46 protein-coding genes and 1 other annotated feature (2 of these 47 cut by a window edge) are annotated in these 57671 nt (G+C 48.5%); of the genes, 20 read left to right on the top strand and 26 right to left on the bottom strand.

The window, feature by feature from the left end; genetic code table 11:
• The 7 genes from xthA to nikR all read right to left on the bottom strand — a co-directional run.
• Positions 1-471 carry the 5' portion of an exodeoxyribonuclease III gene (xthA, locus tag Q1B47_RS03090; protein WP_299788446.1) on the bottom strand. 336 nt of this gene lie to the left of the window's left edge, so the window shows 471 of its 807 coding nt (coding positions 1-471); the start codon lies at positions 469-471; the stop codon falls past the left edge of the window.
• A gap of 30 nt (positions 472-501) precedes the next feature.
• Entirely contained in the window at positions 502-801 is a 300-nt protein-coding gene (locus tag Q1B47_RS03095) for a YciI family protein (protein WP_299788449.1), read from the bottom strand.
• 87 nt (positions 802-888) lie between these two features.
• Positions 889-1440: a septation protein A gene (locus Q1B47_RS03100; RefSeq protein ID WP_299788452.1), complete on the bottom strand. Its 552-nt coding sequence runs from the start codon at positions 1438-1440 to the stop codon at positions 889-891.
• 129 nt (positions 1441-1569) lie between these two features.
• Positions 1570-3084, bottom strand: coding sequence for an AAA family ATPase (locus tag Q1B47_RS03105; protein ID WP_299788455.1), 1515 nt, complete (start codon positions 3082-3084; stop codon positions 1570-1572).
• Positions 3085-3466: 382 nt separating this feature from the next.
• Positions 3467-5542, bottom strand: a complete 2076-nt coding sequence (locus tag Q1B47_RS03110) for a S9 family peptidase (RefSeq protein WP_299788458.1) — start codon at positions 5540-5542, stop codon at positions 3467-3469.
• 167 nt (positions 5543-5709) lie between these two features.
• Positions 5710-7629 (bottom strand): TonB-dependent receptor, encoded by a 1920-nt coding sequence (locus Q1B47_RS03115; RefSeq protein ID WP_299788461.1) that lies wholly within the window; start codon positions 7627-7629, stop codon positions 5710-5712.
• Positions 7630-7847: 218 nt separating this feature from the next.
• Positions 7848-8258 carry a nickel-responsive transcriptional regulator NikR gene (nikR, locus tag Q1B47_RS03120; protein WP_299788464.1) on the bottom strand — a complete coding sequence of 137 codons (411 nt, stop codon included), beginning with the start codon at positions 8256-8258 and terminating at the stop codon, positions 7848-7850.
• A 196-nt stretch (positions 8259-8454) separates the two neighbouring features.
• Between nikR and Q1B47_RS03125 the strand changes: the two genes are divergently transcribed.
• The 6 genes from Q1B47_RS03125 to Q1B47_RS03150 all read left to right on the top strand — a co-directional run bounded on the left by Q1B47_RS03125 (position 8455) and on the right by Q1B47_RS03150 (position 14560).
• The gene (locus tag Q1B47_RS03125; protein ID WP_299788467.1) at positions 8455-9993 is read left to right on the top strand and encodes an ABC transporter substrate-binding protein; all 1539 of its coding nucleotides are present in this window, start codon (positions 8455-8457) and stop codon (positions 9991-9993) included.
• Positions 9984-10976: an ABC transporter permease gene (locus Q1B47_RS03130; protein ID WP_299788470.1), complete on the top strand. Its 993-nt coding sequence runs from the start codon at positions 9984-9986 to the stop codon at positions 10974-10976. The genes Q1B47_RS03125 and Q1B47_RS03130 overlap by 10 nt, the downstream gene beginning before the upstream one ends.
• Positions 10973-11803: an ABC transporter permease gene (locus Q1B47_RS03135; protein ID WP_299788473.1), complete on the top strand. Its 831-nt coding sequence runs from the start codon at positions 10973-10975 to the stop codon at positions 11801-11803. Before Q1B47_RS03130 ends, Q1B47_RS03135 begins: the two co-directional genes overlap by 4 nt.
• On the top strand, positions 11790-12503 hold the full coding sequence (locus Q1B47_RS03140; RefSeq protein WP_299788476.1) for an ATP-binding cassette domain-containing protein: 714 nt from the start codon (positions 11790-11792) through the stop codon (positions 12501-12503). The genes Q1B47_RS03135 and Q1B47_RS03140 overlap by 14 nt, the downstream gene beginning before the upstream one ends.
• A complete protein-coding gene (locus Q1B47_RS03145) occupies positions 12487-13077 on the top strand; it encodes an ATP-binding cassette domain-containing protein (RefSeq protein WP_299788479.1) in 591 nt (196 codons plus the stop codon). Before Q1B47_RS03140 ends, Q1B47_RS03145 begins: the two co-directional genes overlap by 17 nt.
• A 271-nt stretch (positions 13078-13348) precedes the next feature.
• Positions 13349-14560, top strand: a complete 1212-nt coding sequence (locus Q1B47_RS03150) for an HD-GYP domain-containing protein (RefSeq protein WP_299788796.1) — start codon at positions 13349-13351, stop codon at positions 14558-14560.
• A 59-nt stretch (positions 14561-14619) separates the two neighbouring features.
• Here Q1B47_RS03150 and trpA read toward each other — a convergent pair whose 3' ends face one another.
• From trpA to Q1B47_RS03180, 6 genes are all read right to left on the bottom strand, one after another.
• On the bottom strand, positions 14620-15447 hold the full coding sequence (gene trpA, locus Q1B47_RS03155; protein WP_299788482.1) for a tryptophan synthase subunit alpha: 828 nt from the start codon (positions 15445-15447) through the stop codon (positions 14620-14622).
• Positions 15434-16651 (bottom strand): tryptophan synthase subunit beta, encoded by a 1218-nt coding sequence (gene trpB / locus Q1B47_RS03160; RefSeq protein WP_299788485.1) that lies wholly within the window; start codon positions 16649-16651, stop codon positions 15434-15436. Before trpB ends, trpA begins: the two co-directional genes overlap by 14 nt.
• 183 nt (positions 16652-16834) lie before the next feature.
• Entirely contained in the window at positions 16835-18268 is a 1434-nt protein-coding gene (gene trpCF / locus Q1B47_RS03165; protein ID WP_299788488.1) for a bifunctional indole-3-glycerol-phosphate synthase TrpC/phosphoribosylanthranilate isomerase TrpF, read from the bottom strand.
• A gap of 2 nt (positions 18269-18270) precedes the next feature.
• Positions 18271-19329, bottom strand: a complete 1059-nt coding sequence (gene trpD / locus Q1B47_RS03170; protein ID WP_299788491.1) for an anthranilate phosphoribosyltransferase — start codon at positions 19327-19329, stop codon at positions 18271-18273.
• Positions 19326-19931 (bottom strand): aminodeoxychorismate/anthranilate synthase component II, encoded by a 606-nt coding sequence (locus Q1B47_RS03175; RefSeq protein WP_299788494.1) that lies wholly within the window; start codon positions 19929-19931, stop codon positions 19326-19328. Before Q1B47_RS03175 ends, trpD begins: the two co-directional genes overlap by 4 nt.
• On the bottom strand, positions 19928-21487 hold the full coding sequence (locus Q1B47_RS03180; protein WP_299788497.1) for an anthranilate synthase component 1: 1560 nt from the start codon (positions 21485-21487) through the stop codon (positions 19928-19930). The genes Q1B47_RS03175 and Q1B47_RS03180 overlap by 4 nt, the downstream gene beginning before the upstream one ends.
• Before the next feature lie 74 nt (positions 21488-21561).
• Positions 21562-21671, bottom strand: a sequence feature (Trp leader region).
• 266 nt (positions 21672-21937) lie between these two features.
• Here Q1B47_RS03180 and Q1B47_RS03185 point away from each other — a divergent pair.
• From Q1B47_RS03185 to rluB, 5 genes are all read left to right on the top strand, one after another.
• Positions 21938-22795: a PHP domain-containing protein gene (locus Q1B47_RS03185; RefSeq protein WP_299788500.1), complete on the top strand. Its 858-nt coding sequence runs from the start codon at positions 21938-21940 to the stop codon at positions 22793-22795.
• A gap of 191 nt (positions 22796-22986) precedes the next feature.
• The gene (locus Q1B47_RS03190) at positions 22987-23607 is read left to right on the top strand and encodes an L-threonylcarbamoyladenylate synthase (protein ID WP_299788503.1); all 621 of its coding nucleotides are present in this window, start codon (positions 22987-22989) and stop codon (positions 23605-23607) included.
• Between the two features lie 123 nt (positions 23608-23730).
• Entirely contained in the window at positions 23731-24519 is a 789-nt protein-coding gene (locus Q1B47_RS03195; protein WP_299788506.1) for a ScpA family protein, read from the top strand.
• Between the two features lie 18 nt (positions 24520-24537).
• Entirely contained in the window at positions 24538-25164 is a 627-nt protein-coding gene (gene scpB / locus Q1B47_RS03200; RefSeq protein ID WP_299788799.1) for an SMC-Scp complex subunit ScpB, read from the top strand.
• The gene (gene rluB, locus Q1B47_RS03205) at positions 25157-26023 is read left to right on the top strand and encodes a 23S rRNA pseudouridine(2605) synthase RluB (protein WP_299788509.1); all 867 of its coding nucleotides are present in this window, start codon (positions 25157-25159) and stop codon (positions 26021-26023) included. The genes scpB and rluB overlap by 8 nt, the downstream gene beginning before the upstream one ends.
• A 232-nt stretch (positions 26024-26255) precedes the next feature.
• On the opposite strand, the gene Q1B47_RS03210 is transcribed toward rluB, so the two are convergent.
• A complete protein-coding gene (locus tag Q1B47_RS03210) occupies positions 26256-26993 on the bottom strand; it encodes a YciK family oxidoreductase (RefSeq protein ID WP_299788512.1) in 738 nt (245 codons plus the stop codon).
• 261 nt (positions 26994-27254) lie between these two features.
• Between Q1B47_RS03210 and Q1B47_RS03215 the strand changes: the two genes are divergently transcribed.
• The 3 genes from Q1B47_RS03215 (at position 27255) to Q1B47_RS03225 (ending at position 32241) form a co-directional block, all read left to right on the top strand.
• Entirely contained in the window at positions 27255-29741 is a 2487-nt protein-coding gene (locus Q1B47_RS03215) for a VolA/Pla-1 family phospholipase (protein ID WP_299788515.1), read from the top strand.
• A gap of 136 nt (positions 29742-29877) precedes the next feature.
• Positions 29878-30909, top strand: a complete 1032-nt coding sequence (sohB, locus tag Q1B47_RS03220) for a protease SohB (RefSeq protein ID WP_299788518.1) — start codon at positions 29878-29880, stop codon at positions 30907-30909.
• Positions 30910-31197: 288 nt separating this feature from the next.
• Positions 31198-32241 (top strand): AraC family transcriptional regulator, encoded by a 1044-nt coding sequence (locus Q1B47_RS03225; protein ID WP_299788522.1) that lies wholly within the window; start codon positions 31198-31200, stop codon positions 32239-32241.
• Positions 32242-32314: 73 nt separating this feature from the next.
• Here the strand turns inward: Q1B47_RS03225 and Q1B47_RS03230 are convergent, their stop codons facing one another.
• The 4 genes from Q1B47_RS03230 to Q1B47_RS03245 all read right to left on the bottom strand — a co-directional run bounded on the left by Q1B47_RS03230 (position 32315) and on the right by Q1B47_RS03245 (position 38291).
• Positions 32315-33490 (bottom strand): SO2930 family diheme c-type cytochrome, encoded by a 1176-nt coding sequence (locus tag Q1B47_RS03230; RefSeq protein ID WP_299788525.1) that lies wholly within the window; start codon positions 33488-33490, stop codon positions 32315-32317.
• A 100-nt stretch (positions 33491-33590) separates the two neighbouring features.
• Complete coding sequence (locus Q1B47_RS03235) at positions 33591-36242, bottom strand: parallel beta-helix domain-containing protein (protein WP_299788528.1); 2652 nt, start codon at positions 36240-36242, stop codon at positions 33591-33593.
• A gap of 248 nt (positions 36243-36490) precedes the next feature.
• Complete coding sequence (locus Q1B47_RS03240) at positions 36491-37609, bottom strand: DUF481 domain-containing protein (RefSeq protein ID WP_299788531.1); 1119 nt, start codon at positions 37607-37609, stop codon at positions 36491-36493.
• A gap of 109 nt (positions 37610-37718) precedes the next feature.
• Positions 37719-38291 carry an arylesterase gene (locus Q1B47_RS03245; protein ID WP_299788802.1) on the bottom strand — a complete coding sequence of 191 codons (573 nt, stop codon included), beginning with the start codon at positions 38289-38291 and terminating at the stop codon, positions 37719-37721.
• A 40-nt stretch (positions 38292-38331) separates the two neighbouring features.
• Between Q1B47_RS03245 and Q1B47_RS03250 the strand changes: the two genes are divergently transcribed.
• Both Q1B47_RS03250 and Q1B47_RS03255 read left to right on the top strand, forming a co-directional pair.
• Positions 38332-39081 (top strand): ABC transporter ATP-binding protein, encoded by a 750-nt coding sequence (locus Q1B47_RS03250; protein WP_299788533.1) that lies wholly within the window; start codon positions 38332-38334, stop codon positions 39079-39081.
• A complete protein-coding gene (locus tag Q1B47_RS03255) occupies positions 39081-41552 on the top strand; it encodes an FtsX-like permease family protein (protein WP_299788536.1) in 2472 nt (823 codons plus the stop codon). Before Q1B47_RS03250 ends, Q1B47_RS03255 begins: the two co-directional genes overlap by 1 nt.
• Before the next feature lie 64 nt (positions 41553-41616).
• Here Q1B47_RS03255 and Q1B47_RS03260 read toward each other — a convergent pair whose 3' ends face one another.
• On the bottom strand, positions 41617-42540 hold the full coding sequence (locus Q1B47_RS03260) for a TIGR01777 family oxidoreductase (protein WP_299788539.1): 924 nt from the start codon (positions 42538-42540) through the stop codon (positions 41617-41619).
• A 254-nt stretch (positions 42541-42794) separates the two neighbouring features.
• On the opposite strand from Q1B47_RS03260, the gene Q1B47_RS03265 reads away from it, so the two are divergent.
• Together Q1B47_RS03265 and Q1B47_RS03270 are read left to right on the top strand one after the other, a co-directional pair.
• Positions 42795-43874 carry an AI-2E family transporter gene (locus tag Q1B47_RS03265; RefSeq protein WP_299788542.1) on the top strand — a complete coding sequence of 360 codons (1080 nt, stop codon included), beginning with the start codon at positions 42795-42797 and terminating at the stop codon, positions 43872-43874.
• A gap of 43 nt (positions 43875-43917) precedes the next feature.
• Positions 43918-44826, top strand: a complete 909-nt coding sequence (locus tag Q1B47_RS03270) for a class I SAM-dependent methyltransferase (protein ID WP_299788545.1) — start codon at positions 43918-43920, stop codon at positions 44824-44826.
• A gap of 117 nt (positions 44827-44943) precedes the next feature.
• Here Q1B47_RS03270 and Q1B47_RS03275 read toward each other — a convergent pair whose 3' ends face one another.
• The 4 genes from Q1B47_RS03275 to ackA form a co-directional block, all read right to left on the bottom strand.
• On the bottom strand, positions 44944-45168 hold the full coding sequence (locus Q1B47_RS03275) for a hypothetical protein (protein ID WP_299788548.1): 225 nt from the start codon (positions 45166-45168) through the stop codon (positions 44944-44946).
• Between the two features lie 556 nt (positions 45169-45724).
• Complete coding sequence (locus Q1B47_RS03280) at positions 45725-46156, bottom strand: hypothetical protein (RefSeq protein WP_299788551.1); 432 nt, start codon at positions 46154-46156, stop codon at positions 45725-45727.
• Between the two features lie 545 nt (positions 46157-46701).
• Positions 46702-48843 (bottom strand): phosphate acetyltransferase, encoded by a 2142-nt coding sequence (gene pta / locus Q1B47_RS03285; protein ID WP_299788554.1) that lies wholly within the window; start codon positions 48841-48843, stop codon positions 46702-46704.
• Positions 48844-48929: 86 nt separating this feature from the next.
• Complete coding sequence (ackA, locus tag Q1B47_RS03290) at positions 48930-50129, bottom strand: acetate kinase (protein WP_299788557.1); 1200 nt, start codon at positions 50127-50129, stop codon at positions 48930-48932.
• A gap of 194 nt (positions 50130-50323) precedes the next feature.
• Here ackA and yfbV point away from each other — a divergent pair, with 194 nt between their 5' ends.
• Positions 50324-50767: a terminus macrodomain insulation protein YfbV gene (gene yfbV, locus Q1B47_RS03295; protein WP_299788560.1), complete on the top strand. Its 444-nt coding sequence runs from the start codon at positions 50324-50326 to the stop codon at positions 50765-50767.
• Between the two features lie 45 nt (positions 50768-50812).
• On the opposite strand, the gene pflA is transcribed toward yfbV, so the two are convergent.
• From pflA to Q1B47_RS03310, 3 genes are all read right to left on the bottom strand, one after another.
• A complete protein-coding gene (gene pflA / locus Q1B47_RS03300) occupies positions 50813-51553 on the bottom strand; it encodes a pyruvate formate lyase 1-activating protein (protein WP_299788563.1) in 741 nt (246 codons plus the stop codon).
• Between the two features lie 85 nt (positions 51554-51638).
• Positions 51639-53921, bottom strand: a complete 2283-nt coding sequence (pflB, locus tag Q1B47_RS03305) for a formate C-acetyltransferase (RefSeq protein WP_299788566.1) — start codon at positions 53919-53921, stop codon at positions 51639-51641.
• Between the two features lie 593 nt (positions 53922-54514).
• Positions 54515-56047, bottom strand: coding sequence for a DUF3360 family protein (locus Q1B47_RS03310; RefSeq protein WP_299788569.1), 1533 nt, complete (start codon positions 56045-56047; stop codon positions 54515-54517).
• Positions 56048-56982: 935 nt separating this feature from the next.
• Here Q1B47_RS03310 and focA point away from each other — a divergent pair.
• On the top strand, positions 56983-57671 hold the 5' portion of the coding sequence (gene focA, locus Q1B47_RS03315) for a formate transporter FocA (RefSeq protein WP_299788572.1). It continues 787 nt past the right edge of the window; only the first 689 of its 1476 coding nucleotides appear in the window; its start codon is at positions 56983-56985; the stop codon falls past the right edge of the window.

Here is a 57671-nt window from a genome sequence, read left to right on the forward strand (position 1 = left end):
CGGTGAGATGTTTATGTCGCCTATTATCGCGATATCTTCATCCGGCGTGTGGTGCTCATTAAGATACTGCATCAGATCTTTGTAGAATTTCCGCTTGGCAGGGAACTTAGTCTCATGATTGATATTATCGCCTTGAGGGAAGTAACCGTTCAATATCGTCAGCGGTCGTCCATTTTCCTGGGTAAATGTACCCATGATCATGCGACGCTGAGCCTCGTCATCATCGGTGGGGAACCCTTTCTGCACTTTTACCGGCTCAAGCTTAGACAGCATGGCGACACCGTAATGGGCCTTGCCACCATGGTAGTGAACCTTATAGCCCATGGCTTCTACATCGGCCACAGGGAATACATCGTCATGGGCCTTAGTTTCCTGCAGACCTATGACATCGGGTTGATGATTATCGATTAGCGCCTGTAGTTGATGTAACCTGGCGCGAATGCCATTGATATTAAAAGAGATGATTTTCATCAATCAGAATTCCTGGTATGAGTGTCAGCCTTAAGGCAATACACGCTTAAAGGGTTTTACGATAACTTTTTCATATACACCGGCTGCGATGTATGGGTCCTGATCGGCCCATGCCTGAGCATCTTCGAGTGATGCAAAATCAGCAACGACTAAAGAGCCGGTGAAGCCAGCTTCTCCAGGGGTTTCACTGTCTACTGCGGGGTGAGGCCCGGCAACTAAAAGGCGTCCTTCATCGGCAAGCAGTTGTAAACGAGCCAGATGTTCTGGTCGGGCGCTGAGACGCTTCTCTAAGCTGTTTTCAACGTCTTGGGAGGAGATCATATACCACATAGTGTCAGTTCCTATTTTGGTTTTTACTGGAATATTTATAAGGCGTTAACCTTATCTCACCTGAACTAAGGCTAACCTTGTTTAGGGTTATTTATTATTCAACTCTTTCTTCTGTTCTTCAGGCATATTTTTGTAGAGGTAAATAACAGTGAGCACGGTATTTACCAGAGTGAGCGCCGTTAAGCCAAAGACTTTGAAGTTAACCCAAATCTCTTGTGACAGGCTAAATGCGACATAGATATTGATAAGACCACAGGCCACGAAGAAGCTGACCCAGTACCAGGTGACATGAGCCCACACTCTGTCTTCAACAACCAGCTCTTTGCCCAGCATACTCTTGAGAATAGGCTTATTGATCAATTGACTGACAGCCAGGGCAATGGCAAACAGGGCATAGACGACCGTGACTTTCCATTTGATAAATGCGTCGTCATGGAAGACCAGAGTGAGGGTACCGAAAACCGTCACCATGACGAAGGTGATAAGGTGCATCTTCTCAATTTTTTTATACAGCAGGTAAGTCACTATCAACTGTAGTGCGGTTGCGGCAATTAATGCACCGCTGGCGGCATAGATGTCGACCAATTTATAGACGGCAAAGAAGATAATTAACGGCAAAAAATCGAGCAGTTGTTTCATAGGAGTTTAATTAGAATAAGTGATCAAAAAGTGAGGCCGAGTGTAACATGCAAGCCTGGTTTGATAAACGTCATTACTCTGTTAGGGCTATGCTTGTGCACCTTATGCGAAACTTTTTGTTGGCAGGACCTATCCCTGAGTGGCTATCAGGGGTTGCCACCCCTTTGGCAGGGGTTTTATCCAGGCGTCTATTTTGCATCTGTCCGTCATCACTCGCCTGGCTTGTTTGGCCTGAGTTAAGGTCAGGTGCTGAGAGGTGAGGTAATAGATGTCATTGTGATGCCTGATGAGTAAATTGATATTTTCACAACCAAGCCTGTATAAGTCGTCGGGTCTGGTTCGTCCGGCGTAGAGCTGCAGCACGTACCAGCTTTGATTGTGCACAGTATCGGATGTCGCAGCTTTATCTTCGTTGTGACCCGTCGCAGTACTTAGTGATATTTCAACTTCAGTCGGTCTTGGGTTAGAGCTCTGACTCGCCTCTGACTCAGCGACCTCTGGCTGAGCCTGTGACGTCAATTGATAGCTGACATCGTTATTGAGCATGACAGTGTTCAGCCGCGCTTCAGGTTTTGTAACCTGCTTTGATATCGGAGATCCGGTTTCTGCCTGTAGCCTCTGCGAAGGCATAGTTTCACTAGCTGCCGAGCTCTGTTTCGCGGCTTTCGGGGGAGCCACCACTGCGAGCTCAGGTATCAGCGCCTTGTCGCTCTGTTTGATATGCGTATTTTGAGGCCTGTCGCTCAATGCCACTGTCAGGGTCAATAACACCATAATAGTCATTACAGCGGTTGCACCGAGCATGGTGAAAAGCGCGTAGTCATTGCGCGGCTTTAATTTTATCTCGGGAGTTTGACTGACAGCTGTAGAGATGGTGCCTGAGTCGATGATATCTCTTGATTGGGCATGACCGATGATCAAGGCTTGTTCACAGATCCTGTTGATCAACGAGGGGAGGCCGCCACTGTATCTGTGTACCGCCTTTATGGCGGCCCTGGTAAACAGAGGGTCGGGATGCCCTGCTAATCTCAGGTGGTGCTCGATATAGGCGAAGGTATCTGACAGTGAAAGCGAAGCTATGTGATACCTCATGGTGATCCTCTGCCCGACTTGCCTAAGCTCCTCCTGGTTTAACATCCGGCCGAGTTCGGGACGGCCGACCAAAACCAGTTGTAATAACTTTTTTGTATCAGTCTCAAGGTTTGTCAAGAGCCTGAGTTGCTCCAGTACTGCTGCGCTAAGGTACTGCGCTTCGTCTATGATGAGTAGTGTTCTGCGTCCCCGGAGCTCGTTATTGAGCAAGAACTGGCTGAGAAGATCGATGAAGCACTTTAAGCTGGGGTTGCCTTGATAAGAGATATCGAATTTATCACATACCTTTGCCAGCAACTCATGTTCGGTCAGAGAGGGGTTGGTGATCAGGGCGGTGTCGTGGCTGGCCGATACCTGTTTCAGAAAAGCATTGATGACACTTGTTTTACCGCTGCCCTCTACACCGGTCAGCAGCAGGAAGCCGCCGGTTTCATTTAAACCGTAATTCAGACAAGTCAGTGCCTCTCTGTGATGTTCACTGAGATACAGATTGTCCGAAGATACCTGGTTTGAAAAGGGGTTGTCATTGAGCCGGTAAAACGCTTGAAACATAAGAGTCTTCAGCCTCCTTCATGAATATAAAAAGTCCTTAACGTCTTTTATCGGTAAAAAGAGTTTTCAACGTCTTTCATAAATATAAAAAGTCCTCAACGTCTTTCATGAGAGCATAAAGCCTGCACTGGACTCAGTGGCCAAGAGCCTCACGTATTCTGAGCCTACAAGGTTTTACTGGAGTAAAGTCTCAGTAAATTTAATGGGTTATCAATGGCTTTTTGAGCTTTAAAAGCATAAGTGGCATTTGGGGTTTTAGCAAGTGAGCCAAACAGCAGAGGTAAGGGGAGAGTGAAACTATGTAGTGGGCGTTAGCGTGATAAAATAAAGGCCTGATAGCGGCAACGCTATCAGGCCTTCAAAACAGTCACTCAGCCGAAAACTATTCAGCGTCAGCTTTAGTTATCTCTTCTAACTTTGCTTCATGGTCAAGCTTAAAGTCAGGCATCTCTTTACCGTCATTTTTCAGGTAGTGATCCATCCAGCGCATCAGACGCAGGTTGTAATCATATTGAGCGGCGACCTTCTTGTTACCGTGGCCTTCACCCGGATAATAGACCAGACGTACATCTTTCCCCTGCACCTTCATGTAGCGGTAAAGCTCCATAGATTGAGCCGGGTGAACACGGGGATCATCCTTACCATGCATGATCAGCAGCGGAGTCTCTGACTGGCCCGCCCAGTAGATAGGACTGCGCTCCAGGTACCACTGCCACTTGTCCCATGGGTATGAGCGGGCATGTACTAAGTGCATCTCGTTGGAGATATCTGTGGTTCCAAACTTAGACAGCTGGTTGGTTACACCGACAAACATTACGCTGGCAGCGAAATGTTTGGTCAGTTTTGTTGCCGCCCATGCCGATGCATAGCCACCGTAAGAGCCACCGGTAATACCGACTTTCTTACTGTCTACTAACCCCATGTCGACTAAGTGGTCTTTAAAGTCCACTAAATCATCAAACTCTTTGCCTGCATAATCGTTCTGTCCAAGTTTAGAGTAGTCGACCCCTTTACCCGTACTGCCACGATAGTTTGGATAGAATACGGCATAACCTTGAGCGGCCGCCATCTGACCCGGACGTGAGTAGTTGGTTACCCAACCATCTTTATCATGGCTCTCCGGACCGCCGTGTACCGACATTATCAGCGGGTAACGTTGGCCTTTTTTATAGTCTAACGGGTAGATCAACACACCACCGATATCGACACCATCGCGGGCCTTGAGTTCGATACTCTCCTGTTTAGCGAATCGCTTCTCCTCTAACCAGGCGTTTGAATGTGTCAGACGTGTCTGCTTGTGCTTGCTGCCGCGGAGCATAAACACTTCGTTCGGGTGCTCGGCCGTATTGCCTTTTAAGACTACGGTAGCATCTGAATCTGAGATACTCAGCTTGCCGGCGATGAATCTGCCGCCTTTTACCACCTCTTTGTATTTAGTCTTGCCCGGTTTGATGGTGGCAACTACCGACTGAGTGTCAACATTTGCGATCAGATACAGGGTGTTCTCATCGTTAGCCCACTCAAAATCGGCCACATGCCCCTTGAAGTCAGGTAACCAATCGGTGACTTCCCCGGTTTTGACATTACCCAGAAACAAGCGTCCGGTTGCCGGGTCGTGCTTATCTTCGGCACCGTGTATGGCGATATATTTACCATCATGGGAGAACTCGGCTGCGCCTAATTTGCCTTCGGTAATGAATGTCGTCATGGTCTTCTGCGTGGCGATATCGACTATCTGCCACTTAGACTTCATGTATTTATCATCGATCAGAGCCGTAGGCTGAGTCTTGATTAGCAGCGTATCTCCCTTTGGAGACCAATGCATATCGGAGACATATCCTTCAATATCCATCGCCTTAGGTTTCAGTGGCTTGTCGGTGATGGCCAGGTCAACAATAAATAACTGCTTATTTTTCAGATTCTCTTCGTAGATCTCGGCCTTAAAGCCCAGCTCCTTGAGTTTCTTTTCAGACTTCTCTTTGGCCGGCATGGCTAAAAGAGCGATCTGCTTGTTATCTTCACTTAGAGAGAAGTGCCCGATATCTGTGCCATCGAGCGACATGGTTTTCAGCGCCTGACCACCGTTAAATGGGATCTGATATAGGTTGACGAATTTATCCTCTCCCATCTTGGCAAGAAAATAGATCAATGTTCCGTCATTAGACCACTGGATCTGTTTGATATTCACCTGGCCCGTGATGTAAGGGCGCTCAACGCCTTTATCGTCGACAAGATATAGCTCGCCCCAATTCAAGCCATCTTTGTCCTGATAAAGTTTTCTCGGCACCGAGCGGGTGAAAGCGACACTGTCACCGTCAGGGCTTACCTGTACTTGAGTCACCTGCTGCAGTGTTGCCAACTCTTCGGCCGTGATTGCGTCGTTTGCTGAAGCGGAGAAGCTCAGCAGGCCTACAGCAATAGCTAAAGCATGTTTGGCATGTTTTATCTTCTTGTTCATGAAAGTAATGACTCCGGTTATCTTTATTTTATTTTTGTCATCTTGATCTGGTCGGGCATTATAGGTTCAATCGATACAAAACGAAAACAAATCTCATACAAAGCTCCCTATTTTCGGTAATGAAACGATCTTGCCCTGCCGGTTTCCCGACAGGGGCTGGGTTGGGATCAGAAGAGGTAACGATATTGGACCTGTAGTGTGCGAGGGGCACCGAATGATGCGATGGGGTACTCGGCACGGTGTCCATGCTTGAAGATACTCTGGGTCACTTCACTATCGAAAAGGTTATCTATGGTAAGTGATATCTGCTGATTTAGATCTGACGTTAACCAATATTGTGCGCCCACACTTGCAATAATATAGTCACCTGCGGTCAGCCCATAATCGAGGAATTTACCCACATATTTGCCGCTGAGCCAGAAGTTCAGCTCGTCAGTGGTTTGATAGTTGAGCATGGTGAAGCCTGTGAACTCTGGTACTCGTGAGATCTGCTCTCCCGTATCCCGGCGCTTGGCGTTGGCATAGCCGGCACTGAATTCAAACTCCAGCTCCTCGGTCAAGTCAGTGACCAGGTGAAAGTCGGCGCCGTAGCTGGTGACATCGCCCGCAACATTGTTGTATTGCCAAACGGCATTACCGAGATCGGTTGCCTCAATCAGGTTATCGATATTTCGCCAAAAAGCATCGAAGGTGATATGTGTCTCTCCCTGGAAGCTGATTCCCAGGTTAATATTTTGGCTCGTTTCAGATTCCAGCTCCGGATTACCCAGGGTACCGACCTGAGATTGCGATTCATAAGCCGTGGGTTGGCGATAGCCATTGGCAATGGAGCCTCTGAGTGCCCATTGCTTGCTGAGCAGGTGGGTGATGCCTAATGAGCCAATCCAGTGCTGATCGCTGTTTGAGATACGGTTGAACCTTACACCCATGGAGAGCGCCGTGTCGGGCAGGGCATCAAATGTTGGCTGGTACTGGATAAAGGCTGCGTAGTTATCGTCTCTCTCTGCAACAAACTCCATCACCTCATCGGCACCATCATATTGTTGAAATTCAACGCCGCCGAGTAGTTGTGAACCCGCATGGGTAAGATAATTTGCCGATATTGTGGCACCTATATCGGTAAAGCCCCAGTAGGAGTTCCAGTAGGGGACCTCAATATTTCCCTGCTCATCCTTGGTTATCTCACTGTAATGAGAATCCCACTTCTGGTGATGAACCTTAGTTTGTAGCAGCAGTTGCTCGCTGGCCTGGTATTGCCAATCAAGATAGGAGAGTTGTTGCTCTCTATCGTTCTCACTTAAGATTGCATTGTATGCCAGCGGGCGCTCGAGCCGCCCCTTGTTCAGCTGAGTAAACAGGCTGACACTATGTTTATCATTGGGTTGCCAGCGGAGCTTGCCGCTGAAATTATTCATCCGATAGCCACGCTCTTTATCTAAGGCTGCAGTAGGGGAGTACTCCTCATCGGGCCAGAGTTGATATCCTTCCGATTGGCTGCTGCTGGCACTGAGTGTGTATTGAACCTCGCCCACTTCGGCACTGACGAAGGCACCAGCATCATAGCTTGGCAATGTGTCGGCAGATAGTGAGACCTCCCCCTGATCATGGCCCTGGTATTGCTTGGTAATTATGTTAATTACACCCGCGATGGCGTCGGATCCGTAGATGGCACCTTGTCCGCCTTTAATCACCTCGATGCGCTCGATCATCATAGGGTTGATTGTGTCGGTATAGGTTGAGCCGTAGAGACGGTTGTTTAGTCTGTTGCCGTCAATCAACCATAAGATATCTTTAGGGCGGCTGCCTTGCAGGGAGTAATCGGTATCGGTATGACGGCCCGCCCGTCCGTTAGCGAAAAGCCCGGGAACGAACTGAGTGAGTATCTTGTTAATATCAACACTACCGGCTTGTACAATCATATCCTGGCTTATGATGGTAACATCACTGCCCAGTGAGACATTGTTGTAGGTTCCCTCCGTTTGATATTCAATGCCATGAACCGATATTCTTTCTATATCATCTTCAGCAATTGCGTAATTAGATAATAAAATCATAATTAAGGCATGGCTGTATTTAAGTTTCAACATTAGTTCAATCCCTTTATTTATTTTTCGTTTTTTGTCTTTCTGTTTTTTTGCGGATTATAAATATTTAAATGTTGAAAAAATTGCGCTAGATCATTATTGAATCGTTTGATGTGAAAAAAATTATAAAAGTATTACTGGTTTTTTTGAAGTATAAAAAAGGCGATACATAATAAATAAGTATCGCCTTAGCTGGGGATTATACTGATTGTCAGAGCCGGTTAAACGATTCCTGCCCGGCTGAGGCGGGCAACTTTAACCCCCTTAAGTGCTGAGATCTGATTAACCAGCAGATTGACCTCAGATGCCTGTCCCTTGATGATGATGGTTTCCAAACAGTTATGATGATCCACATGGACATGGGTACTGCACAGCACATGGACCAAGTGGTTATGTTGGATCTCGATCAGTTTTTCTGACAGTCCGCGCTGATGGTGGTCAAACACTAAGGTGAGTACGCCTACCACATCTTCCTTGCTGGTATTCCACTGTTTATCGACGATTCGGTCCCTGAACAGGTCCCTGATATATTCGGAACGGGAGTGGTAACCACGCTCTTGTTGATCTAACTCAATCTCATTAAACAATGACTCTGGCAGGGAGACGGTAAAGCGGATAGTTTCGTCGGACATAATCGATAGATACTTAAATGCTAATGTAGCTCTAGTATCCTATACATATTGTACCAATGCATTAAACGGAGAGTGATCTTGGTCAAGTATGTTCATTTTTTCTCGGCAAATAAGCAGTTAAGCCGAATCGGACAGTTGTAGTGTTACGAATCTGAAAGTAGTATTACTCATCTTTTCTGATATCAGGCGTTAATCGGTGAGAACAGTATTCGTTATTATTACACTTTGTTGCTCTTTAGCTTTTACGAATTTAGCTACGGCTCAACCTAAGACGTTAACTATTGCCTTAGGTGCAGAGCCGGATAGCGGTTTCGATCCGATTTATGGATGGGGTAAATATAACGCCCCTCTGTTTCAGTCATCGTTAATAAGACGGGATGAACAATTAAATCTGACACCTGATTTAGCCGTTTCCTGGAAACTATCTAAAGATAAATTAATTTGGGATGTAAATATCAGAGAGGATGTACTATTTAGTGATGGTTCACGATTAACGCCCGATGATATAAAGTTTACCTTCGATACTGCAAAAAAAGCGGCAAGTGTTCATGACTTGACGAACTTATCTAAAGTCACCATCACCTCCAAAAACTCACTGTCATTTGAATTAATAAAGCCCGATATTAACTTTATTGATAATCTTATTAATGTGGCGGTTGTTCCTGCTCAATTATATAAATCTGGTTATGGTCAGTTACCTACCGGAACAGGGCCCTTCGAGTTGGTTCGATGGGATAGGGGACAACAGCTAATCGCTAAGGTCAATCCCTACTATTATGGCCAGAAGCCTTTTTTTGAAAAGCTGATCATAGTGTTCAGCGATGAGGAGAGCCGCTACTCCCGCTTGGCTGCCGGTCAACTGGATCTGGCCGCCATAGCACCGCGCTATGCACAGCTTTTGCCGTCAGGCTTTAAATTATGGAGTGTAGAGACGGTCGATAACCGCGGGATCTCCTGGCCTATGGAGAAGGTGCAAGATGCCGACATAGGCAATGATGTTACCTCTCAGTTGGCTATCCGCCAGGCTGTGGACAGGGTGATAGATCGTGATGTACTCGTGAATCTGTTACTCGATGGCCACGCCACAGCGGCATTTTCTATTGCAGATGGCTTGCCCTGGGGGCCGGTCGAGACTCCCGAACAGGTTTCTCCCGACGAGCAGTTGTCTCAGGCTGTGGAGATACTTGAGCAATCGGGCTGGGAGCTTATCGATGGCATCCGCCAAAAGCAGGGCCTCAGGGCGAGCATGACACTCTACTACCTTGCCGGCGACAGCATACGTGAGCAGTTGGCACTGACGGTGGCGCAGATGGTTAAGCCACTGGGAATTGAGATAATGCCGAGAGGAGAAAGTTGGGAGAATATCTATAAGCATATGCATAATCAGCCTGTGCTATTTGGTTTCGGTAGCCACTCGGCCAGTGAGGTGAGATTTGTTCATCACAGCCAATATCGGGGGAAGGATTACTATAACGCAGGCTATTATTTCAATGCCGAGTTAGATGCTGTGCTCGACAGCGCCAGACATGCCGCGTCCTGGCAGGAGTCACTACCCTATTGGAGAGACGCTCAGGCATTGATTCGTCAGGATCTTCCCTGGACCTGGCTGGTGAACCTCAGGCATCTCTACGCGGCTAACCGCTGTCTCGATCTCGCTGAGCCAGGAGTCGAACCTCATGGCCATGGCTGGCCGTTAGCCAATAACATCAGCCAGTGGCGCTGGACATGTCGCTAAGCAATCCATTTCGGCTCAGGTCTCGTTCATTGTTATCGACGGGCTTAAGGCTGGCATTGCAACTGATCTTAGTGGTGCTGTTAGCCTATCTCTTGCTTGCCTTCTCGCCGCTGGACCCGATTAACAGCTACCTTAACGGTAACCTTTTCGGCATTTCGGCCGAGCAGAAAGCGGCACTGATCTCCTCTCTGGGGCTGGATCAGTCTGTGGCTCAACGCATGTGGCATTGGTTTTTTGAACTTGTTCAGGGGAACTTAGGTTTTTCACAGCTCTACCAGCAGAGTGTGCTCGATATCATCAAAGAGCGCTTACCCCTCTCTCTGCTTCTTATCGGCTTGAGTTGGATCTGCTCCCTTTTTCTGGGTTACGGTTTCGGTTTGTTGGCCGGTCTCTATCGGGGAGGTTGGCCGGATAGGTTTATACGCAACGGCGCCTGGTTAGTGGCATCAGTCCCTTCGTTTTGGTTAGGCATGCTACTGATAAGCTTGTTCTCTGTGGCATTGAGTTTAACGCCTGTGTGTTGTGCGGCCCCTCTTGGAATGCAGTTCGGCGAGCAGAGCCTGTTGAGTATGGGGCACCACTTGATACTTCCGGTATTAACACTGACCCTGGTTCATATGGCGCCGATTGTGCTGCATACAAGGGAAAAGGTGATCGATGTTCTCGAGAGCGACTTTGTCGAGTACTCCCGCCTGCACGGAGACAGCAATGCCTCAGTGTTAAGGTATCACGTGATTAAAAACAGTTTATTGCCTGCAGTCGTACTGCACTTTGCCAGTTTTGCCGAGTTATTCGGCGGCTCTATCCTGGCCGAAACCGTGTTTAACTTTCCCGGGTTAGGTGCGACGCTGGTAAAAGCCGGATTGGCCAACGATACGGCGTTATTGATGGGCTGTACCCTGATATCGGCGGTGCTAGTCTTTATCGGTAATCTGACTGCCAACGGTCTGGCCAGATCTTTGCTGCCCGGAGAGAGAAGATGAAGCAAGCCCTTAAGCAACCCAAACTGCTTGTTTTGTTAACCTGTCTGATAACCTTGATTATCATTGCACTTCTTTGGCCTACCTCGGGCACCGAAATCTCGCTGCTAAACAAGAATCAACCGCCGTCTCTCGCTCATCTGTTTGGTACCGATTGGATGGGCCGGGATCTCTTCAGTCGAAGTCTCAAGGCGCTATTGACAAGCTTCTATACCGGGGGACTGGCAGTGATACTGAGCTGTCTATTTGCCCTGTTGCTAGCCATGATTGCCCTGTTCAGTCCTGGCTGGCGCTGGTGTGTGGATCTGCTGGTGGACGTATTCATGTCGCTGCCACACCTCTTGTTGCTTATCCTGCTGGCGTTGGTTTTTGGTGGTGCTCAACATGGATTGATCATGGCGATAGCTTTGAGTCACTGGCCCAAGCTGACAAGGCTTTTGTGTTTCGAGATGCAGACAATCGCTAATGCTCCCTATTTTCAGCTGGCGCAACAGTTCGGTCAATCTCCTATGGTTGTGATACGGCGTCACATGTTGCCCCATGTGATCCCACAGTGGCTGGTAGGGGGCGTGTTGCTGTTTCCCCATGCGTTAACCCACATGGCAGCGTTGACATTTTTAGGCTTTGGCCTGGATCCCGCCAATCCCTCCATGGGAGCGCTGCTCTCTCAAGCCAGTCAGTATCTTCTCACGGGGCATTGGTGGCTAGCCCTATGTCCGGGGGGGTTATTGTTAATCTGTCTGCTGATCCTGTCATATATCGCCAGTACTTTAATCGAAGCGTTGAGACGAGGTCCTCAAACCCATATTTCCGGAGGTGAGTTTGCTTAAGGTTAATGAGTTATCGATACGCTCAGAGGAGATGAGCCTGCTGTCACCACTGAGTTTTGAGCTGATGCCGGGTAAACTGACCGGTGTGATAGGAGCCAGCGGTAGCGGTAAAAGCCTGTTGGCTCAGGCTCTGCTTGGCAGTTCGCCCAAAGGATTCAAGCTTTCGGGTGATGTGAGTCTGCCCCGGGGGCAGCGAATCGCCCTCTCGGCTCAGTCTGCAACTGTACTGGATCCGCTGCGCAGGGTTATCTCGCAGTTAATGCGGCGTGCCTCACTCTCCGCCGGGAGAGGCGATGGGTTAAGTAAGGTTGAAATCAGTCGTCAGATAGCCGTCAGTTATCCGCATCAGCTCTCCGGCGGGATGGCGAAAAAAGCGCTATTGGCTCAGGCGACCTGGCAGCAGACCGAGTTTGTGGTTGCCGATGAGCCTTGTTGTGGTTTAGACAGTGCCAATGTCATCGCGCTGTATCAACATCTGGCACAACTTGCATCGAGTGAGCGGCGGGGCGTACTGGTGATCAGTCACAACCTTAAACAACTACTGACAGTGGCCGACGATATATTAGTGATGAAGGAGGGACGTTTGGTCGAAAAAACGACCCCGGATAAGATACTAAAGGGGCTGTGTGCTCCTTATACTCATGCACTTTGGCAGGCCATACCCTGTAACTGGGAGAGAAGTGATGCTGCAGTTGCATAATGCCGGGTTAGACTATGGCAATACCCAACTTCGTTTTCCCGATCTTACGCTTGTGCCGGGGCAAAATTTGGGTTTGTTTGGTCCCAGTGGTTCGGGGAAGTCTTCTCTTGCTAAGGTGCTCGCAGGCATTGAGCCGTTGAGCATAGGAGAGGTCACGGTGCCCGTTTTTGCCAAAGGGAGCGCAAATCCGGTGCAGTGGGCTATTCAACAGAGTGAGTTCGCCTTCAATCCCCGCTTGTCGATTAAACAATCGTTGCGAGAGAGTTGGAAAAGTGATGACTTTATGCCGTTGCTTGGCACTTATGGTATCGATCCCAGCTGGTTACAGAGGCGTCCTTCGCAGGTTTCCGGCGGGCAACTGCAGCGGCTTAACCTGGTCAGGGCATTGATCCCTACGACTCAATATCTGCTCTGCGATGAGATAACCGCGCATCTGGATATGATCACTCAGCAGCAGATCTGGCAGGCATTGAGTGAGCATGCCCGCCAACGTCAATTGGGGCTGTTGGTTATCTCCCATGATGAAGATCTGCTTAATCTGGTCTGTGATGAGCTAATTTATTGGCCCCAATAGTCGGGGAGTTAACTTTGTCTATCCTTTATAAGGTGTATCAGTTTACTGCTGGTTAATTAAGGTTTAGGTTCAGGATGTTGAGAGTGCTGCAGTAAAACCCGTTGACGTAACACGCTCTGGAATATTTTCGATCAGGCTCATATATTTTGGCCTATTTCACAGCGATAGTTTGAACCTTGTTGATTTTTTAAGCCATACTGATATCGGCGGGTACTTTTTTGTGGCTGAGTTCGGGTCGGGCGATAATCAAGGTGAAATGGAGCTTCGGTTTATGATTGTTGAGCAGGATATCTCTAAGGTCCGTGTCGGTATGTATGTTCTGGATATTACCTGGCCGAAAGGAAAGTTTCATCTGGTCAAGGCTCATTGGCTCGAGAGTGAGGGCATTATCGATGGCCTGAAAAGAAAGGGAATTGAAAAAGTTCTTATCGATACCGCTAAGACCCGTGTTATCCCTAAACCCTCTAAAATGAATAAGTCCAGCTCCCCCTCTCCAAAATCAAAACCCCGCAGGCCTAAAAGAGAATCCGGCAAGCTGTTTCAGCAGGAGGTGGTTAAGGCGAAGCGGGTTTTTGACAAGTCTAAAGATATTCAAAAGCAGTTGTTTCATGACGCTCAAAATGGTTGCCCACTGGATTTAGGTCCCGTCAGCGACATTACCGATGAATCTATCGATCTTATCTTCGATAATCCGGATGCTCTGGCCTGTGTCATCAATATTCGCCACAAGGATGAATACCTGCTTGAGCACTCTGTAGCCGTATCGGTACTCATCACCATCTTTGCGTTTTATCTCAAAATTGACAAGGAGACGGTGAGGAAGTTGGCTGTAGGGGGGTTTTTACATGATGTGGGTAAGATCATGATCCCCGATAGCATCCTCAATAAACCGGGCAAGCTGACCGACGAGGAGTTCGAGGTGATGAAGTCTCACGCTCAGCATTCCATCGATACCATAGAGAGGACACCGGATATCGATGCCTTGAGCCTGGAGGTGGCTAAGCTTCATCATGAAAAGCTCAACGGCAAGGGCTATCCTAACGGCGTTACGGCTGCTGAGATCTCAATCTATGGTCGGATGATCTCCATCTGTGATATTTTCGATGCCCTGACCTCGAATCGCTGTTACAAGCAGGGCTACCCCCAGGTGAAGGCGTTTAATATCCTGCGTGCGTTGGCAAAGAATAATGAATTAGACGATGAGTTGGTCGATCACTTCATCAAGTGTATGGGGGTCTATCCGGTGGGGGCCTTGGTTGAGCTGGATTCAAACAGACTGGCCATTGTCGAGAGTCATAACCTTGAAGATCCGATCCGGCCCAGAGTTAAGCCATTTTACTCCCTGCATCCCAACCACTTTGAGGTCGATAACGATATCGATCTGGCCTCGACAACCGATGAGTTGATCGTCAAGTGCGTCACGGCCGATGATTACGACCTCGACATGGAGCAGATCATGGCGTATCTGGCCAAAGAGGGTTGATGCTCACTATACCAGTTCAAAAAATAGCGCCGCAGAGGCGCTATTTTTATCGCAGCATTCTAGTCAGCCGATGTTGCAGCCTTCATGTTACGGGTAAACTCGGCAAGCTTGGTGAGCAACGCCGCCTCGTTGTCTCTGTTCGCTTCGATGATCTTGACTACCGCTGAACCGGATATTGCCCCAGCGGCACCGGATTGAATCGCCGCCTTAACCTGTGAGGGCTCGGCGATACCGAAACCCAGAAGAGGGGGGGCGCCATCGAACGTCTTTAGTCGGCTGAGAATATCGCTGATCGGCATGCCCGCCTTTGATTCGGTGCCGGTGACCCCTGCGCGTGACAGCAGGTAGGTGTAGCCTTCACCTTTTTCACTGACCAGCTTGAGGGTTTCAGTGTCGGCATTAGGCGGAGCGATAAAGATAGGAGCAATATTATGCTTCTTAGCCGATAGGATAAATGGCTCAGCCTCTTCCACCGGCACGTCGGCGATCAATACCGAGTCGACACCGGCGGCCTTGGCTTTGGCATAAAAGATATCGATGCCGTTGGCGTAAACCAGATTGGCGTATAACAGCAGCCCTATCGGTAGCTGAGGGTATTTGGCTCGAATGGCTTTAAGCATGTCGAAGCATTGAGATGGTGTGATCCCCGCTCCCAGGGCACGCAGATTCGCCCCCTGGATCACCGGGCCGTCGGCGAGTGGATCTGAAAACGGAAAGCCAAGCTCGAGCGCGTCTGCACCGTTTTCGACTAAAGTATCGATGATCTTCATTGACAGCTCTGGGCCCGGGTCGCCCAAGGTGACAAACGGCACGAACGCGCCCTGACTCTTGGCTTTCAGTGCCTCAAATGCTGCCTGATAACGGTCTGCTTGTTTAGATTCGGTCATCACCGCTCTCCTTCTCTGTTTCTGCTTCCTGTTTCTCAAGGATGTCGGCGACGGTAAAGATATCTTTATCCCCCCGCCCGGATAGATTTACCACAAGTAGTGTCTCTTTCGTGGCAGCCTTTGCCAGCTTGATGGCGTAGGCTAAAGCATGGGCGGACTCCAGTGCCGGAATGATCCCTTCACTTCGAGCCAGCAGCTGGAATGCTTCCAGTGCCTCCTCATCGGTAGCAGACTCGTAGCTTGCGCGGCCAGTGGCCGCAAGGTGGGCATGTTGCGGACCTACCGAGGGGAAGTCCAGGCCAGCCGATACCGAGTATGACTCTTCGATCTGTCCTTCGCTGTCTTGCATCAACGGGGCCTTCATTCCGAAGAATATTCCGGTTTTTCCGTGTTTCAGAGGGGCGCCATGCATAGGCGTATCGATACCTAAGCCGGCAGGCTCAACACCGATAAGCTTAACCGACTCCTCTTCGATAAAGTCTGCAAACATGCCGATAGCGTTCGAGCCGCCACCAACACAGGCGATAACCGCATCGGGAAGTCTGCCTTCACATGCCAGGATCTGCTGCTTGGTCTCTTCGCCTATCATACGTTGAAATTCACGCACAATCGTCGGGAAAGGATGGGGGCCGGCCGCCGTGCCCAACAGGTAGTGGGCCCTGTCGTAGCTACCGGACCAGTCACGCATCGCTTCGTTACAGGCATCTTTTAATGTTGAAGAGCCGGATGTTACAGGAATGACTTCGGCGCCCATCAGTTTCATCCGAAAAACGTTGGGCGATTGACGTTCGACATCCTTAGCCCCCATATAGACCTTACATTTCAGGTCCAGCAGGGCACAGGCGAGGGCCGTTGCGACGCCGTGTTGACCGGCGCCTGTTTCGGCGATGATCTCTTTCTTGCCCATGCGTTTAGCGAGGAGCGCCTGACCCAATACCTGATTGGTCTTGTGTGCACCTCCGTGTAACAGATCTTCGCGTTTGAGATAGATCTTCACCAGAGGATTCGGGCTTAAGTTACGTGTCAAGGTCAATGCCGTGGGGCGCCCCGCGTAATTCTTTAACAGATCGTTGAACTCGGCTCTGAATGTTTCATCTTCCTGGGCCTCGACAAATGCTGTTTCGAGTTGTTTAAGGGCCGGTACGAGTATCTGCGGGACGTACATGCCGCCATATTCACCGAAATAGGGATCGAGCTTGGTCATAGTCATATCCTAATGTGTCGCTCAACGAGATCTCTTGCTACTGAGAAGGAGTCGATTGTCTTGGGTGTTCGCTTATTCACTCTGCGCCACTCCTGATGCTCGCTCTTAATCTCGGAACTGTACTCGCTGTGCAACATGTCCAAAGTTAAGTTGATAATTCTGTTTAAAATCTGTCTCTTGAGATTAATACTCTCTCAAGGCCTTAAATGCGGCGGCAATTTTGTCGTGATCTTTAATCCCAGGGGCACTTTCCAGACCCGAATTAAAGTCGAGTCCATAGAAGCCCTGCTGGCTCGCATCTGCTGCCAACTGTGGGGTCAAACCGCCGGCCAACATGGCCGCATGCTTGTTCGGTAGTGCCTGTTGCCAGTTGAAAGTGACGCCTGTACCGCCAAATTGTGACCTTCCGGATTGACTGCTCTTACTGTCGAACAGTACCCGGTCCACGTTTGCGGGCACCGAGATAGCGCTCTGGCTCTCTACATCGGCATTGACGGCAACCGCTTTCCATATCTGCGCCTTACAGTTCATTGCGCTCAGCGCCGCTCTTATCTGAGCTATCTCATATTCAGATTCGCTGCCATGAAGCTGCACGGCAAAGAGGTTTAGCTGCTTTGCTATCTTGGCGATAAGCTGCGGCTCTTCGTTAACAAAGACACCAATAAAGTTAAGCGCGGGTCCGGTGGCCCTGTGATGCTCGACCAGTTCGCTGGCGCGCTCAAGGCTCACTCCACGGGGAGATTTTGGATAAAAAATCAATCCGCCATAGATAGCACCGGCATCGGCCACGGCCTGGATATCTTCACCGCGGGTCAAGCCGCATACTTTATTATGGCCCAGGGTGAGGGTGCGGCAAGCCAGGTCCAGATCTTCTTCGGCCATCAGGGAGCTGCCCACCAGAAAGCCATCGACCAGTGGACTTAACCGGCGTACCTGAGTCTGATTATAGATACCCGACTCGCTGATAACGACTCTGTCTGAGGGAATATGAGGCGCCAGTGCTTCTGTGGTGGCCAGGTCAGTTGAGAGATCCCGCAGGTTTCTGTTGTTGATGCCGATAATAGCCGCATCGAGCGCTATGGCACGTTTAAGCTCCTGCTCGTTGCTCACCTCGGTAAGCATGTCGAGCTGGTATTTCTCGGCTTCGGCGGCAAGTGCACGATACTGTTCATCATCGAGTACTGACAGCATTAGCAAGATGGCGTCGGCGCCCTGGTGAGCGGCGAGTCTGACCTGATATCGGTCGACGAAGAAGTCTTTGCATAAGATGGGCTGCTTCACGCGAGCGCGCACCTTGGGAATGTAATCCATGTCACCCTGGAAAAACTGCTCATCGGTGAGTACCGATATTGCGGCCGCGTAGTAATTGTAAACATCGGCTATCGCCTCGACATCGAACCGCTCACGAATGAGCCCCTTAGATGGGCTGGCTTTCTTGCACTCGAAGATAAAGCCGGCATTGGGGGCCTTCAAGGCATCGAACAGGCTACGGTCTGAGATCTTGGGTTCAAGTGTCGCTTCCGGAAAGCGTAATTTCAGCGCGTCTATGTGGGCCGCTTTGGTATCGACTATCCTGGTTAATACGTTACTCTCTTTGGTTGTAGATGAACTGCTCACACTCATGCTCCGGCTGTTGTTTGGTTAGTGCTCGCGCTGGCAAGCTGCTTTAGAAGTGAATAGGCTTTGCCACTGGCGAGCGTCGCCTTTGCCAGCGAGGTGCCGGCTTCCACGCTATCACACACTCCAGAGATGTAGAGGGCGCAACCGGCATTGACCGCGACTGCGTTAGTATGTGCCGTCAGGCCCTGTCCCTGTAAGATTGCACGGGTGAACCCGGCATTCTCTTCAGGAGAGCCGCCCTCTAACTCTTTCAGATCTGCCTCAGGCACACCCAGCATCTGTGGGGTTAAGATATATTGTTTCAGCTCGCCATCGGTGAGTTCGCACACTGAAGTATTACCATGTACGGCGACTTCGTCCAGTCCACTTCCGTGTACCACCATGGCGCGTTTCATCCCCAGGGCTTTGAGTACCTCTGCAATGGGCCTGACCAACTCTTCGCTGTATACGCCGAGTAAGATGTAGTCAGGTTGTGATGGGTTGATCAGTGGCCCGAGGACATTGAACAGAGTACGGGTTTTAAGCGCCTGTCTGACCGGAACCGCGTGACGCACGCCGCCATGATAGTGGGGAGCAAAAAGGAAGCAGAGCCCCAATTTATCTAAACAGTCACGGGCGGTCTCAGGTGCCATGGTCAGGTCGATACCAAATTGCGCCAGCAGATCTGATGAGCCTGACTTGCTGGAGACACTGCGATTGCCATGCTTAGCCACCTTTGCCCCTGAGGCTGCGGCAACGAAGGCCGCCGTAGTGGAGATATTAATGGTGTTATGACCATCGCCACCGGTACCGACGATATCGACGATCCCCTGGCTTCGGGTCGCTTCATTTGGAGCGGGGAATGCCTTGGCCGCTCCGCGAAGAGCATCTGCCGCGCCGGATATCTCCTCAATAGTTTCGCCGCGCATCTTCATGGCCACTAACATTCCTGCCATTGCCACTTCGCTCATCTCGCCGTTTATGATGGCGCTGAACAGTTGTTTGGCTTCGCTGCGTGAGACGCTGCTTCCCCGGTATAGTTTGTCGATGAGTGGTTGAAGATCTGTATTGTTGCTCATGCGCCTGCTCCCTCTTCTGCTTCACTGCAGGTTAGATAGTTAAGAGTTTGGATCAGCAGCTGACTGCCGAGGGTTGTGAGTATCGATTCGGGGTGAAATTGAAAGCCGACGGCCTTGTATTGACGATGAGATATCGCCATCGGCATCTGTTCGGTGGTGGCGATAACGTCCAAACATTGAGGGACGTGAGTCGCAACTAAGCTGTGGTACCTGGCCACTGGCAGTGGTGACGGTAACCCCTGAAATATCCCCTCTTGTCGATGATATGTCGGGCTGGCCTTACCATGTACCACCTCTGCGGCGCGTTCGACCTTGCCGCCGAAATGCTCGATCATCGCCTGGTGACCCAGGCAGATACCTAGCATGGGGACTTTACCGGCTAATTTTTCGATCAGCTCCATCAGACATCCCGCTTCATGGGGAGCACCGGGGCCCGGAGACAGCACCAGTGCGGCCCTGTCTGTTTCGTTGAGAACCTTATCGGCAATAAAGTCAGCGTCCAGGTCATTACGGTAGATAACAACCTCATAGCCCAGGCTTCTGAACTGGTCGACTAAGTTGTAGGTGAATGAGTCAAAGTTATCGAGTAGATACAGCTTCATAATCCACCTCCGAGTTTAATTGCTGATATCACGGCCTGGGCTTTTTGACGGGTTTCGTCGGCTTCGGCTTGTGGATCAGAGTCAAATACGACCCCGGCTCCCGCCTGTATGTGGGCTGTTCCGTCTTTGACAAAGGCTGAACGAATGACGATACAGGTATCCATATCTCCCAGGCCGTTGAGATAGCCCACAGCGCCGCCATAACTGCCACGACGGCTCTTTTCTGCGGCTCTGATAAGCTGGGCTGCACTCACTTTGGGTGCTCCGGTTAGTGTCCCCATATTCATGCAGGCCTGATAAGCGTGCAGGGCGTCGAGATCGCTGCGAAGTTGTCCGGTAACGCGGCTAACTAAGTGCATCACATGAGAGTATCGGTCGACTTTCAGCAGTTCAGCAACCTTACGACTGCCGCTTTGACTGATCCGGGCGATATCATTGCGAGCCAGATCGACCAACATCAGGTGTTCAGACAGCTCCTTCTTATCGAGGCGAAGCTCCAGTTCTATTCGGCTATCGAGATCGAAATCTATATCCCCGTCGGCGGTTTTACCCCGTTTACGGGTTCCGGCTATGGGATAGATCTCGACCTGGTTTGTGTGGGCTTCATATTTGAGTGCGCTTTCGGGAGACGCACCGAAGAGGGTGAAATCATCGCCCCTGAAATAGAACATATAAGGGCTTGGATTTGTCTGTCTCAATGCCCGGTATGCACCTAATGTATTTGGACAAGGCAGGTTAAAGCTGCGTGATGGCACCACCTGAAAGATGTCTCCGGCGACAATATTTGACTTGAGCTCGTTAACCGTTGCCTTAAAGTCATCGTCACTGATGTTAACCCGGGTCTGTGCATCCAGTGTGACCAACTCATTAACGCTGACCTCTTCATCTGAGAGTGTTTGCAGTGTTTGAACTCTTTGCTTAAGCACTGAGGCGTAGTCGGAATCGGCAAGGCTGTTGCCGGCGCTGAACTCATGGGTCACTATGTTGGCTTGTTGCTGCTGGTGATCGATTAAAATCAATGTCTCGGCGAGATAGAAGAGGTAGTCGGGGCAGGTGTTATCCCCCAGAGGAACCTGAGGCAGCGGTTCTACTGTGTCAATCAGGTCATAGGCTAGCACCCCTCCTAAGAACAGATCCTCGAAGCCAGGAGCGTCGCCGCACTCTATCTCTTTGATTAGAGCCCTGAGGCCATCGAGAGGAGAGTTTGACTTTAACCTGGCATCCTCATCGAGTTGAGCGACCGCTCTGCTTAAGATGATAGTTAATACATCACCATCTAAGTCCGATTCGGCTTGACGGAAGAAACCTTGAATGCCCTGGAGAAGCTTGTGACCGTTGGCTGTTAAAGCCGTGAAGGTCAGCCGGTAGTTATCGCAGCGGATCATCATGGCGGCATGGGTCATCACAATGCTTTTCAGATGATCTTTACTGTCTATCTCCGCCGATTCGAGCAGCATAGTATGCGGTGCGTCATGGGTAAGATGCTGATACAAGCTGAGGGGATCGGCATGGTAACTACTCACCTCCTTACTTGTCTTTACTTGGGCTATCTTCATCTGTTCTCTCGCTTTTTAATCGTTTTTTATCGCACTAGAGTTTGCTTGGCTTAGGTTCTTAATAAAAATTAAGTACAAAAAAGCCCGCAATCTATGCGGGCTTTTTTGTTGAATCTTGTCTCTTTTACATGAGCACAGAGTTTCACACCACCCGCTAAGTTGGGAAGTGCCACCACCAATTGATGTTTTGTGCTTGTGAAAATATGTTCATTCGAACCTTCAATAAGATCATGTAAAAATGCTTAAAGACACCAATTGCCTCCAAGTGGTTATATAAAAGCATTTGCAAGTGAACCCTGTCAATTGAATATTTTTAATTTTTACATTTTTGCACAAAATTCACATCGATAACTCAGATTATTGCCTGGCAGGGGGGGAGAGGGGGCAGAGAATTTGTCGATTAGGCATGTTTATTAGCCTTTCGGCAATAAACTCAAGTAGAATAAGCAGATGACAGATGAAACTATATTGGCGGATCTTCACAGCCACACGACAGCGTCCGATGGACAATTGACTCCTTCAGAGTTAATCGACAGAGCCATTGCCAATGGCGTCGAGATGTTTGCGATAACAGATCACGATACTACGGCCGGTTTAGCCGAGGCGCATGCTTATAATGATCGCCATGCGACGCCGCTGGCATTAATCAATGGCGTCGAGATCTCAACACGTTGGCATAACCATGACATTCATGTTGTGGCCCTGAATATCGATATCGAAGATAAACAGCTCGTTGAGTTTCTGGCTAATCAACGTAACTTACGTGAACTTCGTGCGAAAGAGATTGGATTGAGGTTAGCCAAAGCGGGTATAGAAGGAGCTTATGAGGGGGCCAGAGAGCTGGCGGGTGGAGCAGCACTGAGCCGGGGGCATTATGCCCGTTGGTTAGCCGACCATGGCTATGCGACCAGTATGGCTAATGTGTTTAAAAAATATTTAGCCCGTGGGAAAACCGGCTATGTGCCCAATAATTGGAACGACATGGCCTCGGCCGTTGAGGTGATTCAAGGTGCCGGCGGTATAGCTGTTTTGGCTCACCCCGGTGGCTATAAACTTTCGGCTAAATGGGTAAAGCGTCTGGTTAGAGAGTTTAAAGAGGCCGGTGGTGATGCCATGGAGGTCGTGGTCAGTCAGCAAACGGTTGAAGATAGAAATAATCTGATTGCACTGAGTTTGAAAAATGAGTTGTATGCCTCTCTCGGGAGTGATTTCCATTTTCCTGGGAGCTGGACTGAACTGGGAAAGAATATGTACCAGCCAAAAGGCGTCAACTGGGTATGGCAGATGGATAACTGGATAAGCGCTTAATATTACTGAATGTTAAAACTTATCCTAAAATATCTATATCTGTTCCGATAGCTGATAGTTTTAACTCAGGTGTGTTAAGTGAGACGAAATAAACAGCCCGATAATCTAAGCCCCGTGAAGCGGCGGATGATTACGGCAAATGCAGCTCTGTGGTCCGGAGCTTGCCAAATGGATAATTGGATGGGAGCGAGATGAGTCAGTTTTTTTATGTACATGAAGAGAACCCCCAGGCACGTTTGATCAATCAAGCGGTGACGGTGATCAAAAATGGCGGTGTGATTGTTTACCCGACAGACTCGGGTTATGCGCTGGGGTGTCTGCTCGGTGAGAAGGATGCGATGAGCAGAATTGCACGTATTCGTCAGATTGATAATGACCATAACTTCTCGCTGATGTGCCGTGACCAATCTGAGCTGGCCACCTATGCCAGAGTCGATAATCAGGCATACAGAGTATTGAAACAAAATACTCCGGGCCCCTTTACCTTTATCTTCAAGGCCACTAAGGAAGTTCCAAAACGCCTGCAGAATCCTAAGAAGAAAACCATAGGCATCAGGGTCCCGGATAATGTGATCGCACTTGCTTTACTTGAGGCGCTGGACGCCCCTTTGATGTCAACCAGTTTGATTTTACCGGGTGAGGAGTTTACTGAGTCTGATCCTGAACATATCCGTGATATTTTAGAGCATCAGGTTGACCTCATCATTCATGGTGGCTACCTGGGTGAGAAGCCCACTACGGTAATCGATATGTCAGAAGGGGAGATCGAGGTGCTGCGTGAAGGTGCCGGTGATGTGAGTTCCTTTATATAAGACTGTGCATTGTTTGCCTAACAGGGTATAATCGCGCGTTTCGCCGACTCGGGGCGATAGGGCCACCAGGTTGGTTTTACCCGGGTCAGCCCGATATGAATCATTGATACGCAAGGACAGTAGATGCAAGGGACTCAAAAAAGTTTACCCTTGGCTATTGTCAGAGGTGAGCCGGTAAAGCAATTACCGGCAGATCTATTTATACCGCCGGAGGCCCTCGAAGTTTTTCTCGAGTCTTTCGAAGGCCCCTTAGATCTTCTTTTATATCTGATCCGTAAACAGAAGTTGGATGTGGTTGAATTACCTATCTGGCCTGTGACCGAACAATATTTAGAGTATATCAATCTGCTTCAGGGTGGCAGAGTTGAGCTGGCCGCCGACTATCTGGTGATGGCGGCGACCTTAGCCGAGATTAAGTCTCGATTACTGTTACCCAGGCCTGAGCTGGAAGATGAGGATGAAGAGGACCCGCGGGCTCAGTTGATACGTCAACTTAAAGCCTATGAGGTTATCAAGGAAGCTCAGGAGCGTTTAAATGAACTCCCTCGTCTCGAAAGAGATGTGTTTCAGGCAAAAGCGACACCGGCCGATAATATCAAGCCGGTAATATTGCCGCCACAGGTGTCTTTGACCGAGATCGCCCGGGCTTTTGCTTCGGTTCTAAAGCGGATCGAAGCGACAGAGCACCATCATGTGAAACGTGAGGTTCTGTCTACCCGAGAGCGGATGAGTCAGATATTAGCACTGCTCGATGGTGAGGATTATCTGCCATTTGAAGCCTTGTTCGATATCGAAGAGGGGCGGGGTGGAGTCGTTGTGAGCTTTCTTGCCTTGATGGAGCTGATAAAAGAGCTTTTAGTCGATTTAAGGCAGAGTGAACCATTTTCAACCATATATGTGAAGGCGTATTGATTGAGCCAGAAAAAACAGCTGCAGATAAATCCGGATCAGCTTAAACAACTCATTGAAGCTAGCCTGTTTGTGATGGGCAAATCTGTTTCGATTAAAAGTTTAAAAGAGACGGTTTTGGTCAACTTCAATGTATCGAGAGCTAAGATTAAACTCGCGATAGAGGAGTTGCAGCAAGATTATCAGGGCAGGGGGATTGAGCTGGTGAGTGTGGCAGGCGGTTATCGATTCCAATCGATCGATTCATTAAGCCCTTTTCTTCAACCCCTATGGCAGGAGAAGGCGCCCAAGTATTCGCGTGCGACACTGGAGACCCTGGCAGTGATAGCCTATCGTCAACCGGTCACCCGTGGTGATATCGAGTTTGTTCGTGGCGTGGCAGTGAGTAGCCATACCATTAAAACTTTAACAGACAGGCAATGGATAAAGATGGTGGGGCATAAAGAGGTACCGGGAAGACCCGCACTTTATGCAACTACTACAGATTTTTTAGCCTACTTTGGCTTAGATACCTTAGCGGATCTACCACCGCTGACGGATACTGAGTCATTAGCGGCCCTCTTTTCAGATGTGAACTCTGCTGAGAAAGCAGGTGAAGAGGTTGGGCCTGAAGAAACACAAAACATAGAAGAGTCTACTAATGAGTGAAAAATTGCAGAAAGTCTTGGCCCGTGCAGGCCATGGCTCCCGTCGTGAGATGGAGGCATGGATTGCTGCAGGTCGAGTTAGTATAGACGGTGAGATAGCCAGTCTGGGTGACAGAATTGAAGCCGATGCCAAGGTTCGAATCGATGGCCGTGCTATCTCAATCAAATCCGAAGAGGATATCGTTTGTCGGGTGATCGCCTATCATAAACCGGAAGGTGAGATCTGCAGCCGTAAAGATCCTGAAGGTCGTCCAACTGTTTTCGACCGTCTGCCTCGAACCCGAGATTCACGCTGGGTTGCAGTGGGCCGATTGGATATCAACACCTCAGGTTTATTGCTGTTTACCTCTGACGGTGAGTTGGCGAACCGTTTGATGCACCCATCGAATGAAGTTGAGCGTGAATACGCCGTACGTACCTTCGGTGAAGTGAGTGATGCCTGCATTCAACATCTGCGTATGGGAGTCACCCTCGAAGATGGTCCGGCTAACTTTGATAAAGTCAAAGCGGCCGGTGGTGAGGGGATGAATAAGTGGTGGCACGTGACCCTTTCTGAGGGACGTAACCGCGAAGTTCGTCGCCTGTGGGAATCTCAGGATGTGCAGGTCAGCCGCCTTATCCGTATCCGTTATGGCAGTATCGAGCTACCTAAATCACTGCCTCGTGGCGGTTGGGTTGAGTTGACGCTTGAACAGGTTAACTACTTGAGAAAGACGGCCGGGCTGGAAGTTGAAAATCGCACCATGATAGGAACCGACAAGCACAGTGTTGCCCGTGCCAAGGTCAAGAGCGCTAAGATTAAGCGTGCGGTACATAAACATAAGGCTAGTGCAGCTAAGAACGGTCGTCAGCGCAGTTAACTCTGACACGACACCTCTCAATAATATCTACAATAAAAGGCCGCTATGAAGCGGCTTTTTTGTATCCGTCGTTAGCGGAACCGGGAGTAAATATCCGCAAACGCTATTGCGGCAAAGATAATTGATTAGAAAAGGTGAAAGGAAATCCTGGCGTGGCCCCTGAACCCGGATTTGCATTGGGCCGAGTGGGTCATGCGGGTCTCCTGTCGTTGAAACCCGCTCTCTTTACCAACTATTGTGCATTAAGTTGCTGACCATTGACTCCAACCGAGTCATCGCCCATCAGATAGAGATAGGTGGCCATAATCTCTTCTGCGGCTTTAAGCGTTTGCGGGTTTTCAGCCGGATAAGCATTGGCTCGCATAGCGGTACGGGTCGCACCTGGATTGATGCTGTTAACGCGCAGATTTGTACCATCATATTCATGGGCGATAGATTGCATCATCCCTTCGGTCGCAAATTTGGAGATGGCGTACTCACCCCAGAAGGCTCGCCCCTGGCGCCCCACTGAGCTGGAGGTAAATACCAGCGAAGCCTGTGGTGCTTTCTTCATCACAGGTAACAATGCCTTAGTCATCATGATCTCGGCGATGACATTGACCTTCATCACCTCGTTTACCGAGTCCATAGAGATATGCTCAAACGGGCCCAATACACCTAACATGCTCGCGTTGTGAAGCAAGCCGTCAAGCTGACCAAACTGCTCTTCGATAGTTTGAGCCATATCCAGATAGTTCTGCTCTGTAGCGCCCTTAAGGTCCAAAGGCACGATAGCCGGTTTAGGGTAACCCGCCTGCTCAATTTCATCATATACCGCTTCGAGTTTCTTAACTGTCTTACCCAGAAGAATTACCGTGGCGCCGTGCTTTGCAAAACTGATTGCTGCGGCGCGCCCTATGCCGTCACCCGCACCTGTAACCAGGATAGTTTTGTTAATGAGTAGATCTTTTGCAGCTTGATATTCCAACATGAGTCAATATTTCCTATCGACGGAAAAGCCCGCCACCTCTAGAGTCACCGATATGATGAACACTTGTTTTAAACAAATGATTGATTATTGTTCGCCTATTCGTTGGTCGAATGTGACAAAATTGTAGCTAACTCAATATTTTTACGTTAACTTTAGCTTAGGTAAGGACTTAGAAAAGTCCTCTTTGGTCATACATTCCGAGTATTGTGACCAATTTTTTGCTGAAAATAAAATTATTACAACAAGATTTGGGGAAAAAAGATGAAAAGACTCCTTTTGGGTGTTGCTATTGCATCTGCGCTTGGGCTTACAGGATGTAGTGAAGATAGTGTCGATGAACTCACGGATAAGGTTGAGCCTCTGATCCCTGAGTCTCATATTTTATTTAATCCTGATCCTGCTGTTGGTGACGTTCCTCTGCCCAATGATCTACTTTTTAGTGGAACGTTAGATGGCACCATTAACATCCCGGGTGAATCAGCCGATGGCAGCAGTGATTATACCGACCCCTCTATGGCACTTGGCGCACTCGATGGTTGGTCTACCACTGCACCTATCTCCATTAACGTCGACCCGGCAACCGATCACGACGGTAACGTGCTTTCCCTGGATGTGGCTTCGGTATTCCAGCCCGGTGCGGTAAGAGTGTTTGAGGCGACGGTAGGTGGCCCGTTATCGTCAGATCCTGAATGTAAAGCCGCGCCTTCGGTTTCTGCATGTAAAGTCGGCGCAGAGCTTCAGTTCGGTGTCGATTTTGTCTCCAAAGGCTCAGGCAACACAATTGCTATCGTGCCGCTTAAGCCACTCAAGTCAAATCAGTCATATATATATGCGACCACAGATCTTATCCTGGATTCAGAAGGCCGCAGCATAGCTCCATCGTCAACTTATCTTCTGCTTAAGTTAGATATCGAGACAAAACCGCTGGAAACGCCGGATCAGTTGATGTTGCAGACCTTAGTCAACAGTTACGAGAAGGGGATGTCAGCCGCCCATGGCGTGGATAGCGCCAGTATCAGTTACTCCGGCCTGTTTACCACACAGTCGGTAGCCGATGTCTATGAGACAAGTAAGCTGCTTATGGTGGACCCGACACCGGGTAACCCCTATGCACCCTCTATTTCAGTTCCGGTTCCGCATCCTCTGGGGATCACCGTGGCGCAGGCTGCCGGTCTGACTCCTGCCGATGGCGCCGCCTATGTGGTGTCGAGCCTGGCGGATGTGTATACCGCGCAGGTGACCCTGCCAACTTATGGCACATGTAATTCGGTTATGTGTGCCGGCATCAGTGATTACTGGAAGGCACTGGGTGATAGTCCTGTTTCAGTGCTTCTTGCACTTGAATCCGGCAGTATGAGTCAGCAGACCTATGGGGCACAGGCGATGGCTTATGGCATCGACCCAGCCGAAGGTATCGCTAACCCTGCGCTCCTGGCCGGTAAGACCTGGTTACTCGATGATGGCACTGCAGCGGATAAGGCTAAGCACCTGACTAAGTTTAACCCGATTCCACAGCCGACAGGCAGCGAAACGGTGCCTGTCCTGATCTCTATGCCTAATGCCGAACGCCTTGCCGCCTTCTATGCGGCTCAAGGGCTGCCATTTACACCTCCGACGCAGGGGTGGCCGACTAACCTTGCCATGCACGGTCTGGGCAGTGGTAAAGAGACCGCTTTAGCCTATGCCGGCACCTACGCCGCAATGGGAATCGCGACGGTAGCTATCGATATGCCGCTGCATGGTTCTCGTTCATTCGATGCCAACGGTGACGGTATCTATGAGGTCTCATCTTCAGATCCATCCTATGGGGCTGTGATAGGTCAACCCGATGCGTTCAAGAACGGGAACCCGTTAGTCTTTATCAATATCGAGAGCACCTTGAGTGTGAGGGATAACTTCCGTCAGGCAACCATGGATCACCTGGCCCTGAGAGCCTCATTAACCGGTCTTGCCGGTGGGCTTGCCCAGGCTCAGATGCCTCAGATGTTCGATATTACAAAGATAAGTGCTCAGGGCTTGAGTCTGGCAGGTATTGTAGGTGCAGATTTTGCTACCTACGCAAGCACGGGATTAACTCACCCCGATTCCGGTGCAGATTTGAGCTATGTCTATAAGCTTAATGCCGCATCGCTGGTGGCACCGACCGGTGGATTGGCTGGTACCTTTATCGGCTCGGCGACCTTCGGACCTATGTTGTTTGAGAATGTGACCGCAAGTGATACTTTCCAGGCGTTAGTCGATGAAGCGAATACCGAAGGTTATGAGCCAGGTACGCCGGAGTATGCCGCCCTTGTTCAGGCTGTCTATGCCGAGTTTTTACCGGCCTTCGCTTTTGCTGTTCAGACGGCTGTCGATAGTGCGGATCCGATCAACCACGCCGCCATGTTAAAGGCGAGCGGATTACCTATCCACCTGATTGAAGTGGTAGGTGATGGTGATCAGCATCTGCCCGATCAGGTATTGCCAAACAGTGTCGAGGGATTCCCGACGGCGGGTACCGAGCCTCTGATTGCCAACCTGGGACTGGAGTGTATCGATACGACAACGGCGGGCTCGGGTGCCGTACGTTTCACTAAGGGGCATCACAGCTCTATCATCAGTCCTGAAGGGCCGGAAGGTTCGGCGGCAGCGACCGTTGAGATGCAGCAGCAGGTCGCAACGTTTGCCTCTACCGCAGGAAAGGGAGATGCAACTATACTGGTTCAGGATAAGGATGTGATTCAGCCCTGCGCGGTTCCGGCGGGCTAATTTCACTTAACTCATTGGACGACACATAAAACCCGGCACTTGCCGGGTTTTTTCTTAATTTGTCATTAAGCTTAGGGCTGTTAGAATAGCCGTAACTTTTTGATAGAAACAAAAATGTATTAAGCCGGAGCATATTTTGGAATTTTTGTACGAATATGGATTGTTTTTCGCTAAAGCGATCACTGTTGTCTTGTCGATTATTGCCGTTGTGGTTGTTGTGTTGGCATCAGCGGTTAAACAAAAGGCAGAGAAGGGCGAGCTGAGAATGACTAACCTCTCTGAGGAGCTCAAGACTCTTAAACACGATCTTAAAGAGGAGTTACTCACAAAGAAGCAATTTAAAGCCTATGAGAAGCAGCTCAAGTCAGAGGAGAAGGCGAAAGAGAAGGCGCTGAAGAACCAAAAGGAGGAGACAGTCGAGCCTCGGGTATTTGTTGTTGACTTTAAAGGCAGCATCGACGCGGGGGAGGTCGCCTCTCTGCGAGAAGAGATCAGCGCTATCATCGCCATTGCCGAACCGGGCGACGAGGTGATCGTTAATGTAGAGAGCGGCGGGGGCATGGTACATGGATACGGGCTTGCCGCGAGTCAGCTGGATCGCCTGCGTCAGGCAGAGCTGCCGTTGACTATCTGTGTCGATAAGGTCGCCGCCAGCGGCGGTTACATGATGGCCTGTGTCGCTAATAAGGTCTATGCGGCACCATTTGCCATAGTTGGTTCTATCGGAGTCGTCGCTCAGGTGCCTAACTTTAATCGCCTGATGAAGAAGCATGACATAGATTATGAGCAACATACCGCCGGAGACTTTAAACGTACCCTGACTATCTTCGGTGAAAATACCGAAGAGGGCAGGGTTAAGTTCCAACAGGAGCTGGAGGAGACTCATCAACTGTTTAAAGCTTTTATCGCTCAGTATCGTCCTGAGCTGGATCTGAGTAAGGTTGCCACAGGTGAACATTGGTACGGTCAGCAGGCGATAGAACTAGGGCTTATTGATGCAATTTCAACCAGTGATGATGTGGTGATGAAGCTGGCGCTGGAGCGAACCGTGATAAAGGTACGCTATCAACGGAAGAAAAATATTGCCGATAAAATCGCCCATGGAGCGTCACTATCTTTCAATGCAATCTTTAATAAAGTGGCGGAGAAAAACCAGCCACTGAATTGAGATTAGCTCGCTGTTCCTGGAGCTGGCTTTATGTTTTTTATGCCGTGAGTTAAAGAGCAGATTCAAATTATTCCATTTATAAAGCCTGCATCTTGCAGGCTTTTTTGATACAACTCAGTCACTTCAGCGATTAATGTCACGTCGATTGAGGGAGAAACCTTTTTGTTAAAACGCCCCATGGATTTGTAACCGTCCGGACATATTAGTTTGAGACAAAATGTAAAAAGTACTTTTAATGGCAGGGTATTTCTTATACAAAATAGGAAACAATAATAAAGAAGACCCTAAATGAAGTGCGCTCAAAGTTATAAGCCCAACTTGATGGTGGGCGATCAATCTTACCCGGCATATCAATTACGGAATTTACTCAGCTACCTTAAACTGCACCACGGTGAAGAGGTTGCTTCGACCTTATGCTCACAGATCGGTGTCGGCATCAGCGAACTGCAGCATCTGCAGCAGATCTATGTTTGGCAGGCGGATTTCGCGATGGAGTTCCTGCAGCAGTACTCAGACGATCCCGAGATTGGCGCGAAAGTGGGCTGCCAGTATTCGGTAGAGGATTTGGATTTTTTGCTCAACTACTTTTATCGGTGTAAGACGATAGGGGAGTGCCTGCAGTTTGTACTCTCTCACCCGGAGCGGGTCGGGAGCTTTACCGATACACTGGTCAGCAGTGAGGAGGGCAAGTTACGGATCCGCTGGCTAAATACCGGTAAGATTAATCCCGGTCGCTACTCGTGTCAGTTTCAACACAGTGTGTGTGGATTAGTGACTGTTGGGAGCGGACTGGCGGGGCAACCGATCGTGTTCGAGCGAATTGCACTGGCCGAGAATGAGCGCAAAACCGATTATCTCGCTTCTGTGACCGGAGCAGAGATAGAGTTTGGAGCCGAGTTTAATGAATGGGTAATCGATCAACATTACCTCTCTCTTCCGGTGACTTATGAGTTTAATGAGAGCAAGATAAACAAGATTGAAGCTCAAAAGCCCTCCTATATCGAGTCTCTACTGGAATCTTTGCGCCAATCGTTCCCCGACTGCCCCAACATGGAGCAGATGGCGATACAGCAAAATATCAGTAGCCGAACATTGAGGCGTAAGATCTCACAGGCCGGAACCAGTTATCAAAAGTTAATCGATCAGGTTCGCTGTCAGGCCGCCATTGGTTTGATCTTGTCCGGGCAGAAGAGTATCGATGATATCGCAGAGATAATGGGGTTCGGCGATGTCAGCCATTTCAGGCAGAGTTTTAAGCATTGGTTAGGCCATCCCCCCGGGCATTTTTTGCGTTTAAATGAGACAAGCGACGATGGGGGACCGAGGTGCTGAGGGGCGAAGCGTTCAGCTTGCAGCTTGAACGCTCATTTAATAGCCCCGGCAAGCCCGTGTTGAGCTAAGAACGCTACCCATGGCAGTTGCCTATTGCGGGTGAGAGCGAGTCTATCCACTGTTTTATCACCTCAATGGCTTCAGTGTGGACCAGGCTCCGGCCTATGGGAGGCATCCTGTCCTTAGGCGAGTTTAACTCCTGCCTATAGAGCAGAATTGAATGTTCACCATCTCCGGGTACGATATCGTAAGATAACCCTTTTGCTCCTCCATCCCAGCCAGGCGGCTGCTTGCAGATCCCGTATTGGTAGCTTGTATGGTCAACCCCGAAACCCAGCCTCAATCCTGAGATGCTTGCAAAACCTTCGGCTCGGTGACAATGGGCACAGTTGATATCGATATATCCTTTTGCCCTAAGGGTCAGGTCTGCACCGCTATCTGTCAGTGCCGGCGCGTGGTCAACATCACTTAACTTAGGTAAGCCTGTGAGCCGTGACAGACTCTGCCAGAGTTGTAATTGGTTAACGGTCTGTCCGTTAAACTCTATATCATGGTTTAACAGGTGGGCCTTGAGTCCTATCGGGCGTATATGACTGGTTTCACCGTCATTTATCTGATGGCAAAGTTTGCATTCGGCCCGGCTCGGCAGATGGTAGTCGAAATGTTTAACCTCTGAGTGATGGTTCAAGGTGTGTGGTATATCGGCTCCGGCTTGTATCAGCTTAGCTTCGCCGTTTTGCCAGCGGTAGGGGAGGGTTGTCCAGCCCGATTCCCGGTGGATCAATAACCTTGTCTCGATGAGAGCTTCGTTTTCAGGACCTGTGACCTGAGTATCATAGGGCATCGAAAATGTCTTAGTTAATACGGTGCCTATGGGAAGCTCAAAGGTGTCGCTGGGGTGAAATATGGCCTGCTTCCCCTCGGGAATAAAGATGAACCTATACTTGCTGGCGTAATTGGTGAACAGTTGAGTCGAAAGTTGATAGGCCATGCCGGGGGCCACAGGATCTGAGCTGGGGATCTGAGGATCGATAAACAGCCCGTACTGGGCTAAGTTCTCACAATCCTCCAACATCAAGGCTTGCTGATTTATCTGGCTGCTTGTCTGATCACACAGCGAGCTTGGGGCTATCGGGTTATCGGGTTGTGCCGGTGCCTCGGCATTGGGAGAGTCATCACTCTCTGAATCTGAACCACCACAGGCGGCTACCAGAGAGAGGGTTAACAGTAGAATGAGTAGGTTTTTCATAGATCACCTGTGAAGATTGGTGTCACACTTCGGAGATAAGACATTGAAGAGGTAAAAGTAAAAAGGCCGGTGTGGCCGGCCTTTTTGCTTTGTACTTAGCCTATTGTGAGCAGCTCGCCATAGGCAGACGTTTGATCCATTCATGGATTAGCTCAACGCCCTCTGCGTGTGACAGACTACGGCCTATCTCCGGCATACGATCACCGGGCAGGTTGGTTTCCATCCTGAAATGAAGGATAGAGCGGTCCGGTGCCGTCGGTACGACATCGTAACTCAGTGAACCACCGCCATAAGCGACCGGCGACTTGCAGGTGCCGTGAGAGAAACCTTCATCCTCGTTGTAGTCTCTGAAGTACTCGAGTTTGAGCCCCGTGTTAGAGGCGTTGCCCTCGGGGCGATGACAGTGGGCACAGTTGATATCAAGATAACCTTTGGCTGTTTTCATCAGCATCTCATCAGTCATTGAACTTAACTGAGCTTCATCGCCATCTGAGAATGAGGGAACCGTATCTATGGTGGCGATATCCGGAACGCCCTGAAGGATACCTGCAGCCTGCCATTTCAGTAACTGGTTCATTGTTCCATCGGCATAGGTGTGCTCTTTATTCAGATAACGGGCCTTAGGACCGATAGGAACAAATACCGCCGGACTATCGGCATCGGCTTTAAACTGATGACACTGCTTACACTGATTCATGCTGGGCACGACATAGTCAAAGTCAAAGGTTTCGCCATTGTGAGTCACCTGCTTCGCCTGAATGGCACCGGCTTTAGCCAAGACTGCATCGGTTTTATCTGCGTTAAATATGTAAGGTAGTGCAGACCAGCCCGTTGAGCGACGGATAAGCAGACGGGTCTCGATCATATCCTCATTCTCTATCCCCCGTAGGCCGGTGTTCGCGGGTAGTGCGAAGGTTTTGGTGATAACGGTCCCTACAGGAAATTCCATGCTCTCATCTGCCGAATAGTTAGCCTTCTTGCCTTCGGGCACGAAGACGAAGCGATACTTGCTGGCATAGTCGGTAAACAGTTGAGTGTTCATATCGTAGGGCAGGCCGCCGGAGTTAGCGCCAAGTGTTGGATTAGAGGCATCGGCAAACAGGTTATAGTCTGACAGGTTCGGACAGTTAGCGCCTAACAGTGCGGGCCAGTTGACGCCGCTGCCGCTCGCTTCACAAAGGGCCAGGTCTCCGTCTCCTACCAAGCCACCTTCGCCTTCACCTATGCTGCCTCCGCCGCCGATGAGGTTACCACCATCACAAGCTTCGACATCATCGTCGACGCCACAACCGAAGATCTCATCGCCGAATGTCACCGTGTGAACCGGCAGGCTCACCTGAGCACAGTTCATGATCTTGTCCTGAGTCGGTTCATATAGCACGTCGGCAATACTCATATCTGTATTGTTGTTAGCGTAGAGTCGGGCAAATGAGACATCACCATTATCGCTTGCGCAGACGTTATCACTGCCGTCTTCGGCGAAGGGGGTCTCCTGCAGGCCCAAATACGCCGCCGTGCCGTTATTAGAAAGCATCTCTCCGAGGCCATCATAGAGGACGCCGGGGAACTTACCATGGGTAAACAGGTAGGCCTTAATGATATCGTCGATCAGATAGCCATTGGGCTTCTTACCATAGTCGGTGATGACGTTATCGTGAAGGTAGATGTTACGTGGTGTCGGTCTCCAGCCATCTTCGATGGGTTGACCCGGCTGACCATAGTTAGCAACGAACGTCCCCATATCCGGTTCGGCTATGAAGAAGCTGGTTATCGCTACCCCCATGGTGTCGTGGTTGGTGATCTCGTTATTGAAGATCTCGACATCATCGGTAGATAAAATAATCATACCGGTTCCAGGCGGTACGATATGAACACCGGCAGGGTTTGCAGAGGCGTTGGCAAAGTTTTTAGTATTATTGTCATACACCTTGTTGTTGAATATCCGAACGCTGGAACCGTACCTGTGGTTGTTGATCGGCAGGTCGAAAACTAAGATACCACCTGTATTGCCCATGGCTTCGTTATCATATACGTCGGCGTATTTTGAGTTCTCAATCTCGATACCCGCCACGTTCTCTTTTGCGATATTGCGGCGTACGACAATATATTGAGATTGACCCACATAAATACCGGCATCGGCACTTCCCCTGACGTAAGTATCTTCAATCAGAATGTTTTCACACTCTACTGGATAGAGGCCATAGGCGCCATTGCCTTCGTCGAGCTCGCCTTCCCAGACCGTGGCCAGTCGGCGAAGAATAATACCGTTGGTATTTTTGAGTTTAATACCATTATTCTTAGCTTCGTTGACCGAAAGATCCTGAATGATGACGTTAAGGGCATTTTGCACGAAAATACCATCACCGGTGACAGACTCCGAAAAGTCTAATACGGTCTCATTCATGCCGTATCCCATGATGGTGATATTCTTGGCGAGCGTACCATCACCATCCACATCGCCGTCGAAGAGTAGGGTAGAGGCTATCTTGAAGTTACCTTTAGGCAGGACAATGACGTCATTACTCTGTGCATTGATGAGCGCTTCCTGGATCCGCAGTGTGAGATCCTCTCCATCGGGGATCATGATCGCGCCTTCGGGAAAACTGGGGCCGGGCTCGGGAATTGGGGCAACCGTGCCTGTTTCATCCTCGATGATCGGTTCGTCGTCATCCGATGAACAACCGGCAATACTCAATGCAACGGCACTGGCCACCAAAGAGGGCAGTAACCATGATGGTTTCTTGTTAAACATAGCGTCTCCTGCTTATTTTTATTATTCCTTCCTTAGATTGCACTGACGTACTATATATGCAATGTGAAATCCGGCCAACAATCCCGTAACATCCTTGTTTCATTCTTGCCTTCGATGAATATCAAACGGCAGTGGTATAATTTATCTTTTTAAAACAAAGGGAAACGTAATCAAGGTAAACGCAGGTGGCTGGGTTGAATAAATGTAAAAAACTTGCTAGGGAGTTTAGCCGTTGAGCTAAAGGCTGGTCAGATATCGATACCGAAGCCGATGATGAACTGATAATCGTTTTTCTCGGGGGTAACACCACCTGAGTCGGCCTGGGGTTTATTGGTGTGGTCCCATACCAGAGAGAGGTCGAGATCAAACATATCGGTGAGTTCGATAGAAAAGCCTGCTAGTGCATGGTGCGTATAACCTCCCGACTTGTCATTTCCATGTTGAACTCGGTAGAGAGCATTAAAGTCGATATCTTCAGATAGCTCGGTATCGAATGCACTTTCTACCACTAACGCGCCACTACCGTCGTTATCGCTGGCATCTGTGGCGACATTGTCGAATTTGGTAAAGGTGTATGCAGGACCTCCGGAGATGCTCCAGTCTGACTTGGGGGTATCGAGAATGTCATAACCCAGACCGAAGCCAAGTGTGGCCTTATATTGAATGTTTTTTATCGGATCCAGATATATTTCGGCAAATATCGGCCGCAGGTAAAACTGTTTGGAAAGGTACCAGTCGAAATAGCTGTTCAGGCGGTGATTGTTGATATTATTCACGCCTTCAGACTTGGAGTAGTTGCCAAAATAATCGAGATTGAAGCGTGATTCTGTTGTCCGGCGATGGGCGTTGGCTATGGCACTATAATCCACCTGTTCGGCATTTCCCGAACGAAAATTCGCCCCGAGCGATATCTTGCTCGACCAGTAGTTTGACTCTGTTTGTTCACCGGAAATGAGTGTCATGACTTGACTGCGATCAAACACCTGGTCATCGATATAGAGCTTATCCCGTTGCAGACGTAGCAGGCCGGTTTTTGTGGTTAAGTCTGTAAAACCAACACTGATAACATCATGACTTTGAAGGACTAAAACATCTTCCCAGTCGATGAAAATTGTATCGAGTTCATCACTTTTAAACTCTAGCCTATCATCATAGAGGTTTTTAATTTCTCCCTTAAGCATTTCGAAAGAGCTTAATTGAACCCAGTCATATGATGAGTCGGCCGGAGGGAAAAGTTGAGCGGGTGCGTGTTGCGCTGAACCGTGTGGCTCGGATACCACACTCTGTGCCTGTACAGTAGAACTCAAGGGAAGAATCAGCCCTATGGTTACATGAGATAAAAGGTGTCTTTTTGTCTTGTTACTCATAACTTGTTTACCCGAATTGATATCTTGGCTGTGAGTCTTATGGCGATAATCTACATACAGGGCTTTTTAAACAAATAGCGAAGTCACTCACTGGAGATAATAAGCCGCCCTAAAGCGCGTCCTTAACCCACGGCAGGACAAACTCGGCGATATCTGCCTGAGCCAGGGTATTAGGATGTATCCCATCTCGTTGCATCAGTTCAGGTTTTGTTGCTATCTGGGTCATGAAGAATGGCATCAGGGTGACATTGTGATCGCTTGCCAGATCTTTATACACCTGTGAAAACATTGACGCATATCTGGGGCCATAATTTGGCGGGACCATGACCTCGGAAAGCAGTACCTCGACATCGTTAGCCTGGGAGAGGGTAATTATTTTTGTAAGATTTTCTTTCAGCTGTTGAGGGGTAAAACCACGTAGTCCGTCATTGCCTCCCAACTCGATCAAGATAAGCTCAGGTTTTGCAGACTCAAGCAGAGCGGGCAGTCTGCGCAATCCACCCGCCGTTGTTTCGCCGCTAACTGAACCGTTTATTATCTCATGCTCCGGCAGTTTAGCCCTTAGCAGGTTCACCCAACCTTTGTCTTCATCGACACCATAACTTGCACTGAGGCTATCACCTAGGATTAATATAGGGGCAGCGGATAATTGAGTGCAAAACAGAACAGTTGCCAGGGTCAGCAGACCCAGAGCAGATTTAAGCAAGGAAGAGAAGGGTTTTATGTCAGAAGTCAGTGCTATCACAGTAAACAATCTCGTTAAGTCAGTGGCTACCCAAGAGGGAGAACTTACTATCCTCAACGGCATTAATATGGATGTCAAGCAGGGACAAAGTATTGCCATACTCGGCCCATCCGGTTCGGGGAAGTCGACCCTGCTTGGGTTACTTGCCGCATTGGACTCACCGACCAGCGGAGAGATAATACTCGATGGTGTCGCTCTGCAGTCGCTGGATGAGGAGAGAAAAGCGGCCCTGAGAAAACAGAAGGTCAGCTTTATATTCCAGTCTTTTATGTTAGTGGATACCCTCAATGCACTGGAGAATGTGATGTTACCGGCTGAACTGGCCGGGATCCAACATGCAAAAGAGAAGGCTGAGGCTATGTTAGACAGAGTGGGTCTGAGTCACCGGCTCACACATTTCCCCAATCAGCTCTCCGGTGGTGAGCAACAGAGAGTTGCGATTGCCAGGGCCTTTATCTGCGAGCCCAAGGTACTGTTTGCCGATGAGCCAACCGGAAATCTGGATGCCGCAAACAGTGAAAGGGTCGCAGACATGTTGTTTGAGCTGAACCGGGAGAGTGAGACGACCCTAGTGCTAGTCACTCACGATCTGCATCTGGCTCAACGCTGCCAGCGGCAGTTAATCATGGATACCGGTGTAATAACTGAATCTCCCGTAGAGTCTGCTGATGATAAAACATCGGATCAGATAAACGAGAGTCGCCTGTCCAGTGTGGAGGGGCTCTGATGGAGGTAAGCTTAGCCTGGAGGCTGTTTAAGCGGGAGTTAATGCAGGGACAACTGGTGTTAATTGTCTTAGCTATTACATTAGCCGTATTGTCGGTAAGCGGTTTAGCCAGAGTCAGTGAAAGATTACAGATAGCGATCAACGGACAGGCTTCAAAGTTTATCGCCGCCGACAGAATCATCAACTCGCCGGTTAAGATAGACGAGTCATTTATCGCAAAAGCCGACGAGTTGGGCTTGGCGCATGTGTCGAGTATGCAGTTTAACTCTATGGTGTTTGCCGAAGATAAGTTTCAGCTCGTGACCGTACGGGCCGTTGGTGAGGGGTATCCGCTCAAGGGAAAAATTGAGCTTAACTCAGATCCCGAGACTCACTCGGTAGAGGGAGTTGGGCTACCCGATTATGGTCAGTTGTGGTTTGAAACACGCCTGGGAGGCATACTGGCCTATCCCGAGTCTCTCGAGCTTGGCAACAGAGAGTTCAGGCTCAGTGAGGAGATCTCCCGTTTACCTGATGCCGGGTTTAACCCGTTTGCTTCATCTCCTGTGGTACTGATACGGCTCGAAGATGTCGAGAGTACAGGGGTGATACAGCCGGGAAGTCGGGTGACCTATCTGGTGCAGTTTTCCGGTGCCGAGGAGCAACTGAAGCAGCTTGAGTCATACGTAAAGCCTAAACTGACCTCCAGTCAACGTTGGGTCGATGTGCAATCCGGCGAGTCTCCCATCGCCGATGCGGTCAAACGTGCGGAGCGATTTCTGCTGCTGGCGAGCCTGCTGGGCATCGCACTGGCCTGTGCTGCCATCGGCATTGCGGCTCAGCGCTATTGTCACCGTCACTATGATGTCGTGGCCATGTTAAAAACCTTCGGTGCATCGGCGAAACAGATCCGCACGTTATTTGGATTGCACCTGCTGTTAGTGACTCTATTCGGGGTCTCGCTGGGCCTGTGTGGTGGCTTTGCCCTCGATGCGGTTATCACCACCTTGCTCCCCGAAGAGATTGCGGCTTACTCCCCCCCCTATATTCGTCCGATACTGCTAGGCTTGGCGACAGGCTTTATCAGTGCATTTATGTTCTCTGCCTATCCTCTGATGCGCCTGCTCTCAATCCCGCCATTGCGGGTATTGCAGAGGCAGTTGGAGGGAGTTCAGCTGGGAATGTGGTTGCACCTGCTACTCAGCCTGGTTGCTATGGCGCTGTTAGGTTATCTCTACTCGACAAGCCTGGTGCTCACTATGACAGTGGTTGCCGGTGTACTGCTGCTGGGGCTGCTATTGAGTATCATGGGCTTCTTAATGATACGTGTCGGTCACGGCATAGGGATGAAAACTACCAATCCGCTGCAATTGGCGCTTGCTGGGCTTCGTCGCCGTGCGAGGCAGAATGCGGTTCAACTCGTTGGTTTCAGTAGTGCCCTTGTTCTGTTGTTGACTATCCTGGCGCTGAGACAAGATCTGCTCAGTGAATGGCAGAATCAGTTGCCTGAGAATGCGCCTAATTACTTTTTGGTCAATATCTCTCCCGATGAAGAGCTTGAGCTGGGAGAATATCTGAAAGCCAATACGGTGAAGACGACGGATATCTATCCTGTTATCAGGGGACGATTAACCGAGATCAATGGTGAGAAACTAATCTCAGCAGAGCAGCAAAAGGCCGGGGTTGAGGGGCGGTTAGGGATCTCCCGGGAATTGAATCTCACCTGGCGGGACTCCCTGCCACCTAACAATGAGATCCTGGAAGGGAAGTTCAATGTCAGTGAGAATGATGTTTCGGTAGAGTCCGGCGTTGCAGAGCGCCTGGGGATAAAGATTGGTGACAGTCTGACTTATGTAATCGACAATCGCAGCTTAGTTGTGAATGTCGGCAGTCTGCGAGCGGTTCATTGGGAGACACTGCAGCCGAACTTTTTTATGATTTTTTCTCAAGCCTCTCTGGCACCATTTTCTCATACCTCGATGGTGAGCTTTCATCTTGAAGATAATAAACAGTCGGTAATACTGGAAATTATTAAACAGTTTCCAACGGTTTCTATTATCGATGTTGGCACCATGATTAAGCAGCTGAGGCAGATCATAGATCAAGTCTCTCTGTCATTGACCTTAGTGTTACTGCTTGTTGTTTTAGCCAGCAGTTTGGTGATGATAGCGCAAACAGAGGCTGGTATGGCTACCAGGCAGAGAGAGCTTGCCGTTCTGAGAACCTTTGGTGCTTCGGGATGGTTGTTGAGAATGGCTACTGCTTTGGAGTTTGCACTACTGGGAACCATTGCCGGTCTTCTGGCTGTGATCGTTGCCGAGTTTACTCTCTACCTGCTTAAGACTCAGGTATTTGAGTTAAATGTGTATATGCACTGGCAATGGTGGGGCATTGCGCCTGTTTGTGGAGCCTTGACCGTCGCTCTGTTGGGAGTTTGGCGATGCAGGCAACTGCTCAATAAGTCCTGCTCAGAGCTGCTCAAGGCCGGCTAGTATTGTTAAGCGGGGAAGGGGCTGCCTCTATCGGTCAGCCCCTTTTCTGTTGTGTCTATGGGTATTAATTTCCGGAGAAGATCTCGGAAAATGCCTCGGATAACTTTGTGTACTTAAAATGAAAGCCTGCGTCCAGTGCCCGCTTGGGTAGGACATACTGGCCTTGAGTCAGCAGCTGTGACATCTCACCGAGGCCGATATCCAGAACGAAGGATGGCATGGGAATGATTGCCGGCCTTGAGAGGGCGGCGCCCAATGTTGTCGAAAACTCCCTGTTGCTTACGGGCCTTGGAGAGGTGGCGTTAAAGATACCACTGCACTCACCATGCTCAAGTAAATAGACAAATAGCGAAATAAGGTCTTGCTGGTGGATCCAGCTCATCCCCTGTTCGCCGGAGGCGATGGGGCCACCCAGCCCTAATTTAAATGCCGGTAACATCTTAGGCAGTGCTCCCCCGCTTAATCCGAGCACCAGACCTATAGCAATAATACAGACCCGTGTCTTTTCAGACTGTGCGCTCAGAGCTGAGCTTTCCCACTTTCGGCAAACGGTTTGGGTAAATTCAATATCATCACCTGGGCTTCGATGGGGCTCATCGAAATAGGTTTCATCGACGGGAGTCGTCCCTTGCCGGCCATAGCGCCCGATCGCCGAAGCGCTGATAAAAACCGACGGTGGGGTCTGGCTTTGTGTGAACAGCTCTGATAATCGTGAGGTGATCTCCCAGCGGCTGTTGCAAATGCGTTGCTTCTGCTCGTTACTCCACCGTTTTCCGGCAATGGGTTCACCGGCTAAGTTAATCACTGCATCAAACTCATTCAGTGAAGTTAAATTGTCCAGAGATGCCAGATACTGATGATAGCCGCCCAGTTTATCTTTGGCCCGGACAGGATCTCTTGTGAGTATGGTGAGTCGATGGTTACTCTCTAGAGCCCCGACAAGCTGATGGCCGATAAAGCCAGTTGCACCGGTTAATAAAATATTCATAGTTTGCCCAGAAAAATAAAAGATGGCTTCGGCTTTTACCCAGCTCTGATAGCTGATGAAAACGCAAGTGGCCATAACTGTTATGGGTTCAAATAGATCAAAATAGTTTTTATTTTGATTGAATATCACTCAAGTTCAACTAATACGATGATTTTTTCCTTTATCGTGCGATAATTTGGAGTCTCAGAATTTAGTTGCTTCAGTTCTAATCTATCAATATAACTATATTAGTTCATCAAGAAGGATTTTATAAAATGCCGAGAATTGATACCCAGTCTGTTGCATATAAGGGATTTGCTATCATGGCTTTCGTTGTTGTGATATTGGCCGGGATAAAGGCGGCTAGCCCCATAGTCGTTCCGTTTGTTTTATCTGCCTTCATCGCCGTGATCTGCAATCCGATGATTGATGGGCTCACCAGGTTGAAAGTGCCGCGTGCATTAGCGGTTATGTTAATGATGGTGGTTATTGTGATGATGGGACTTTGGCTGGCGCAAATTGTCGGTAGTTCCATCAATGAGTTTTCAAACCAGCTTCCCCACTACCGGGACCAACTCGTTGACCAGTTTGGTTGGATAACCGAAAAGCTACGCACCTTTAATATCATCATCTCTAAAGAGCAGATTCTGGCTTACTTCGATCCGGGGATTGCTCTGTCGATGACGACAAATATGTTATCCGGTGTGGGTAGCGTAATGGCAAACCTTTTTCTGATTATTCTCACCGTTGTATTTATGCTGTTCGAGTCAGAAACGTTACCGAAGAAGCTGCACTTTGCGTTGGATGACCCGGACATGCGAATGAAGCAAATCGACCGGTTTCTGCACTCTGTCAATCAATATATGGTGATTAAAACACTGGTGAGTTTAGCGACAGGGGTAATTATCGGCACAGGGTTAGCTATCATAGGTGTCGATTATGCGCTGTTATGGGGGGTGGTCGCCTTCCTGTTTAACTATATTCCAAATATTGGTTCAATTATTGCGGCTATCCCTTCGGTAATGTTGGCATTTATTCAGTTAGGCCCGGCCGCAGCCGGTGGAACCGCACTGTTATATTTAGCCACTAACACGGTCATGGGGAACGTGGTTGAACCCAAATATATGGGGAGAGGTCTGGGCCTTTCTACGCTGGTCGTGTTTCTGTCATTGATTTTTTGGGGGTGGTTACTCGGCTCTGTAGGCATGTTGTTATCGGTGCCGTTAACCATGATTGTGAAGATAGCATTGGAATCGAGCAAGGGAGGAAGCTGGCTGGCAATATTGTTAGCCGATGATGTGGAAGAGCTCAGGCCCAGCCCTCAAGAGGATAAAGAAAATACCGAGGTTGTGTGACGGTATTTTAAATATCATATTTTTTACTGACAAAGTGAGTTAGATGCAGTTATTTTTTAATGAAGTGAATAAAGTGGTGTTTGGTGAAGAGGTCAATCGTCTCTTCCATGGTCGTGGCGGGCTCTATCCCGGTGTGGAACACCTGTGCCTTGACTGGTTTCCCCCTGTATTATTGCTGACCAGTTTTAAACCTCTGGAAGAGGATGTGTTGTCATTATCGGTAGAGGCCATCAAGCAACGTTGGCAGGCACAAAGAGGGGAAGAGGCGTTTAATCTTGTCTACCAATACCGAAGCGGTGGCCAGACACATACAGAACTGCTGGCCGGCAGTGTTCCCGAGCAGCATAAGGTCAGGGAAAACGGTGCCGAATTTTATATTCACCTGTTGAGAGGCCAGAACCATGGCTTGTTTCTCGATATGAAAAATGGCCGACAGTGGGTTAGGGAGCATGCTCAGGATAAGAAGGTACTCAACCTTTTTTCCTATACCTGTGGCTTCTCTGTCGCCGCACTTCAGGGCGGGGCCGACAGTGTCGTTAATATCGATATGAGTAAAGGGGCACTATCAATAGGAAAGCAGAACCACCTGTTAAACGGTTTTCCGGCGGGGGCTCGTTTTCTTGGGCATGATATTTTTAAATCATGGGGCAAACTGACTAAGCTTGGACCCTATGAAATGATTATTGCCGATCCGCCGAGCAACCAAAAGGGCAGTTTTGTTGCGACTAAAGATTACTCCCGATTACTTAAACGGGTACCTGAGTTATTGACCCCCGATGGAGATATACTCTTGTGCCTCAATGCACCTGAGCTAAGCATTGAGTATCTCAAGCAGCAAGTGGAGGAGTTCAGCCCCACACTTGTATTTGTCGAACAGCTTGAAAACCCGCCGATATTTGCCGACATCGACAGTAATAAAGCGCTTAAAGTGCTTAGGTATAAGTTAGCCTGAACTGTTTAGCTTTTGCTCCCCGTTACCGCCTGCAATCCGAGTTGCAGGCGATTATCTTTCAGGCTTTGTGTCCTAATCGCTACGTCCAAATATAATGTGAGGTCACCCTGGTAGGCATCAGTAGTTGAGTCTCTCATGCATAATGGATTGCCCATGTGACTCTATGATGTTCTCAACTTTGCTTTTATCTATGTTTCTCAAAGAGGAAATTTCGGTGAATAATCGATCCTGTACGTCTATGGGCATATTCATCATGTCCATAAACATATAGATGTTGAGTGTATCTCCTTGATTGAACAGATCTGCCAGCCTCTCGGCCTCAAATTCTACGAGTGAATTCATCGTCAGTACCTCCAACTTAATATCTGGCAATAGTACAACCTTTGTGATAGGTATCTTTAAGTCTTAGCAGGTATGGAGTGACTGATTAGATCATTTAGATGTTAAAAAAACTGTTTTTAGTCCCCAGTCATATAAAAAACTGAAAGACTTTCAGCTTTCTGAGCCGTAATTAGCTGTTTTCATCGATTTTTGGGCTTTTTTACGCACCAAACTGAAAGTTTTGTGTAACTCTTGCGAAATGCCTGATATAATCAGCTTCAAGAAGTTGGTGGAATGTCTATCTCTTCCTACTCAGGAAAGTGTCATCGAAGAAATGGCATGCCTCAGACCCTACAAAAGTAATTCGGAGTTGTTATGGAAGTTAAAGAATACGAAGGCGCATATTATCAAGTACAAGATGAAGTGATCGAATCTTTGCCTCTTGAAATGGATGAAGAAGCGTTTTTGGATTAAGGACTAATCCATCAATTCAGGAGTTAATCCGGCTTAGGCTGAGATAAAAATAGCAACCTTAGGTTGCTATTTTTTTGCTTCTCTCTTGTCGGGTCGTGAAAGCCTAATGCAGGTTACCCTTTTCCGGTAGCACCTCGACAATTTCCCATTTCACCCCTCTCTTATGAAGCCTGATGGTTCTGTCGTCTATCCAGGGCTCACCACCTTTTAAACCTTCCATCTTGATGATAACTGTGACGTCATCGGTAAACTTTCTGAAAAAATCGATATTAATCTCTTCAATCTCCATCTTGACATCAGTCATGGCGAGATTAAGGACATGACGCTGTACCGAAGAAGCTATGTAGTAGTGCGATAGTACTTTCTTCATTGGTTCATCGACAAACTGCTTAGCCTTTTCGACATCACGTTCGACATAGATAGCGTTAAAGAAACCGAGGGAAACTTCCTCCGGCGTACGCATAGACTCACCGTTTGAGGAGTCCGGATTACAGCCAAGAAGAAAGGTTAAACAGAGTAGGGCGATTATTCTCATATATCTATTAAGAGTGGTGTTTGAGCCAGTATCGCTATTGTTCTTTGAATTGGCAAGTGGGCTTTTGGTTAAAAATAAATTTTAATACTTGACCTGACTCGATAAATAAGGCATATCTGAATGAATAACTTTTAATGGTTATCCACAAAATCTGTGGACAACTATGTTGAAGACTAGAGGTATAAGTTTTAACTAATTGATTTTTTAGGAGTTAAAGCTCTGGTCAAAAAGTGACGGGGCTGGTCCTGTGAGTTTTTTATACAGCATCTGTTAAGGTTTAATCAATATTTGCATAAAAAAAGCCTGTCAATGACAGGCTTTTTTGTGTCTGGAACACTTATGCCACTCTTCATGTACAAAGAGCCCATGGATCAAAGATGCTCTCTGCATCTCGATGACATTTCCTCCTTCCCTGGAGGTCATGGAATGAAATTGGCTTTGTGTCCGGAACACTTATCTCTGTTTGGCAAGGATGCATACAAACAGACGTTGTGTCCGGAACATTCATGCCATTTTCATGCAGCTGTGGCAATGATGCGGTAACCTTATTTAGCTTGAGATGCCTGGATTGCCGTTAGCGCTATGGTATAGACGATATCATCGACTAAGGCACCACGAGACAGATCGTTGACCGGTTTACGCATACCTTGAAGCATTGGGCCAATGCTAATAAGGTCAGCACTTCGCTGTACCGCTTTATAGGTCGTATTACCTGTGTTTAGGTCTGGGAATACAAATACCGTTGCTTGACCGGCCACAGGGCTGTTAGGCGCCTTAGACTGAGCCACATTCGGCATAACAGCGGCGTCATACTGCAGTGGACCGTCGATAACAAGGTCCGGACGCTTCTCTTTAGCGATACGGGTTGCTTCACGAACCTTGTCGACATCTGAGCCTGTGCCTGAACTACCGGTAGAGTAACTGATCATTGCAACTTTAGGTTCGATACCGAAAGCGGCGGCCGATTCAGCCGACTGGATAGCAATATCGGCTAATTGTTCGGCATTTGGATCCGGGTTAATCGCACAGTCACCATAGATGAGCACTTGATCAGGCATCAACATGAAGAAGATTGATGAGACTAAGCTGGAACCTGGCGCTGTTTTAATCAACTGTAGAGGCGGGCGAATGGTGTGAGCCGTAGTGTTAACCGCACCGGATACGATGCCATCTACCTCATTTTGAGCCAACATCATAGTACCCAGTACCATGTTGTCTTCAAGCTGCTCGCGAGCAACGACTTCGGTCAGTCCTTTGTGGCGACGCAGTTCAAGCATTGGCTCAACATAGCGGTCACGGGCCAATGAAGGGTCAACAATCTCAATTCCTTCACCCAAAGCCACACCCTGACGAACGGCAATACGTTCAATCTCTTCTCGATTACCGAGTAACACACACTTAGCTATACCACGATCTGAACAGATGCTGGCAGCCTCGATGGTACGTGGATCGTCACCTTCAGGTAATACAATTGTCTTACGTGCTTCGCGTGCCAGTTCGGTCAGCTTATATCTGAATGCCGGTGGCGATAGACGGTGTTCACGTGGCGAGTTTTCGGTAACAGTTGCGATCCAGTTCTGGTCAATATGGCTGGCAACATACTCCTGAACCTCTTCGATTCGTACGGCATCATCGACAGGAACTTCATGATCGAAACGCTGGATATTAAGCGATGTTTGCCATGTATTAGTGTCGATCAAAAATACCGGAAGACCGGTTTCGAAAGCTTGTTCACACAGAGCCATGATCTCCGGCTCAGGCTCATAGCTGCCTGTGAGCAGGAGTGCACCAACTTTAACACCGTTCATAGCCGCAAGACATGCCGATACGATTACATCAGATCTGTCTCCCGAGGTCACAAGTAGTGAGTCTGTTTTGATATGTGTAACCATGTTGGGAATACTGCGGGCACAGAAAGTCACCTTGCGCAGGCGGCGTGTGTTCATTTCACCTGCGTTGATGATTTTTGCACTTAGGTGTTTTGCCAGATCCGATGCCCGTGGTGCAACAAGATCTAAGTTATATGGCACGCTACCTAAGATTCGAAGTGAGCTCTTACCCGGAAGCTGGAACATACTTGCTGCATCAGGACGAGCAATTTCTTGATGATCAAATACTTCTGAAAGATCCGGACGAGCGCGGCCTTCGTTATCTACCGGTGCACCGATCTTATTGACGATGGCGCCGATAATACGTTTATTCTTGGCTCCGCCCCATGAGTTATGAGCTATCTCAAGGCGGTTCATCAGGGCTGTAGCCGTCTCATTGCCCGGTGTCGCAACAAAAATAATATCTGCATCGAGTGCCTTGGCAATGGCGTAGTTAATCTCGCTCGAGAATGGGTGGTTTCTGGTTTGAACCAGGCCTTCTACGACGAGTGTCTCGCTTTCATCGGCATGTTCTGTGACACGAGCAATGATCTGCTCCATCAAAGTGTCAGTCTGGTCGCCACGAATTAAACTCTCGGCATGAGCCATCTCAAATGGCTCCAGCGGGTTAACGGTAGGAGACTTGCTTAAGATAGTAGTCGAACGCTCGGGTCCGTAATCATGTGGACGCAGCTGTGCAATAGGTTTAAAAAAACGAACTTTAACACCGTGATGTTCGAAAGCACGTACAAGCCCAAGACTGATAGAAGTTAGACCGACACCCGTGCCGATAGGGATTAACATAATGTTGCGAGACATAAAAACCTCTTTGTGACGCTTTGAAGGCGTACTTTCGCTACGCCTAACGGTTGCTGCCGGCCACTGAGTGATGGCCGGCATATACTTTACTTGCTCAAAAGACTCATAGCATCTTCAGCGATAACCCACTCTTCGTTGGTTGGAATAACCAGAGCTATGGTGCCATTATCGGTGGTGATCTGACCTTGATTACCGAAGCGAGCAGCCTTGTTACGCTCGTCATCAACTTCGAAGTTAAAGATCTCAAGTAGGTTAAGTACCTTAGCTCGGATTAGATCTGAGTTTTCACCTATGCCACCTGTAAATACAACGGCATCTAACTTACCTAATGGCACTGTGTAAGAAGCGATATATTTAGCCAGGCGATAACAGAAGATCTCAAGGGCTAAAGTTGCACCTTTATGACCATTTTCATAACCCTCTTCGATGCCACGGCAGTCGTTGGTTAGTTCAGAAATACCTAACAGGCCACTTTGCTTGTTCATCAGGTTGTTAACTTCATCCAGGGTGTAACCCAGACGGCTGACTAAGTGATGAATGATAGATGGGTCGATATCACCACAACGGGTACCCATGACCAGGCCTTCCAGTGGTGTCATACCCATAGAGGTATCGACACTCTTACCGCCTTTGATAGCTGTAACAGAGGCACCGTTGCCTAAGTGAGCACAGATGATGTTGGTATCTTTGATATCTTTGCCGATAGCTTTTGCTGCTTCACGGCTGACAAACAGGTGACTGGTACCGTGCATGCCGTAACGACGGATTGCATTTTCGCGGTATAGTTTATAAGGAAGGGCATAGATAAACGCTTTTTCCGGCATAGTTTGGTGGAATGCCGTATCGAATACTGCGACCTGTGGCAGCTCTGGGAAAGAGGCTTGAGCAGCGCGTATACCGATTAGGTGAGCCGGGTTATGAAGTGGCGCCAGAGCCGCACAATCTTCGATGCCCTGAATCACTGATTCGTCGATGATAACGGATTGAGTGAACTTCTCGCCGCCATGAACGATACGGTGTCCGATGGCATGGATCTGCTCAGCAATTTGTGGGTGTTCGCCCAAAATATCAGTAACGATATATTCAACAGCTTCACGGTGAGCGGTGAAAGCACCCAGGCTCGCTTCCTGTTTTTTGCCATCGACTTTCCATTTGATACGTGAGTCTTCAAGACCGAAACACTCGGCAAGACCTGAGATCTGGTCATCACCTGTAAGGGCGTCGATAATCGCAAATTTTAATGACGAGCTACCGCAGTTAAGTACCAATACCAGTTTGTTTGACATGTTTAAACCTTTTGCAAAGTAGTGAGCTTAAAGCCACTGAACAACAATGACTTCATTGACAATTTTTGTCGAAGTCGCTAGATAAGCTCTGATATCAGAGCCGGGAACCACTCATTTAGCTACCACAAGGCCTTGGGGCTCTATTGTGGCTTGTGCTATGGTAAAAGCAGTATCCCAATAAATTAGGTGTAGAATTGAGCATTAAAGTTTTCAAAACCCTGGGCGAAGGTCATAGATATATGAAGACCTGGCCTATGGTCAGACAACTTAGTTATTACTTTCCTGAGTATCGCGTTATTCGTGCTACTCAGATAGCTGTGCCCCTGATGCCGGTTTTAGCTCTGCTGGCAGCCTCGAGTCAGCTATATATTCATGGTTGGGCTTTCCTGCCCCAGGCCATTACTATCGCCCTGTTTTTTATCAGCCTGCCTATTCAGGGGCTGCTATGGCTTGGCTGGCGAGCTCGCCACCCTCTGCCGTTAACCTTACTCGATTGGTGCGATCAGCTGACGACTAAACTCACCAGTATGGGGATCCCTTGTCGTCCCCTGGGTCCGAGAGCGTGTTACCTCGACATGGCATTAATCTTAAAGTCAGCTTTCGAACGTTTAGATGCTCATTATTGGGAAGAACTTTAATTATTATAGTTGGTGATCTCTCGACAACATTTTTATCTAAAACATTTAGTAGATGGCGTTAACGCCAGCATCGGTAAATACTTGTTTTATCTTTTCCATCGTTTCGCTGCTGGGGGGAGATATGTCATTAAGTTCATACTCTTCTCCCATGGCTTCCCATTTGTGCTTGCCCAACTCGTGGTAGGGAAGTAGCTCCACTTTTTCCACATTTTTCATTGGTTTGACAAATTCGGCGAGTTTTTTTGCCGCTTCCAGATCGTCGGTATAGCCGCCGACAACCACATAGCGTACCCATGTTTTTTGTTGTCTCTTATTCAGGTATTGCGCGAATTGCAGGGTGCGGTGATTACTGACCTTTGTCAGGTCGATATGTCTTTTATCGTCGATATGTTTAATGTCGAGTAATACAAGGTCAGTATTATCGAGCAGTTCATCGATGATTGGAGTATGTTTTCTTACAAACCCGTTTGTGTCCAGACAGGTGTGAATACCTTCCTTCCTACAGGCTTTAAAAAGCGCTGCGACAAATTCAGGCTGGAGTATGGCTTCACCGCCACTGGCTGTGACGCCACCGCCGCTGGCTTCGAGAAACGGTCGATAGCTGATGATCTGTTTCATCAACTCATCTACTTCAATTTCGCGGCCACCGTGAAGGTCCCATGTATCTCTGTTGTGACAGTACTGACAACGCATCAAACATCCCTGCATAAAAGTGATAAATCTTATGCCTGGACCATCAACGGTACCAAAGGATTCCAAAGAGTGGATCCGACCTTTTACTGTCATTTTGCTTCCTTCTCTAAAAATTGGGCTGTACTTAATTATCGTACAGCCCACAAAGTCTACCTTTTATCTATAAAGATATCGGGTATTACATACCTTGAGTAAAGGTACGAGTGATTACGTCTTGCTGCTGCTCAGGAGTCAATGCATTGAAGCGAACTGCATAACCTGATACTCGAATCGTAAGCTGTGGGTACTTGTCTGGGTTAACCACTGCATCTTCAAGCATTTCGCGGTTCATGACGTTAACGTTAAGGTGTTGACCACCTTCACGGTTGTCATTATGAGCGAAATATCCATCCATAAGAGCGGCTAAGTTAGCACGACGTCCGTTCTCATCTTTACCTAACGCATTTGGTACGATAGAGAAAGTGTATGAAATACCGTCTTGAGCGTGAGCAAATGGAAGCTTAGCAACAGAAGTCAATGAAGCTACAGCGCCTTTCTCATCACGACCATGCATAGGGTTTGCGCCCGGAGCAAATGGTGCGCCGGCTGGACGACCGTCAGGTGTGGTACCCGTCTTCTTACCGTAAACCACGTTAGAGGTGATAGTCAGAATTGACTGAGTTGGTATCGCGTTGCGGTACATCTTCATGTTACGGATCTTAGACATGAAGCGCTCTACAAGCTCAGTAGCCAAGTCATCGACACGTGCATCGTTGTTACCGAACTTAGGATATTCACCTTCGATGTCGAAGTCGACTGCGATGCCGTTTTCGTCACGTACTGGCTTAACTTTCGCAAACTTGATTGCAGACAGAGAGTCTGCCGCAATAGACAGACCGGCAATACCACAAGCCATAGTACGACGCACGTCACGGTCATGAAGCGCCATTAGTGCTGATTCATAAGAGTATTTGTCGTGCATATAGTGGATAGCGTTAAGCGCTGTCACATATTGTGTAGCTAACCAATCCATCATGGTATCCAGGCGGCCCATAACGTCATCAAAATCTAAAACCTCAGAAGTGATGGCATCTGACTTAGGTCCGATCTGAGTCTTAAGCTTTTCATCAACACCACCGTTGATGGCGTAAAGCATTGTTTTAGCAAGGTTTGCGCGAGCACCGAAGAACTGCATGTGCTTACCAACAACCATTGGGCTTACACAGCATGCGATAGCATAGTCGTCAGACTCGAAATCAGGACGCATCAGGTCATCATTTTCGTACTGGATTGAGCTGGTGTCGATCGATACCTTTGCACAGTACTTCTTGAAAGTCAGTGGTAGCTTTTCTGACCATAATACTGTGATGTTTGGCTCTGGGCTTGCACCCATGTTGTATAGTGTGTGCAAGAAACGGAAGCTTGACTTAGTAACCAGAGTACGGCCGTCAACACCCATACCAGCGATAGATTCAGTCGCCCAGATTGGGTCACCAGAGAATAGTTCATCGTATTCAGGGGTACGCAGGAAACGAACCATACGTAGCTTCATCACGAAATGGTCAACCATCTCCTGAGCTTGCTCTTCGGTGATGACACCATTCTTAAGGTCACGCTCGATGAAGATATCCAGGAAGCTTGAAGTACGGCCAAGAGACATAGCTGCACCGTTTTGGCTCTTAACTGCAGCCAGGTAGCCGAAGTAAGTCCATTGGATCGCTTCTTGTGCATTGGTTGCAGGCTTAGAGATGTCGAAACCATAGCTGGCAGCCATCTGCTTCATCTGGCCAAGAGCACGATGTTGCTCAGCAATCTCTTCGCGAAGTTGCATAGTTGAAGAGAGGTCTTCACCCGCTTCGAAACCAGCCTGAAGTGAACCGAATTGAGCGAATTTATCCGCCATCAGGTAATCGATACCGTAAAGCGCGATACGACGGTAGTCACCGATGATACGACCACGGCCATAAGCATCAGGTAAACCGGTCAGTACGCCAGACTTACGGCAACGCATGATCTCAGGTGTGTAGATATCGAAAACACCTTGGTTATGAGTCTTACGAAGCTCAGAGTAGACATATTTTACATCGGCATCCAGCTCACGGCCATAGGCTTTACAAGAACCTTCAACCATACGAATGCCGCCATTTGGTAGCATTGCACGTTTTAGTGGAGCTTCAGTCTGTAAACCGACAATAGTCTCAAGATCTTTCTCGATGTAACCGGCTTCGTGTGAGGTAATCGTTGATACTTTTTTAGTATCGAAATCAACAGGAGCGTGAGTGCTGTTTTCCTGTTTGATCCCCTCCATCACTTTGTTCCAAAGCTTAGTCGTAGCAGGTGTTGCTTCGGCCAGGAACGCCTCATCACCCTCATATGGAGTGTAGTTGGTTTGAATAAAGTCACGAACGTTGACTTCAGTTTTCCAATCGCCAGAAGCGAAACCTGCCCATGCATTGGCAAACTGTTCAGTTTTTTCGGTCATCGTACAAATACCTTCTCGTTGAGATAGAGGTTATTGGTTATCGGCTATGGCTTTGAAAGCGAGGGTAGCGATATACCAATAGTTAAGTCTTAAAAAAGCTCCCCTCATGATGTCGCCCTGATGATGGGAACTGTTTTCGAAGTTGTTAGTTTCGAAAGAATCTGATTGCTAGATAACCGATAAGATGACACTAGTCAGTAATGAGATTTTCGGCTATCAGAAAATTGGTAAGACCAATTAACCAGGGTAATATTAACATAGGCAAACATTCGTCGCACCTTAAATAGGCCGGGTTTTGGTCAGTTAATTCGAAAACTGTTAGCTAGGCAGCAGTTTTGGTCCAAATTAATGTTTGCATACAGAGTTAATGTCAGTTATTTAGCCCGGCAATAAGCAAATAATCCTTACCAATCTATGTATCGGCTCGGTTGTTACCGTTTTTCTGTTTGAGCCCGAGAGTGAATTGGTAAAAAATTGATTGTTTTTTGTATGGCTTAGCAACGAACATTTATCGTTGTTATCATTAAAACTGATATTAATTATAGAAGAGAAAAAGGACGAGGAATGAAGGAATTCATCCCCGCCCGAGGGTATTACAGAAGAGCTGGTATTCCTTTAATCATGCCTACCGCCAGCATGGCGAAAAGACAGATCGTAAAGGCAAGACCCGGAATGATTAAACGGTCGGTCAGTGAAAGCGTTTTAGCTCTCTCTTTATCACCGATTAAACCATTGTTATCCAGTAGCATGGTTAATGCCCAAGCCAATACAGGGTTAGCGACGAACGCGGCAAAGATACAGATACCAGCCGCCTGGCTGTTTTGAGTGTCTTTGACCATCTGCATACCCGCTTCAAGTAGTGGCAGGAAAACACCAACAAGCAGTGCGATAGACATAACCGGACGCCATACAGTGACATCCATCGGGTAACCGATTACTGCGACTATGATACACAATAGACCCAGCAAGATAGCACCAGCCGGAATCGGACGTTTAGCGATAGCCGCCGGGATCATATATGTGCCCCATGATGAGGTGATGTTACCGCCACCTACAGCTGTACCGACAATTTGGCGCAGTGAACAGGTTGTCATAGTGTCATCGACATCCATCAATACTTTGTCAGTGCCTTTAGGGTAGTTGAGCTCCTGGAAGATACGGTGTCCAAGGAAATCCGGTGACCACATCGCTACTGCGAGAATCGCGAAAGGCAGTGATGCAATGAAGTGAGACATATTAGGCAAACCAAGTTGCCAGCCTTGTTCAGTCGATCCCCACCAGTAAACCGGGTTTAGATTAGGGATTCCGGGTTCTGTCACAAATTGCAGATCCAGTCCTGCTCCCAGGCCGAAAGCAAGGGCAATAGCGGCAATTGAACATAGGGGGATTGCTAACCAACGCTTACCCACTTTAGCCAGGAAAGCATAAAGAATGACGTTAAAGAGTAAAATAAAGAACGCGACATAACCCAGACTATAATCCAGGGCATGTTTCGCTTGTAAACCACCGGCCCAGTCAAATAGGGAGGTTATCTGACTCTTGGCACCCATAAAGCCCAAAAAGACCAGCAAACCGCCTGCGACACCACTACTGGTCAGGTTTACCAGTCGCGAACCGCCTTTCACGTAACTGAGCAGGAGCCCGAAGATACCCAATAAAATGGCTAAAGCCAATGGGTGAGCACCGGCGAGTGCGATTGCTCCGATAAGTGGGATCATCGGGCCGTGGTTACCGGCGAGGTTCGCTCTGGGGTTGATGAAGCCCGAACTGATGATACAGAAAAGTAGGGCAGGAATAAGCATTTCGACTCGAACAACCTGAATCGCAAACTCGGCTCCTAAATTGATATGATCCCATTTTTCAGTCAGGCCGGCAGCCCATGCAGCCATTACAGCAGAGTACATCACTGTGATACCAATGGTGCCGGCAATAGCTGGTACCAGATCTTCCCACTCGAAGCGGAAATCTCGTCCGGGAAGATTTAACCCCCAACGCTTTGGTTTCATGATCTTTAATTCGTGGTCCAGATACTCTTCGCGAGTTTCAAACTCGGAGGCCGGACGGTGAAGCTCTTTATAAGTCTGATTTGAGGCTTCTGTTTCTGCGTTTTTCACTGTTTCTGACATAGTTTCTCATTCTCCGAGAAGAACTTAGTGATTCATCTGATCTGATGACAACTTTGAATGATCCTTGAGAGTAAACATAAGTAGTCTGATTAAGTGTAGTTGACTTATCGACAGAGTTAACTCGGCTGCGTCTAAGGATAAATAGGAATGATTCCCTTATTTATCAGGCCTGCAGTTATAGTCCCTTATAAACCCGTTAAATTGGTAAGACCAATTTACCTCCATAAATATTAACACAGCCGCGCAGTGTCATCATTAAGTATCAATAATCTTGAATCGGCCGATTCGGCTAATTGGGAGCCACTTAACAACTTATATAGCGATCACTAATCAATCCTCGCTTCGGGCACGTATATTGCTTATGAGGGGCTCACAGTGGGGCTTGAGTTTGTGAACTTTGCTCATTTATACACATTGGTGTGCGCTGGGCCACCCTTTGCCTGTCAGTTGTGAGTCGTGTCGCCTGGGTGTGTGTGAAAATTGTGACATCCACCTCAAAAGCCAGGTTGGAATGAAACGTTTAAGTTCAAATGTGGCAAATTTTCAATGGTTTAACAAACTCCTGGTTTTTCCATCAATAGAACTTATAACCCACCAATTATGCTCATTTTGCCGTGCTCCACTCGAAATACTCTATTCATCAACTTGAGATTATTAGTGGAATAACTCAGTTACCACTCCTGTAATGGATTATTGAAAAACCTATATTATCAGTGTGTTGGGGTAAGCCCTTGCCCGGTGTAAATCTTAACATATTGAAACATTTACAGTGGGTTATCAGTCTTTTTGATGATGTTTATCATTAATATCAAATTTTATTCAATCTTCATTCACGTTAACGTCTGTTTCCGGATCACAAGCTTAAAAATTATCAGGAGAGAGCAATGCCGGTCAGGAAATATCACTCACAGACGTTGACACAGGGAGGCGGCTAGATGACGTCTCAACAAAAAGTTAGTCCTATCTCCCTCGTTACGCCCAATGGTGTCGAACTTAAGAAACCTATGTCATCACTTTATCAGCAGGCCGAGACATATGGTCGTTCCAAAGTTGTTAAGGCGGTATGGCAATCATTCGGGCTGGCGGCGTTTGCGGGGGCTTTCATCGCGTTAGCCTTTGTTTTTTATATCACTGTAACGACCGGGAGTAGTAACAGTCCCTGGGGAATGGTCAGACTTGCAGGTGGCCTGGCGTTCAGTCTGGGTTTAATGCTTGTGGTTATCTGCGGCGGAGAACTGTTTACCAGTACCGTATTGAGTAGTGTTGCCTGGGCACAGAAGCAGGTTTCGACTCGCGAACTGCTCAAATGTTGGTCGAGAGTCTATCTGGGGAATCTGTTGGGGGCCATGTTAATGCTGACTCTCATCATGTCTGCGCGTATGTATGAGCTCGATGGCGGGCGTTGGGGGCTGAATGCATTGCATATCGCTCAGCATAAACTTCACCATGGATGGATACAGGCATTTGTACTGGGCGTGCTATGTAACATGTTGGTTTGTTTGGGGGTTTGGATGACCTTTGCCAGCCGAGATGCTTTGACAAAAGCGATTCTACTCATGTTGCCTGTAGCCATGTTTGTCAGTAGTGGTTTTGAGCATAGTATTGCCAACCTGTTTATGGTGCC

The organism is uncultured Shewanella sp. (assembly GCF_947501225.1).
Lineage (GTDB): Bacteria > Pseudomonadota > Gammaproteobacteria > Enterobacterales > Shewanellaceae > Shewanella.

Excerpts from the sequence above, each read along its gene's own strand:
- Q1B47_RS03095 (WP_299788449.1), bottom strand. The coding sequence starts at position 801 with ATGTGGTATATGATCTCCTCCCAAGACGTTGAAAACAGCTTAGAGAAG.
- Q1B47_RS03100 (WP_299788452.1), bottom strand. The coding sequence starts at position 1,440 with ATGAAACAACTGCTCGATTTTTTGCCGTTAATTATCTTCTTTGCCGTC.
- Q1B47_RS03105 (WP_299788455.1), bottom strand. The coding sequence starts at position 3,084 with ATGTTTCAAGCGTTTTACCGGCTCAATGACAACCCCTTTTCAAACCAG.
- Q1B47_RS03110 (WP_299788458.1), bottom strand. The coding sequence starts at position 5,542 with ATGAACAAGAAGATAAAACATGCCAAACATGCTTTAGCTATTGCTGTA.
- Q1B47_RS03115 (WP_299788461.1), bottom strand. The coding sequence starts at position 7,629 with ATGTTGAAACTTAAATACAGCCATGCCTTAATTATGATTTTATTATCT.
- nikR (WP_299788464.1), bottom strand. The coding sequence starts at position 8,258 with ATGTCCGACGAAACTATCCGCTTTACCGTCTCCCTGCCAGAGTCATTG.
- Q1B47_RS03130 (WP_299788470.1), top strand. The coding sequence starts at position 9,984 with ATGTCGCTAAGCAATCCATTTCGGCTCAGGTCTCGTTCATTGTTATCG.
- Q1B47_RS03135 (WP_299788473.1), top strand. The coding sequence starts at position 10,973 with ATGAAGCAAGCCCTTAAGCAACCCAAACTGCTTGTTTTGTTAACCTGT.
- Q1B47_RS03145 (WP_299788479.1), top strand. The coding sequence starts at position 12,487 with ATGCTGCAGTTGCATAATGCCGGGTTAGACTATGGCAATACCCAACTT.
- Q1B47_RS03150 (WP_299788796.1), top strand. The coding sequence starts at position 13,349 with ATGATTGTTGAGCAGGATATCTCTAAGGTCCGTGTCGGTATGTATGTT.
- trpA (WP_299788482.1), bottom strand. The coding sequence starts at position 15,447 with ATGACCGAATCTAAACAAGCAGACCGTTATCAGGCAGCATTTGAGGCA.
- trpB (WP_299788485.1), bottom strand. The coding sequence starts at position 16,651 with ATGACCAAGCTCGATCCCTATTTCGGTGAATATGGCGGCATGTACGTC.
- trpD (WP_299788491.1), bottom strand. The coding sequence starts at position 19,329 with ATGAGCAACAATACAGATCTTCAACCACTCATCGACAAACTATACCGG.
- Q1B47_RS03175 (WP_299788494.1), bottom strand. The coding sequence starts at position 19,931 with ATGAAGCTGTATCTACTCGATAACTTTGACTCATTCACCTACAACTTA.
- Q1B47_RS03180 (WP_299788497.1), bottom strand. The coding sequence starts at position 21,487 with ATGAAGATAGCCCAAGTAAAGACAAGTAAGGAGGTGAGTAGTTACCAT.
- Q1B47_RS03185 (WP_299788500.1), top strand. The coding sequence starts at position 21,938 with ATGACAGATGAAACTATATTGGCGGATCTTCACAGCCACACGACAGCG.
- Q1B47_RS03190 (WP_299788503.1), top strand. The coding sequence starts at position 22,987 with ATGAGTCAGTTTTTTTATGTACATGAAGAGAACCCCCAGGCACGTTTG.
- Q1B47_RS03195 (WP_299788506.1), top strand. The coding sequence starts at position 23,731 with ATGCAAGGGACTCAAAAAAGTTTACCCTTGGCTATTGTCAGAGGTGAG.
- rluB (WP_299788509.1), top strand. The coding sequence starts at position 25,157 with ATGAGTGAAAAATTGCAGAAAGTCTTGGCCCGTGCAGGCCATGGCTCC.
- Q1B47_RS03210 (WP_299788512.1), bottom strand. The coding sequence starts at position 26,993 with ATGTTGGAATATCAAGCTGCAAAAGATCTACTCATTAACAAAACTATC.
- Q1B47_RS03215 (WP_299788515.1), top strand. The coding sequence starts at position 27,255 with ATGAAAAGACTCCTTTTGGGTGTTGCTATTGCATCTGCGCTTGGGCTT.
- Q1B47_RS03225 (WP_299788522.1), top strand. The coding sequence starts at position 31,198 with ATGAAGTGCGCTCAAAGTTATAAGCCCAACTTGATGGTGGGCGATCAA.
- Q1B47_RS03230 (WP_299788525.1), bottom strand. The coding sequence starts at position 33,490 with ATGAAAAACCTACTCATTCTACTGTTAACCCTCTCTCTGGTAGCCGCC.
- Q1B47_RS03235 (WP_299788528.1), bottom strand. The coding sequence starts at position 36,242 with ATGTTTAACAAGAAACCATCATGGTTACTGCCCTCTTTGGTGGCCAGT.
- Q1B47_RS03240 (WP_299788531.1), bottom strand. The coding sequence starts at position 37,609 with ATGAGTAACAAGACAAAAAGACACCTTTTATCTCATGTAACCATAGGG.
- Q1B47_RS03250 (WP_299788533.1), top strand. The coding sequence starts at position 38,332 with ATGTCAGAAGTCAGTGCTATCACAGTAAACAATCTCGTTAAGTCAGTG.
- Q1B47_RS03255 (WP_299788536.1), top strand. The coding sequence starts at position 39,081 with ATGGAGGTAAGCTTAGCCTGGAGGCTGTTTAAGCGGGAGTTAATGCAG.
- Q1B47_RS03260 (WP_299788539.1), bottom strand. The coding sequence starts at position 42,540 with ATGAATATTTTATTAACCGGTGCAACTGGCTTTATCGGCCATCAGCTT.
- Q1B47_RS03265 (WP_299788542.1), top strand. The coding sequence starts at position 42,795 with ATGCCGAGAATTGATACCCAGTCTGTTGCATATAAGGGATTTGCTATC.
- Q1B47_RS03270 (WP_299788545.1), top strand. The coding sequence starts at position 43,918 with ATGCAGTTATTTTTTAATGAAGTGAATAAAGTGGTGTTTGGTGAAGAG.
- Q1B47_RS03275 (WP_299788548.1), bottom strand. The coding sequence starts at position 45,168 with ATGAATTCACTCGTAGAATTTGAGGCCGAGAGGCTGGCAGATCTGTTC.
- Q1B47_RS03280 (WP_299788551.1), bottom strand. The coding sequence starts at position 46,156 with ATGAGAATAATCGCCCTACTCTGTTTAACCTTTCTTCTTGGCTGTAAT.
- pta (WP_299788554.1), bottom strand. The coding sequence starts at position 48,843 with ATGTCTCGCAACATTATGTTAATCCCTATCGGCACGGGTGTCGGTCTA.
- ackA (WP_299788557.1), bottom strand. The coding sequence starts at position 50,129 with ATGTCAAACAAACTGGTATTGGTACTTAACTGCGGTAGCTCGTCATTA.
- pflA (WP_299788563.1), bottom strand. The coding sequence starts at position 51,553 with ATGACAGTAAAAGGTCGGATCCACTCTTTGGAATCCTTTGGTACCGTT.
- pflB (WP_299788566.1), bottom strand. The coding sequence starts at position 53,921 with ATGACCGAAAAAACTGAACAGTTTGCCAATGCATGGGCAGGTTTCGCT.
- Q1B47_RS03310 (WP_299788569.1), bottom strand. The coding sequence starts at position 56,047 with ATGTCAGAAACAGTGAAAAACGCAGAAACAGAAGCCTCAAATCAGACT.